Source organism: Algibacter miyuki (assembly GCF_030409805.1).
GTDB classification, from domain to species: domain Bacteria; phylum Bacteroidota; class Bacteroidia; order Flavobacteriales; family Flavobacteriaceae; genus Algibacter; species Algibacter miyuki.
In genome coordinates this window covers 57672-115342 of record NZ_JAUFQP010000016.1, presented here as the reverse complement: position 1 = coordinate 115342, position 57671 = coordinate 57672, and the positions used below count along the sequence as shown (strand labels likewise).

General features: G+C 33.2%; 57 protein-coding genes (2 of these 57 cut by a window edge). 15 read left to right on the top strand and 42 right to left on the bottom strand.

The window, feature by feature from the left end; all coding sequences use genetic code 11:
- From katG to QWY92_RS19200, 3 genes are all read left to right on the top strand, one after another.
- Positions 1-2138: the 3' portion of a catalase/peroxidase HPI gene (gene katG, locus QWY92_RS19210; RefSeq protein ID WP_377879065.1), read on the top strand. 37 nt of this gene lie to the left of the window's left edge; only the last 2138 of its 2175 coding nucleotides appear in the window; the start codon falls outside the window, past its left edge; the stop codon is at positions 2136-2138.
- A gap of 68 nt (positions 2139-2206) precedes the next feature.
- Positions 2207-2677: an ankyrin repeat domain-containing protein gene (locus tag QWY92_RS19205; RefSeq protein ID WP_290274690.1), complete on the top strand. Its 471-nt coding sequence runs from the start codon at positions 2207-2209 to the stop codon at positions 2675-2677.
- An 81-nt stretch (positions 2678-2758) separates the two neighbouring features.
- Positions 2759-3835 carry a flavin monoamine oxidase family protein gene (locus QWY92_RS19200; protein ID WP_336622112.1) on the top strand — a complete coding sequence of 359 codons (1077 nt, stop codon included), beginning with the start codon at positions 2759-2761 and terminating at the stop codon, positions 3833-3835.
- A gap of 56 nt (positions 3836-3891) precedes the next feature.
- Here the strand turns inward: QWY92_RS19200 and QWY92_RS19195 are convergent, their stop codons facing one another.
- The 32 genes from QWY92_RS19195 to nhaC all read right to left on the bottom strand — a co-directional run bounded on the left by QWY92_RS19195 (position 3892) and on the right by nhaC (position 33882).
- Positions 3892-4218 (bottom strand): VF530 family protein, encoded by a 327-nt coding sequence (locus QWY92_RS19195; protein WP_336622110.1) that lies wholly within the window; start codon positions 4216-4218, stop codon positions 3892-3894.
- Positions 4219-4422: 204 nt separating this feature from the next.
- A complete protein-coding gene (locus tag QWY92_RS19190; protein WP_290274687.1) occupies positions 4423-5199 on the bottom strand; it encodes a hypothetical protein in 777 nt (258 codons plus the stop codon).
- A gap of 91 nt (positions 5200-5290) precedes the next feature.
- A complete protein-coding gene (locus QWY92_RS19185) occupies positions 5291-5725 on the bottom strand; it encodes a hypothetical protein (RefSeq protein WP_290274684.1) in 435 nt (144 codons plus the stop codon).
- 71 nt (positions 5726-5796) lie between these two features.
- Entirely contained in the window at positions 5797-6201 is a 405-nt protein-coding gene (locus QWY92_RS19180; RefSeq protein ID WP_290274681.1) for an OsmC family protein, read from the bottom strand.
- A gap of 177 nt (positions 6202-6378) precedes the next feature.
- Positions 6379-6855 carry a hypothetical protein gene (locus QWY92_RS19175; protein ID WP_290274679.1) on the bottom strand — a complete coding sequence of 159 codons (477 nt, stop codon included), beginning with the start codon at positions 6853-6855 and terminating at the stop codon, positions 6379-6381.
- A gap of 193 nt (positions 6856-7048) precedes the next feature.
- Entirely contained in the window at positions 7049-7561 is a 513-nt protein-coding gene (locus tag QWY92_RS19170; RefSeq protein ID WP_290274677.1) for a DUF421 domain-containing protein, read from the bottom strand.
- Between the two features lie 216 nt (positions 7562-7777).
- Positions 7778-8596, bottom strand: a complete 819-nt coding sequence (locus tag QWY92_RS19165; protein WP_290274675.1) for a hypothetical protein — start codon at positions 8594-8596, stop codon at positions 7778-7780.
- A gap of 143 nt (positions 8597-8739) precedes the next feature.
- Complete coding sequence (locus tag QWY92_RS19160; protein ID WP_290274672.1) at positions 8740-10002, bottom strand: hypothetical protein; 1263 nt, start codon at positions 10000-10002, stop codon at positions 8740-8742.
- Positions 10003-10223: 221 nt separating this feature from the next.
- Positions 10224-11642: a sulfatase family protein gene (locus QWY92_RS19155; protein WP_290274670.1), complete on the bottom strand. Its 1419-nt coding sequence runs from the start codon at positions 11640-11642 to the stop codon at positions 10224-10226.
- A 6-nt stretch (positions 11643-11648) separates the two neighbouring features.
- A complete protein-coding gene (locus QWY92_RS19150; protein WP_290274668.1) occupies positions 11649-12392 on the bottom strand; it encodes a YoaK family protein in 744 nt (247 codons plus the stop codon).
- Positions 12393-12415: 23 nt separating this feature from the next.
- Positions 12416-12916 carry a hypothetical protein gene (locus tag QWY92_RS19145; protein WP_290274665.1) on the bottom strand — a complete coding sequence of 167 codons (501 nt, stop codon included), beginning with the start codon at positions 12914-12916 and terminating at the stop codon, positions 12416-12418.
- Between the two features lie 89 nt (positions 12917-13005).
- Positions 13006-14748 carry an FAD/NAD(P)-binding protein gene (locus QWY92_RS19140; RefSeq protein WP_290274663.1) on the bottom strand — a complete coding sequence of 581 codons (1743 nt, stop codon included), beginning with the start codon at positions 14746-14748 and terminating at the stop codon, positions 13006-13008.
- Positions 14749-14892: 144 nt separating this feature from the next.
- Positions 14893-15594, bottom strand: a complete 702-nt coding sequence (locus QWY92_RS19135; RefSeq protein ID WP_290274659.1) for an ABC transporter ATP-binding protein — start codon at positions 15592-15594, stop codon at positions 14893-14895.
- Between the two features lie 3 nt (positions 15595-15597).
- Positions 15598-16905 carry an ABC transporter permease subunit gene (locus QWY92_RS19130; protein WP_290274656.1) on the bottom strand — a complete coding sequence of 436 codons (1308 nt, stop codon included), beginning with the start codon at positions 16903-16905 and terminating at the stop codon, positions 15598-15600.
- Positions 16902-18287 (bottom strand): DUF2705 family protein, encoded by a 1386-nt coding sequence (locus tag QWY92_RS19125; protein WP_290274653.1) that lies wholly within the window; start codon positions 18285-18287, stop codon positions 16902-16904. Before QWY92_RS19125 ends, QWY92_RS19130 begins: the two co-directional genes overlap by 4 nt.
- A 247-nt stretch (positions 18288-18534) precedes the next feature.
- On the bottom strand, positions 18535-19002 hold the full coding sequence (locus tag QWY92_RS19120) for a hypothetical protein (protein ID WP_290274650.1): 468 nt from the start codon (positions 19000-19002) through the stop codon (positions 18535-18537).
- A gap of 169 nt (positions 19003-19171) precedes the next feature.
- Positions 19172-19498, bottom strand: coding sequence for a DMT family transporter (locus tag QWY92_RS19115; protein ID WP_290274646.1), 327 nt, complete (start codon positions 19496-19498; stop codon positions 19172-19174).
- Positions 19499-19567: 69 nt separating this feature from the next.
- Positions 19568-20131 carry a Crp/Fnr family transcriptional regulator gene (locus QWY92_RS19110; protein ID WP_290274643.1) on the bottom strand — a complete coding sequence of 188 codons (564 nt, stop codon included), beginning with the start codon at positions 20129-20131 and terminating at the stop codon, positions 19568-19570.
- 34 nt (positions 20132-20165) lie between these two features.
- A complete protein-coding gene (locus QWY92_RS19105) occupies positions 20166-20798 on the bottom strand; it encodes a LysE family translocator (RefSeq protein WP_290274641.1) in 633 nt (210 codons plus the stop codon).
- A gap of 46 nt (positions 20799-20844) precedes the next feature.
- Positions 20845-21609 carry a type I methionyl aminopeptidase gene (gene map, locus QWY92_RS19100; RefSeq protein ID WP_290274639.1) on the bottom strand — a complete coding sequence of 255 codons (765 nt, stop codon included), beginning with the start codon at positions 21607-21609 and terminating at the stop codon, positions 20845-20847.
- A gap of 335 nt (positions 21610-21944) precedes the next feature.
- Complete coding sequence (locus tag QWY92_RS19095) at positions 21945-22961, bottom strand: TQO small subunit DoxD (RefSeq protein WP_290274636.1); 1017 nt, start codon at positions 22959-22961, stop codon at positions 21945-21947.
- Positions 22962-22967: 6 nt separating this feature from the next.
- A complete protein-coding gene (locus tag QWY92_RS19090) occupies positions 22968-23390 on the bottom strand; it encodes a sulfur reduction protein DsrE (protein WP_290274634.1) in 423 nt (140 codons plus the stop codon).
- On the bottom strand, positions 23387-23797 hold the full coding sequence (locus QWY92_RS19085; RefSeq protein ID WP_290274633.1) for a DoxX family protein: 411 nt from the start codon (positions 23795-23797) through the stop codon (positions 23387-23389). Before QWY92_RS19085 ends, QWY92_RS19090 begins: the two co-directional genes overlap by 4 nt.
- Positions 23798-24500: 703 nt before the next feature.
- On the bottom strand, positions 24501-25457 hold the full coding sequence (locus QWY92_RS19080) for a hypothetical protein (RefSeq protein ID WP_290274630.1): 957 nt from the start codon (positions 25455-25457) through the stop codon (positions 24501-24503).
- Between the two features lie 152 nt (positions 25458-25609).
- Positions 25610-27676, bottom strand: coding sequence for an ATP-binding protein (locus QWY92_RS19075; protein WP_290274627.1), 2067 nt, complete (start codon positions 27674-27676; stop codon positions 25610-25612).
- A gap of 181 nt (positions 27677-27857) precedes the next feature.
- Positions 27858-28517, bottom strand: coding sequence for a peroxiredoxin-like family protein (locus tag QWY92_RS19070; protein WP_290274625.1), 660 nt, complete (start codon positions 28515-28517; stop codon positions 27858-27860).
- 87 nt (positions 28518-28604) lie between these two features.
- Complete coding sequence (locus tag QWY92_RS19065) at positions 28605-29777, bottom strand: MFS transporter (RefSeq protein ID WP_290274624.1); 1173 nt, start codon at positions 29775-29777, stop codon at positions 28605-28607.
- Between the two features lie 83 nt (positions 29778-29860).
- The gene (locus QWY92_RS19060; protein WP_290274621.1) at positions 29861-30745 is read right to left on the bottom strand and encodes a helix-turn-helix domain-containing protein; all 885 of its coding nucleotides are present in this window, start codon (positions 30743-30745) and stop codon (positions 29861-29863) included.
- Between the two features lie 137 nt (positions 30746-30882).
- Complete coding sequence (locus tag QWY92_RS19055; RefSeq protein WP_290274618.1) at positions 30883-31140, bottom strand: DUF6952 family protein; 258 nt, start codon at positions 31138-31140, stop codon at positions 30883-30885.
- 49 nt (positions 31141-31189) lie between these two features.
- On the bottom strand, positions 31190-31498 hold the full coding sequence (locus QWY92_RS19050) for a thioredoxin family protein (protein ID WP_290274615.1): 309 nt from the start codon (positions 31496-31498) through the stop codon (positions 31190-31192).
- Between the two features lie 139 nt (positions 31499-31637).
- Positions 31638-32276 carry a peroxiredoxin gene (locus QWY92_RS19045; protein WP_290274612.1) on the bottom strand — a complete coding sequence of 213 codons (639 nt, stop codon included), beginning with the start codon at positions 32274-32276 and terminating at the stop codon, positions 31638-31640.
- Between the two features lie 139 nt (positions 32277-32415).
- Positions 32416-33882 (bottom strand): Na+/H+ antiporter NhaC, encoded by a 1467-nt coding sequence (gene nhaC / locus QWY92_RS19040; RefSeq protein WP_290274606.1) that lies wholly within the window; start codon positions 33880-33882, stop codon positions 32416-32418.
- A 102-nt stretch (positions 33883-33984) separates the two neighbouring features.
- Between nhaC and QWY92_RS19035 the strand changes: the two genes are divergently transcribed.
- Positions 33985-35007 carry a metal-dependent hydrolase gene (locus QWY92_RS19035; protein WP_290274602.1) on the top strand — a complete coding sequence of 341 codons (1023 nt, stop codon included), beginning with the start codon at positions 33985-33987 and terminating at the stop codon, positions 35005-35007.
- 52 nt (positions 35008-35059) lie between these two features.
- Here QWY92_RS19035 and QWY92_RS19030 read toward each other — a convergent pair whose 3' ends face one another.
- Both QWY92_RS19030 and smpB read right to left on the bottom strand, forming a co-directional pair.
- Positions 35060-35596, bottom strand: a complete 537-nt coding sequence (locus QWY92_RS19030) for a hypothetical protein (RefSeq protein ID WP_290274598.1) — start codon at positions 35594-35596, stop codon at positions 35060-35062.
- 6 nt (positions 35597-35602) lie between these two features.
- Positions 35603-36061 (bottom strand): SsrA-binding protein SmpB, encoded by a 459-nt coding sequence (smpB, locus tag QWY92_RS19025; RefSeq protein WP_290274595.1) that lies wholly within the window; start codon positions 36059-36061, stop codon positions 35603-35605.
- 255 nt (positions 36062-36316) lie between these two features.
- On the opposite strand from smpB, the gene QWY92_RS19020 reads away from it, so the two are divergent.
- The 8 genes from QWY92_RS19020 to QWY92_RS18985 all read left to right on the top strand — a co-directional run bounded on the left by QWY92_RS19020 (position 36317) and on the right by QWY92_RS18985 (position 45322).
- On the top strand, positions 36317-37894 hold the full coding sequence (locus tag QWY92_RS19020; RefSeq protein WP_290274592.1) for a S41 family peptidase: 1578 nt from the start codon (positions 36317-36319) through the stop codon (positions 37892-37894).
- Positions 37895-38038: 144 nt separating this feature from the next.
- Complete coding sequence (locus QWY92_RS19015; protein WP_290274590.1) at positions 38039-38740, top strand: toxin-antitoxin system YwqK family antitoxin; 702 nt, start codon at positions 38039-38041, stop codon at positions 38738-38740.
- A gap of 210 nt (positions 38741-38950) precedes the next feature.
- The gene (gene mnmA, locus QWY92_RS19010) at positions 38951-40138 is read left to right on the top strand and encodes a tRNA 2-thiouridine(34) synthase MnmA (RefSeq protein WP_290274587.1); all 1188 of its coding nucleotides are present in this window, start codon (positions 38951-38953) and stop codon (positions 40136-40138) included.
- 25 nt (positions 40139-40163) lie between these two features.
- A complete protein-coding gene (locus QWY92_RS19005) occupies positions 40164-41834 on the top strand; it encodes a S8 family peptidase (protein WP_290274584.1) in 1671 nt (556 codons plus the stop codon).
- A complete protein-coding gene (locus tag QWY92_RS19000; protein WP_290274581.1) occupies positions 41834-42775 on the top strand; it encodes an NAD(P)H-dependent flavin oxidoreductase in 942 nt (313 codons plus the stop codon). The genes QWY92_RS19005 and QWY92_RS19000 overlap by 1 nt, the downstream gene beginning before the upstream one ends.
- Before the next feature lie 111 nt (positions 42776-42886).
- A complete protein-coding gene (locus tag QWY92_RS18995; protein WP_290274578.1) occupies positions 42887-44269 on the top strand; it encodes an MATE family efflux transporter in 1383 nt (460 codons plus the stop codon).
- Between the two features lie 84 nt (positions 44270-44353).
- Complete coding sequence (locus tag QWY92_RS18990; RefSeq protein ID WP_290274575.1) at positions 44354-44581, top strand: DUF8828 family protein; 228 nt, start codon at positions 44354-44356, stop codon at positions 44579-44581.
- Between the two features lie 168 nt (positions 44582-44749).
- Positions 44750-45322, top strand: a complete 573-nt coding sequence (locus tag QWY92_RS18985) for a phosphatase PAP2 family protein (RefSeq protein WP_290274572.1) — start codon at positions 44750-44752, stop codon at positions 45320-45322.
- Here QWY92_RS18985 and meaB read toward each other — a convergent pair.
- Together meaB and QWY92_RS18975 are read right to left on the bottom strand one after the other, a co-directional pair.
- Positions 45296-46378: a methylmalonyl Co-A mutase-associated GTPase MeaB gene (gene meaB, locus QWY92_RS18980; protein ID WP_290274569.1), complete on the bottom strand. Its 1083-nt coding sequence runs from the start codon at positions 46376-46378 to the stop codon at positions 45296-45298. The genes QWY92_RS18985 and meaB overlap by 27 nt on opposite strands.
- A 61-nt stretch (positions 46379-46439) precedes the next feature.
- On the bottom strand, positions 46440-46940 hold the full coding sequence (locus tag QWY92_RS18975; RefSeq protein ID WP_336622109.1) for a DUF2911 domain-containing protein: 501 nt from the start codon (positions 46938-46940) through the stop codon (positions 46440-46442).
- 252 nt (positions 46941-47192) lie between these two features.
- Here QWY92_RS18975 and QWY92_RS18970 point away from each other — a divergent pair, with 252 nt between their 5' ends.
- Genes QWY92_RS18970 through QWY92_RS18960 form a run of 3 tightly spaced genes read left to right on the top strand, consistent with a single transcriptional unit; the run spans position 47193 to position 49778 of the window.
- Positions 47193-47744: an RNA polymerase sigma factor gene (locus tag QWY92_RS18970; RefSeq protein WP_290274564.1), complete on the top strand. Its 552-nt coding sequence runs from the start codon at positions 47193-47195 to the stop codon at positions 47742-47744.
- Entirely contained in the window at positions 47728-48303 is a 576-nt protein-coding gene (locus QWY92_RS18965) for a hypothetical protein (RefSeq protein WP_290274561.1), read from the top strand. The genes QWY92_RS18970 and QWY92_RS18965 overlap by 17 nt, the downstream gene beginning before the upstream one ends.
- A gap of 11 nt (positions 48304-48314) precedes the next feature.
- Positions 48315-49778 carry a YggN family protein gene (locus QWY92_RS18960; RefSeq protein ID WP_290274558.1) on the top strand — a complete coding sequence of 488 codons (1464 nt, stop codon included), beginning with the start codon at positions 48315-48317 and terminating at the stop codon, positions 49776-49778.
- Between the two features lie 76 nt (positions 49779-49854).
- Here QWY92_RS18960 and QWY92_RS18955 read toward each other — a convergent pair whose 3' ends face one another.
- The 6 genes from QWY92_RS18955 to QWY92_RS18930 all read right to left on the bottom strand — a co-directional run.
- Positions 49855-50334, bottom strand: a complete 480-nt coding sequence (locus QWY92_RS18955; protein ID WP_290274555.1) for a hypothetical protein — start codon at positions 50332-50334, stop codon at positions 49855-49857.
- 549 nt (positions 50335-50883) lie between these two features.
- Entirely contained in the window at positions 50884-51327 is a 444-nt protein-coding gene (locus tag QWY92_RS18950; RefSeq protein ID WP_290274551.1) for a DUF3124 domain-containing protein, read from the bottom strand.
- A gap of 321 nt (positions 51328-51648) precedes the next feature.
- Positions 51649-53577 (bottom strand): OmpA family protein, encoded by a 1929-nt coding sequence (locus QWY92_RS18945; RefSeq protein WP_290274547.1) that lies wholly within the window; start codon positions 53575-53577, stop codon positions 51649-51651.
- A 66-nt stretch (positions 53578-53643) separates the two neighbouring features.
- Positions 53644-55569, bottom strand: a complete 1926-nt coding sequence (locus tag QWY92_RS18940; RefSeq protein WP_290274544.1) for an OmpA family protein — start codon at positions 55567-55569, stop codon at positions 53644-53646.
- 95 nt (positions 55570-55664) lie between these two features.
- Complete coding sequence (locus QWY92_RS18935) at positions 55665-56591, bottom strand: PorP/SprF family type IX secretion system membrane protein (protein ID WP_290274539.1); 927 nt, start codon at positions 56589-56591, stop codon at positions 55665-55667.
- A gap of 11 nt (positions 56592-56602) precedes the next feature.
- Positions 56603-57671, bottom strand: the 3' end of a protein-coding gene (locus tag QWY92_RS18930) for an HYR domain-containing protein (RefSeq protein WP_290274536.1). It continues 9065 nt past the right edge of the window; only the last 1069 of its 10134 coding nucleotides appear in the window; its start codon lies beyond the right edge, outside the window — the gene reads right to left on this strand; the stop codon is at positions 56603-56605.

Below are 57671 nucleotides of genomic sequence, written 5' to 3'. Positions count from 1 at the left end.
CTTTTATGCAAGGTGCTATTACTACAACCGAAAAAACAGTAACAGATTGGTGGCCAAACACACTTAATCTTGACATTTTACACCAACAAGATGGAAAAACAAATCCGTTAGGTGCAGATTTTGATTATCAAGAAGAACTGAAAAAGTTAGATGTAGACGCTTTAAAAAAGGATGTTCACGATTTTATGACCGATAGCCAAGATTGGTGGCCAGCAGATTGGGGACACTATGGCGGTTTAATGATTAGAATGGCATGGCACGCAGCAGGCTCATATAGATTAGCAGATGGTCGTGGTGGCGGTGGTACCGGTAACCAACGTTTTGCGCCTTTAAATTCTTGGCCAGATAATGCCAGTTTAGATAAAGCGAGACGTTTATTATGGCCAATCAAGAAAAAATATGGAAATGCAATAAGCTGGGCCGATCTTATTATTTTGGCAGGAACTATTGCTTACGAAAACATGGGCTTAAAAACCTATGGTTTTGCATTTGGTCGTCAAGATATTTGGCATCCAGAAAAAGATGTGTATTGGGGAGCAGAAAAAGAATGGTTAGCACCAAGTGATGAGCGTTACACTAGTGTAGATCATCCAGATACTATGGAAAACCCGTTAGCTGCTGTACAAATGGGATTAATTTATGTGAACCCAGAAGGTGTTAATGGAAAGCCCGATCCGTTAAAAACAGCGCTACAAGTTAGAGAAACGTTTAAACGTATGGCGATGAATGATGAGGAAACGGTAGCTTTAACAGCTGGTGGCCATACCGTTGGAAAAACACACGGAAATGGAGATGCTAGTATTTTAGGTCCAGATCCAGAAAGTGCTGATGTAGAAGAGCAAGGTTTAGGTTGGTCTAATCCAACAAAATCGGGTAAAGGTAGATATACGGTTACTAGTGGTTTAGAAGGTGCTTGGACTACAAACCCGACAAAATGGGATAATGGCTTTTTCGAAATGTTATTTAACCACGATTGGGAACTACGTAAAAGTCCGGCAGGAGCACACCAATGGGAACCGGTAAGTATTAAAGAAGAGGATATGCCTGTAGATGTTGAAGATTTAACAACGAAGCATAATCCAATGATGACCGATGCCGATATGGCCATGAAAATGGATCCTATTTATAAAGAGATTTCATTACGATTTAAAAATGATTTTGAAACCTTTTCTGACACATTCGCTCGTGCTTGGTTTAAATTAACACACCGTGATATGGGACCAAGAGATCGTTGGTTTGGACCTGATGTGCCTCAAGAAGAATTAATTTGGCAAGACCCAATTCCAAAAGGAAACTATAGTTATGATGTTGAGTCTGTTAAAGCTAAAATTTCAAGTACAGCTTTAAGTATCTCAGAATTAGTATCTACCGCTTGGGATAGTGCTAGAACCTTTAGAGGATCAGATTTTAGAGGTGGAGCAAACGGATCACGTATTCGTTTAGAGCCACAAAAAAACTGGACAGGTAACGAGCCTGCACAATTGCAAAATGTATTATCTGTTTTAGAACCTATTGCGGCAGAATTTGGTATTAGCATTGCAGATACTATTGTGTTAGCTGGTAATGTTGGTGTAGAAAAAGCCATTAGAAAAGCAGGTATGGTTGTCGATGTGCCTTTTGCACCAGGTAGAGGGGATGCATCGCAAGAAATGACCGATATAGAATCTTTTGAGTCTATGGAGCCACTTGCAGATGGTTACAGAAACTGGCAGAAAAAAGAGTATGTAGTGAGTCCAGAGGAAATGTTGTTAGATAAAACACAATTGCTAGGATTAACAGCGGCAGAAATGACGGTTTTAGTAGGGGGTATGCGTGTTATGGGAACCAACTATGCAGGAACAAAACATGGGGTGTTTACAGACAATGAAGGCGCTTTAACAAACGACTTCTTTATAAACCTAACCGATATGGTTTACGAATGGAAATCGCTTAACAATGGTATTTACGAAATTAAAAATCGTAAAACTGGCGAAGTTAAATTTACCGCAACTCGTGTCGATTTAGTATTTGGTTCTAATTCTATTTTGCGCGCTTACGCGGAAATGTACGCTCAAGATGATAGCAAAGAACGTTTTGTAAAAGACTTTGTAGCAGCTTGGACTAAAGTGATGAACGCCGATCGTTTCGATATAAAATAACAATAGTAAACATAGATTTTAGAGGAATGGTTTTTATAGCCATTCCTTTTTTTATAACATAAATCCAAATGAAAGACATTAATAACTTATTTGAAAGCATAAAGAATAGAGACATTTTAACTCTAAAAACCTTATTGACTCGAAATCCTAAATTAGCCGAAGCTACAGACGAGCGTGGCTTTACACCATTAATTTTAGCGACTTACTTTGATAACGAAGCGGCAACAAAAATATTAGTAGAACACCAAGCACCTATTAATGCTAAAGATGCCTCAGGAAACACCGCCCTCATTGGTGTTAGTTTTAAAGGCAACGTCGCTTTTGCTACATATTTAATTGAAAATGGTGCCGACTTAAACGAAGTAAACACCAACGGAACAACAGCCTTATCCTTTGCTACACAATACAACAAACTTGACATTGTTAAACTACTTTTAGAGCATAATGCTGATAAAACCATAAAAGATAACGCAGGGAAAATAGCTTTAGCTTACGCTGAAGAAAAGAAGTTTGCTGAAATTGTAGCGCTTTTAACCTAGTAGAAACGTTGACTAAAATTAAAAACTGAGTTTAGAATTAAGGTTTTTAAAGTTTTTTTTAACTCAGTTTTTTTTTAGGTTATCTTAATTATCTTTGACCTAATAAAGAAAAAAATAGTAATTATTGGAGGTGGACTTTCCGGTTTGTATTTAGGATATAAATTAAAAAAAGAGGGCTTCTCTATCCAAATTCTAGAAGCAAATAATAGAATTGGTGGAAGAATTTTCACCAAAAAAAATGATCATACAAAAGTAGAATTAGGTGCCACTTGGCTTTGGAGATACAATGAAGAACTTATAAAGTTGTGTGCTACACTACAAATTTCTTTATTTGAGCAAAACACGAAAGGTGATGCTTTATATGAAGCTTCAAACACCAATTTGCCAGAACGTTTTCAATTACCAGGAAACCAGGAAATTAGTTATAGAATTGTTGGCGGAACGGCAACTATTTTAGAAAAACTGTCTAACGATTTTTCGGAAGATGAATTGCAACGCAATCAGAAGGTTGTGCGCATTGACGATAAAGAAAATTCAATACACGTACTCACTGAAAATGCAACTTTTACTGCAGATATGGTTATTTCTACAATGCCACCACAACTCTTAGTTAATACGGTTGATTTTTCTTCTCAATTAGACCTCAATCTTTTAGAAATTGCAAATAATACGCATACTTGGATGAAAGATTCCATTAAGTTTGCATTGGTTTATAAAACGCCTTTTTGGAAAGAAAAAGGACTGTCTGGCGTTGGTTTTAGTAATGTAGGTCCTTTTACAGAAATCTATGATCATTCTGATTTTGAGAATAGTCATTTTGGATTAATGGGATTTTTAAACGCAGGTTTAGCTAACGAAACCAAAGCGTACAGAGAAGAAAAAATAAGAGCTCAACTTTTTAAGTTCTTTGGTGAAGCAGGAAAAAAATATCTTTATTATGATGAAAAAGTTTGGAGTAAAGAAGATTTACTACATGTAGATAATACTAATTTTCTAAATCCACATGCAAACAATGGCCATCCAGTCTATCAACAAGACTATTTAAATGGTAAATTTATAATTGCTGGGTCAGAAACGTCACCAAGCTATGGTGGTTATATGGAAGGTGCAATTTATAGAGGCAACCAAATTGTGAAACAATTAAAAAATAAATTTTAAGAGATAGAATTGGACTTTTAACTTCATAACTGCGTTTTATAGCATTCAATTTAAACCTATTTCGCTTCTTCTTTTTCTTCTTTTGTTTCGTCTAGCATATCTAAATAAAGGTCTTCAACATGCTCTCTTGCCCAAGTTGTTCTTCTTAAAAACCCAAGACTAGATTTCATAGTAGGATTGTAGATAAAACAGCGAAGATTAGTACGTTCTCCTAAATACGCCCAACCATAATGTGCTACCAAACGCTCTAAAACCTGTTTTAGTTTTACTCCATGAAACGGATTACTTAGTTGTTCTTCTGTTGGTGGTCTTCTTGTACGTTTAGGCTTTGCTTGCTGTTCTGTTTCTTTGAGTGTTTTAGATGGTGTCTGTTTATCGGCCAATTTGTTCTTTTTTTAGTGTATATTAATTGGTATATATGTGGACATATGTTCTTCGCTGTTTACCGAAGCATAAGTCTCGCTAAATGTTTGTTTTCCAATTGCTTTTAAGTTTTTAATATTTTAAAGACTTATTTGTCTGATTTTCATTTAGTTTTGGTGATGGCTGGTTTTAATCTCCGTTTTTCGTTGTTAAAAATGAAGTGTTTATTTCATTAATTGTATTTGAAACTCTGTTGCTCTAAACATTATTTCTAAACCTTTCAGACTAAAATCTGAAGGGTGTTCTTTAAATAGTTCATTCAAGTATTTAGCTTGTTTTACAACATTATTGCTATCTCTTAAATACATGTGATACTTTAACAGAACCAAATTCGCCAATATTTTGTCCGAAATATTTAAACCCTTTTCTTTTAAAATATCATCTATAGTACTTTTTATTTTTCCATCGTTTTCTGGTAATTCATCCATTAAATAAGCTTGGGCTAAATTTGGCTTAGATTTAGCTGAATAATCACTCTTATCAGACATGTCCTGTCTGTAAGTCATTTTGTTACCATTTAAAAAGTACCATCGCGTGTAAGAATCATTCTTGATGTCTATATCCTTTTCAAATAGCCGTTCTCTCGTGTTCCAATTGGTATATGCAATTAAAAGTTCGGTGCCATCGTCTTTTTTAAGAATCCCTATTTTAATTAGATAATTGCTATCTCCTGGTTTTTCAATCTCAATTTCCAAAGGTGTTTCTACAGAAACATATGTTTTTATAGCGTTTAATATAGACGAAACATCTTCTATTCTTGCCATGGGGAATAAATTCTCCCGTAAAAATAAATCGATATATAAATAATGCGTTACATAGAAATCATCGGCTTTTAGATAGTTAACGGCTTTAAGATTTTCCGATTTTATTGTGATTTTTTCAGATTGAGCATACCCAAAACTAGAGATTAGAATGGTGGCTATTAATAGTATTTTACGCATGTATTTTATTTTATAACTTTCATAAGAAAGTTTTATACTTTTTGTAAGTAAGCTTGAGATAATAATTCGTTTTATTAGATCTTGAACAGACTTAATCTTCTTTACATTCAGAATAATCTACTGTAAATTTGTAATTTTTGTCCGATAGTTTTTCGATAGCTGGGTCATTCTTGTGGTCTGGTTTAAATGCAGCTCCGGTTCCTAAATCAACAGCAATACCAGTAATTCCAAAAGAAATGGCACTCAGAATAAAGTTTCCTGTTCTGAAAGTATTGTCAAAATTTTTAGTTTTTTCTTGGCACTTGTCTTGTTTTACTTCAATTTTAAGAGGTTGATTTCGTTTAAACAAGGCGGAAACTTCTCCCGTTCCTATTTTTTCTCCATTCGCGTAAATTTCAGCATTTGGATGATCTTTTACTTTAATGTTAGCGTTGTATTTACTTCCTCCAAACATTACGCCACAACTTGAAAATAAAATTGAAGATAAGATTGTTATGGTTAGAACTAATAAAGTACTTCTTTTCATAAAATTAGTTGTTATTTTTTTATAATTATTGCCCAGGGTATTTGTCGCTACCTTTAAATAATTCACCTTTTTTATTCCTGTATTATGTTAATTACACCTGTAACAGTGCAGGAAGACTTCACGGTATTAAATATAGTCCCAAACTTTTCGATATTCTTTTTGAGTAAATTAATATTCAAATTATCGTCTGGACTATAAATTGTTAATTCATAATTAATGCCGTCCATCCTTGGCGGTTTTTCAAGTCGTGTGGCACTAACTGTTATTTCCGCTTTTGAATATTCAAAATTCATTAAACCCGAGAAGCGTTCCACATTTTTAAGAACACAAGCAGAAAACGATCCTAAAAACAATTCGGCTGGGTTTGGTAAGGTATCGGCAGATTCCGGAGTGGTGCCAAAAGCAATTTCCGATGCTTTAATCTGTATTGAAGCATTATTTTTCGAAGAAGAGTTGGCTTTACTAAAATACTTCATAATTAAGGTTTTTTAACTTGTGGTTAAGGTGTTTTAAGCACTAAAGTTAGCAAATAAAACATAACCTAAAAACCCGAAAGGCTTTTTGTTAAAAGGCCTACAAATACAGGCTTTTGAAATGACTAATTAAAACTAATTTATCGTGCTTTTTATAGAAGTAGGTTGTTAAAAGCCGTTTTAGTTACACAATTCTGCACTCCATTCTTGATGACCTCGGTTTTGTCGACACTTGTAATTCTCTTTTATAGAAACCACTTTTAAAGTTGAATTTTCTTTTTCTACCTTCATTATCGTTTTTATAGCTAATAATGAATCATCTAATAAATTATCTTCAATTAATATAATGTCTTGAGAACCATTACCAATGTCATTTTTCGAAATAGTATACGTGTAATGTCCTTCTGTTTCCAAGTTTTTTGGCTTGTAAGCATGCATTATTTCTTCTTCAGTTTTTAGATTTTTTGAAGAAATAGTAGCATTTAAACTGTTTACAACATCCATTTCAATGGTTTTAAATGTTTCTTTAGTATCCTTTTCAATACCAGTTTCAATCTTTGGTGTTGCTTGATTTTCCGCCGTTTTATTATCCTTACAAGCAGAAAGCATTAAGAGAGTGACTACTGCTAAAATTTTTATATTCATCTTTTTTTTCATTTTTAGGGTGCATAGGAAGTCCTAATGCTACATATCAAATTGAAGAAGTAAAATTACAGATTTAGTTTGAAATTTGTGTTTTAATTTGAATGTAGAAAGCTATTATTTTCCAAAGTGTTTAGTGTAATCAACCAATTTCAGGAAAGCATAATATCCAATGTTCGTAGAGTATTTATTCAATAATTATCGGAAATCATTTTTTATACTCTGCAACATCTCTTAAAATTATGGAATCAATATCATTTTTATCTGCACTATGTAATACTGAAATATCTCCAGTACTTTCGAATACCACAGCTTGAACTTCGGAAAGTTTATGCACGTTTGCTTCTCTCAATTTCCCCATTAAATCACTTACATCAACGTTGCATCGTTTTAAATTATCGTAAAAAATTTCTCCATCTTTCATAAGCATTTGCGGTTTATTTGTAAATAACGTTTTAAACCAATCATTTTTTCTAACTAAAAATGAAAATAATGTCTGAAAGCCTATTATACAAACCAATGCCAAAATGCCTTTTAGTAAATTTTGGTCTTTATTAATAACTATTGAAGCTAATATGGAACCCACTGCAATGGTTGAAGCAAAATCAAAACTTGACATTTTAGCAAAAGTTCGAAGTCCAAAAATTCTTGTAATAATCATTATTGCGGTAAAAACTCCAATAACTGAGCCAATAACTAAAATGGCGCTATCTATATTCATAGTGTTAAGTTTTAATACGGTTTTATGTGATAATTATTAATTTTGATTTATTGTTTTATCGGGTTTATTTATTCAACACGAATTACTTCTAATTTGGATTTTTTAACGTGTTTAAGCATCTAATTTAGCAAATAATAACCGAATAGAAAATTTGTGAGGGTTTTCGTAAGTAGGCGAGAACTAGCCGTTAATGATACAGGGTGTTGGCAACAGTTTTTATTTTTCGTAAAACTCTTTTAACACAATATTTTTGCCTTCTGTTAGTTTTCTCAATTCACTTAAAATATAATATCTATGCATAAATCCACAGAGAACAACAATTTTTTTACCTTGATTCTGTTCAGAAATTTGCATTATGTTTTTGGCCATTGTTTGATTTCTTAAATCCCAAAAATCATCAGCTAATTGATATCCGTCTCGGTAACTTATTTTTTCTCCATTTGGTTTGGTATGAAAACGAGTTGCAAATTCATCTCTCTTATTCGTTATTTTTGTTAGCATTTTATATTGATAATATTGTCTTTTGGCACAAATACTGTCGGTTGTTATGTTATTGAAGTTTTCAGGAGATTTAGATGCTAATATTATTAATGGTTCTAAGAGCGCTTTGTATTTATTATGAATTTCAGCTTCTGTATCAGATAATAAACCTACATTGTTTAGACTGTCTATAAGTTTTGTTGTTAATCCATCTGTGGGTCGTGAGCCATTATTTATCCTATATTGATTTCTTCCTTCAAATTCGTATGGCCTCAATTTAGTTGTTGGGTATTTTTTAATATATTTTTCAGATGCCATACGTTCATTACTATTTGAAACATTTTTGTGTCTAAAATCGGAAGTGAAGAAAGAAGAGTCTAGTTCTTCTAATATAAAATCAGGTTGTATATTTTCTATTATATTAAAGAGAATCTCTGAGTTAAAATTAGGTTCTGGTTTATGAAGTGTTCCAATAACAATTATTTCAGTTGTTTTTTCTGTTTTACAAGATAAAATTGTTATTAAAATCAGTAAAATTTGAATGTACTTCGTCATTTCTAAAATTGTTGCAAACGGTCTCGGCTATGAGTAGTTGCGTGTGTTAGCACTTAACTTTGCAAGTACACACCAAACTGAAAATCCGCGAGGATTTTCAGAAGTAGGCGAGAACAAGCAATTACTTATAGCCATTGTTGTGCTTAGTTATTTTCTTTACTTTCAATTATAATTATTCGAGCAATTTCGCTAATCATTTCTATTTCAATTCTCAGTTTGTCAATATTGTTAGGTGAAGGATTAAACGGAACTGCTTTGGATTCGTCAAAATCGGGATTAGAATGAACAATTGAGCATCTTGTAGAATAAATTCGCTTTGTTAATTCGCCAAAGAAATTTCCGTCTTTATCAAAGTCAATTGCTGGTAGTTCTAATGGCTTAACACAATCGAATGTCAAGGATTTAGAAAAGTGATCTATTAATTCCAATTCTTCAATTGATTCTTTTAATTCTTCTCTTTTTATGTATTGTTTTAAAACTCTTTCAATTTTCACTTTGTCGTTAGTGTGTCTGTCATTTTCCTTTTTAAAAAGATTAATTGCAGTAGTTACATATTTGTCCGTTTTTAAATGAAAATCAGGTTTTAATAAAATCTTTTTAACTTCTTTAGATACTAAGTCATAAGCACTTTTGTCTGAGAAATATTCAATTATGTGATAATAACAAATGAATTTAAATGGTAAGAAGTCAACTTTTTCAGCAATATGGAAGTATTGAATTAATTCAGGAATATATTTCTTGTAAACCAAATCAAATTTTTCACTTGGTAAGTCATTTTTTTTCTTTCTACGTCTTATAAACCTTCTTAAAAGTCCATCAATATTAACAGTTTCGAGAGCTATGTCGTAATTATATTCTATGTCAAATAAAACAGAGTTTATTACATTTCTAATATCATTGACAATACCATCAGGACTTTCTTTCTTATATCCTTCAATTTTTAGGATAGTAGGTTTTCTTCTCGAATATCTGAAAGCACCACGAACAAACTGAAGGAATTTAGGTAATAAATTGTCTTGACCAATTTCTAATAGAATATCTAAATTATTTCTATGGTAATTCATACCAACATTGAAAACAACAGTTTTATTAACTTCATCATCAATTTCTATATTTCTGAATGAAGTTCTGTATGATATTGGAGTTAGTAATACCTCAATTGTGTTGTTATAACGAATTGCTAAAAAGTCGGGGAAAACAAAAATATTCTCTTTTAGAATTTCTGAAACTAATTCTATTTCATGGTCAGGTTTAATGATTATCTGGAATTCTGAATTACCTTTAAAACCTGAAATATGTATCCTATCTTCTTTTCTAATATCGTCCTCGTCATAGAAAAACTCATGTTCCTTTGTTTCGAAATTTAAATCAGGAAAATCTTTTTTTAGTACTTCTATTTTTTTCATTCGTATTTTTTTTCTAATTAAGCACAACGTATTATACAATCACTTCTACCACTCATACCCAGCCAATTAACCAAAATAAAGTCAGCTTTGCTTATTCATTTTATAAAAAGCATAAGCAACGAAGTTAATTATTATTTGCAAGCAAATCTATACGTAGGTCTACCTATTTTTCTGTAAAACAGTAAAGTGCAATTAAGGGTTATATGCTTTAAAGTAATGGCTTAATCATTTTTCATATTGTTTTCCAAATCTTTGCACTGGGTTCTCATGGTTTCGAGGACTTTGGTATAGTTGGGGTTGTTTCTTAAATTCTCTATTTGATCCGGATCTATTTCTAGGTCGTGTAGATACTCGTAAGCCGGGTTTTGTTCGTAATAATTAACATAAACATACTTTGGAGTATGCAGGCCAACATATTTAGGTAGTTTCTCGTGTTCCATTCTGTGTTCTATGAGAAAATCGGATCTCCAGTTTTCGGTATCTTCATTATTTAGAACAGGTAAGAGGCTTTGGCCTTGATAACTTTGCGGAATAGAAAGCCCCGCCATATCGAGTATAGTTGCCGAAATATCAATATTAAGCGCTGTTTTATCTGTGGTTTTTCCGGTGTCTTGACTTGATTTTCTAGGATCGTAAATAATTAAAGGCACATGTAAAGATTCTTCGTAATGCGTCCATTTACCTGCAAAACCTCTGTTACCCATGTAATAGCCATTATCGGCTGTATAAATAATAATAGTGTTTTTATCTAAGCCTTTTGCTTCAAGAGTGGCCAGTATGCGTTTCAATACATTATCATAACCGCTAATCATTCTATAATAGGCTTTCATATTGGTTTGGTACTTTTCTTCGGTATCCCATCTCCAGAAATAACGCTCTCGGTTTAGCGAATTTTTTAAAAAATCGGGATGGTTGTCGTAAATACTCTGGTGAGACAATTCGGGTTTTGGCATTTCTACATCGGCATACATGTCCGACACCGCTTTTGGGTAGGGGTAATGGCCAGCGTTACCAGGTGTTAAATTAGCATCTACAGCATGCACAGCATTAAAACTAATGGACAGGCAAAATGGCTTTTCGGACGTTTGATTGTTGATGAATTCCACAGCTTCGTCGCCACGAATTTCAGCGGAATGTTTTAGGCTACCGTCGGGAAGTTTTTTAAAGTAAGGCGCATTACTTGGTGAGAGTTTATAGAAATCGAACATGTTTTTAAGCATGCTGTCTTTCTTTTCAAGATTTACCCCAAGCTTTCCAACAAAGCCAGTGGTGTAACCTGCTTGTTTTAATAGGTTAGGATAGGCATTGGATGTAAACTGGGTTTTAAGCGGTTTTTTGCCAAAGGTATAATCGTGTTTAGATTCGTATAATCCGGTGAGGATAGAGGCTCTACTGGCGGCACAAATGGGTGTGGTAACATAGGTGTTTGTAAACCTTAGTCCGTGTTTAGCAAGCTTATCAACGGTTGGCGTTTTTATAATGGGATGTCCTGCAGAGCCAATCATATCATGACGCTGATCGTCCACTAGAACAAATAAGATATTTGGTTTTTCTGCTTTAGGCGTGTCTTTTTCAGTTTTACAGCTATTGGATAGTAAAACGATGAGTGCGCAGAAAAGTATTTTTTGTAAATTTTTCATCTGCTATTATATTGTTATTTTTCTTTGTTTATATTTTCTTTTAGTTCTTATTAATTGATATCTTAAATCATCATAAAATAAGCTAATTAATAAAATTATAGCGCCTATAACGAGCGTATTTAGTTTTAAATTAAGTCTGGAGTATAGAAATCCGCCAATTATTCCGCCAAGAAAAAAGAAGCAAATAATATAAACTCGAAGTTTTATAGTGGTTTTAAGTTGACTTCTTTCATAGCGCGTTTTTGTAAAAAACAGTTGCGATAATTCTATACCTAAATCTGTAAACAACCCTGTAAGATGCGTGGTACGTACAATAGCGTTTGAAATTTTTGTAACAAACGAGTTTTGTAGTCCCATGGCGAACAATAGTGAACAAACCATAAGGTCGGGATATTTAATATCTCCAGTATAACTTAACATGGCAATGGTTACTAAAATAAGACATTCTATTAGAGTTGGTAACACAAAAACATTAAGTTTTCCGTTGCCTTTAAATTTTTCAATAAGAAAACTAGATAAAAAAGAGCCAAAAAGAAATGAAAATATATATAGAAAATATACAGTGCCTTTCCAAAACTCAAAATTGGCAACGTCACTAATAAAAAGCGCAAAATGCCCTGTTACATTTGTTGTTAATTGATTAAATGCTAAAAACCCAGAAACATTAACAATGCCAGCAACAAATGACAAAATGGTGGCAATGCGCAGGTTGTGTTTTATGGTTCTGCTTTTACCTTGATGTCTAAACATTTTATTTTTATTTAATTCGGTTTTTATTCCACTCTAACAAATACGGTGTGATAGGATTTTAGTTGCTTTCCTTCTATTATTTCGTCGTCGTTATAGCCTATGCTTAAGGTATTATTGTTGTTCTCAAACTCAAAAACATCAGGTATTTTATCAGTGGTGTAGATTTGTGAGGTAACATTATACTTGTGGGTTGTAATCAGTCGATATTTACCATTTTCGGATTTCTCCCAATTAGCAGAAGTTAGAACAGGATCTGTTCGTTGTACACAATCTCCAGTGATTTCATCATTAACAAATTCTACAATATTTGCTGTACCATTAGCATTATAAGTAAATCTCGACCTTTGTTGGCAAGCGGTATACTCGAATTCTATTGTCGAATTATCATTATAAGTTTCTATTTCTTTTATGGGTTTCCAAACGCCAACAATTGGATCGTTATCCGAATTATTATTATCGTCTGATGAGCAAGATAAAATGGTTAGCGCTATTAAAAAGGTAAATAGAACATTAATTTTTTTCATAAAGTAAAATTTAGTTAGTTTGGTTTAGGGGCTAAATTTAACAAATAATAGACAGCTCACTAGGGGATTTACATCTAATATTTATGGTGTTATTTTTTATTTAACCAATCTACATGATTTTTTGCTGCTTGTTCTGCCCATTGTCTAGGGCGCGCTCCAAAACATTCCAAAATGGCATCTACACCAATGACCGTTCCTTTTGCTAATCTACCGAGTAGTGCAATTGGGATTTTTTGATTTTTAGTACTCGAAATTAAGTAGCCGTTTTCATTGGTGGTAACGCCCAAATTATCGTGGACTACTTTTATGAAACCATCATCGAGCATATTTTGAACTAAAGGAGACTTGACAGCCTTAATTTTAGGAGAATCTAAAACGGAGTCAATCATGATACTCGCGGTCAGTGATTTCCCTGAATGTTCAAATTGCCAACCTGCATTGGTTAATGCAATATTAGGATCATTGACCATATCCAAATTTAAAATACCAAGTTCTGCTAAGGCCACTAATTGCTCAATACTTTCAACTGGTGGTCCGTAGGAATAACGTTTGGTTGACTCATCTAACGCAATTATTTCAGCAAAAACAGCATCAGAACAAGCGTTATATGATAAAGCTTTATAAATAGTGGGCTGACAATGCCGCCAGACTTGACCAATGCAATAATCTAAACTAACAGCAGCTTTTCCTTTAGCCATATTTACAAAACATGGCATGCTTTTTTTAGCAGATTGTTTAGTCGAAATAATAAGATCGTGGGATTTGCTTTGATCTTTTAGCCAATCTACAATTAACATTTCAATCTCTTGTTTTGAAATGTTAGAGGTATTGTTTGAATTTGATAATTTATTAAAAACACCTGCTGCAATAGGAGCGAAGGCAGCTATTAAAAAATCTGGACTTTCTGCTTCTTTCTGAATTTGCGTATTCCCAATTTGCTTTTCAAAATTTAAAATGGATGCTTCGGAAGGTTGAAACCAGCGATCTATTCGTACATTTAAGGGTTTCGGAACAGGTGGTAATCCATCGAGCGAGAATGGAACAAAAAGGTTTTTAATGTCATATGCTGTTTGATAGGTACATATACCGTTTTGTTCTTCTGTAGAAAAAGCACCAAAATTTTCGGCTATAGCTCTTACCACATCTATCATCGCAAGTCCAAAACCACGAATTCCAATCGTACTTGTGTGTGTTAGATTATGATGCTGCAAATAGTTCGCTATAGGATAGGGCGATTTAAAAAGCGTCATGCTTTCTTTATTTGCAGCGTATGTATCCCAGGCTATTATTTGTTCGGATAGTTCTGTAGATTGATGACCAATAGTAAGTAATATATCATCAAACCCTTTGTAATTATTAGAGTCTGTAATTATTTGTAACCTACGGTAATCTATCCATTCTACCTTTTTTGCTTGTTCTTGATATAGCGATACAATCTTGGCCTCAACAAGAGGTTTTATAAGTGATTGAAATCGTTCGGATAAGAATTTTCCTATTTTAGCACGTGGTGGGTAGGTGTCTATGTCATCTTCAGAACATGTACTAAAATCGGTGCTAACCCACTCGTGATATGAGGGAAAGGACTCAATTTTAACTGTTGCAGTATGTATGGCTTTTCGCTTTTCTATTTTGAGTATGCGCTCTGTAATATTGATCCAATTTGATTGATTTTGATCTAAACCATACACTTGACCATTTCCAAAATTACCCGTAATTTCAAACACTGATATATTAATATTAGAAAGGCTATATTGTTCAGCCAATTCAATAATTAAGCGTTCTAAAGCATAGCCGCCTCTGGGGCCCATACCAATGATTGCAACCTTCCTCATAGTTTAATAGTCTTAGTGAAATGAAAAGCGTTTGCACCGAAATTAATTCTTATTTATAAAACAGATTATCTCTAGAGCTAATTTTTTTATCACAAAACAATTAAATAACAAAAAGACTAGTATCGTGTTGGCATAATATTACTTTTAAGAATCAATAGTTTCTAAGTACAAATCTTCCAAAGCCTTTAAAGTGATGTCTTCGCTTTTAAACGATTCCACTAAGTGCCCTTCTTTCATAATTCCGATATGCGTAGCAATTTGTTTGGCACGAAAAATATCATGAGTTGCCATAAGAGTAGCCACACCTTTTTTCTGAAGTGTTAATAGTAAGTTTGAAAATTCGTTACTTGCTCTAGGGTCTAATCCCGATGTAGGTTCATCTAAAAGTAACACCTTAGCATGTTTAGCTAAAGCAATGGCAATACCAACTTTTTGACGCATTCCTTTAGAGTATGTGGATACGCGTTTTAAATGAGCATTGGTTTGTAATCCTGCTTCTGTTAGAAAGTTTATAAATTCGGCTTTAGTATATTTTTTATTGGCTAAACCAACAAAATATTCTAAGTTTTCTAATCCGGATAAAGTAGGGTAGAGCATCAAGTTTTCTGGAATATAGGACAAGTACTTTTTTGTTTCCATATTCTTTTTGCTAACGTCTAAACCGTTTATGCTAACACTACCGCTTGTAGCTTCAATAAACCCTAAAAACAAATTAATAGTAGTAGATTTACCAGCACCATTGGCACCCAATAGACAATAAATATCGCCTGCTTTAACTTTAATATTCAAATTATTAAGAGCAGAAAAGTTATTATATTCTTTACTTAAATTTATGGCTTCTAACATATCTTAATTATTTTTTTGTTTTGGGAAATTATTAAAATCTTCTACGGTTATTTTTTGATGATTTTTGTATTTATTATAGAAATAAGCGGTCCATTCTTTTTGAAATTGTTTGGCTTCATTCTGAAAATTCAAATAGTGCTGGGTGTCTGTTTCTGCAATTTCATTCATGGTATTTTGAAGTAAAATAGCAGGAGAAAACCAGCTGAGACTATTGGCAAAGTTTCGTTGATTCATAGATTGTTTTTCAAACTTACCTTCAAACGCTTCCATGAATTTATCTTTTTCATTTAAGAGAATAAAATTTTTGTTCCAATAGTTTCTAAATCTATCTACAGTTTCGCCTTGCGCATTATTTTCCGAAGGGTTTTCTGCATAATAATTTTGCAAAATGGCTTCTTCTTTCTTTTCAAATTCCTTTTCAATAGCTCTTTTTGCCGTTACATATTCAACTCGAGAAGGCGAAGGATATATACTACTTGATAAGATGTTTACAAAGCTTGGTATAATCATTACAAAAAGTAACCATGTACCGAGTAATAAAATAATATTTTGAGAAGACGACTTGTTAAGTAAGTTTACTAAAAACGCTAAAGCAAACCAAAATAAGGTATATAAAGCAAGGCTTAATAATAATGTTAAATATGATAAGTTTAAGATATTAGCACCTATTATAATTAATGATAAAGTGAGTAATGTACTTATTAATAACACGATAAAAACATAACGAAATACTATTTTTTTTAGTAGCCATGTTTTTATGTTAATAGGCATAGAAAGTAATAATCTAAGTGTGCCTTGCTCTTTTTCTGAGGATAGAATATTATAACTAAACGCAATAATTAAAAGGGGCAAAATAAATACAAACACAAAGGCTAAATCAAATCCGCCGGTAGCAATATTTAAAGGGTTTTCAAAATTGTCGTTATCTTTTGCTGCATTAGTACCACTAATATTGACTTTGCTGTAATAGGGAAAAATATCACTTTGTCCATTACTAATTGCAGCGAGTGGAGCAGGCGTTGAAATTAAGTAAACACCACCGTAATAGTTACCCATAGCAACAGGGTTTGAGGGATCTTCAAACACTCTGCGTGGCGCGTCTTGTTCTCCTTTTTCAATAGCGGTTAAGATCGTTTTGTGGTTAGTATAAAAGGTGTTTTCCTTATTTTTCACTAATTCAATACCTTCTAATTGTTTATTAACTCTTGATTTTCCGTTGTAAGCGGCAAACAAAATGAATACAAATAGAAACAGCACTAAAATTAATACTAAAGGGTTTCTTACTAAGTTTTTAAGTTCTAGTTTAATCATTTCAATTTATTTTTTTGAACAGATAGAATTACTAAAATGCCACTTAATAGCCACCATATTAATAAATACAATAAGTTATTAGCGCTTTTTTCCATGGTTTGAGAGAGTGTAATGGGCTGATATTCAAACTTGATATTTTCTTTAAAAAAATCTGAATCTACGGCACCACTTGGCCCACTATTTAAACTGCTAATCAAAGCACCTCTATATTCTTCGGCTTGGTATGTAAAGTTGTAGTGCGATTGTAAATCACTTTTTGCAAATTCCATTGAAAGCATTCTCATTAGAATGGTAGGAGAAATAAAGGCATTAAGTTGGTGTACTTTTAATTGCTCGATATACACGTTGTTTAACTGTGTCATGGCATTTTTGTACACTGTGGTTTCATGTTTTTCTCCTTCTTGAAGCAGTAATTGACCAAAACTTACTGGGAGTTCCTCAACGCTTTTTACATTATACGTTTTTAGTAAGCTATCTTTAAAAGCAAGTGCTTTTTCCGAAGTTGCATCATGGCCATTAATACCATTGGCCAACGCTTCTTTTATGTCTTCTTGGTATGAAATAGCTGATGGGGTTTTATGGGTTCTCTTAGAGATATCAGCTGTTAATTTTGGCATAAGTAAAGCTGAAATCATCCAAAAACTAAGTAAAATAATTAAAGAGAAATTACTGCTTTTTGCCCATACCGATGTGGCAATAGACAAATGTATAAACACCCCGTAATATATTAATAAGCTCATTACAATAAGTCCATATCGTAATAGATCTCCCGCTTCATAATCTGAAAAAGCGATAAAGCAAAATCCTAATAAAAAGACAGGAATAAGTAATAAAAGAAGCGCAAACCATATCCCTATAGTTTTACCTAAAACTAATTTTCTTTTTGATGCGCCTTGGCTAAGTATAAGTTGAAGTGTTCCACTTTCTTTTTCGGTGGTAAAACTATTAAAGCCTAATAAAATAATAAGTAAAGGCATTAAAAATATGAAGACAAAAGCAGGACTTAAATCGGCAAATCGAGCCAAGTCATTTTGATCTGTAATTTGTTTGTAGGAGGCTGAATTTTGGCGGTGTGCTTCTAAAAAAATGGAAACGCCTAGATATTTATTTAAACCATTATCTATTAAAGCCAATATTGGGATAGGTTTAAAAGCAAAGGTGCCGTAGTGTCCCGCAGAGTGAGCGCTTTTTTGGCCTTGGCTTTCCCATTGTTCTCGTGCTAAGTTTTGAGCTGTTTCGTGCTCTTGTTGAATTTTGGTGTGCGTATTCCAACTAATAAACATTGAGAATACAAGTAAAATTAAGAGCGTCAGACTTATTAAACGAAACCTATTATTTCGTAAAAGTTCTTTAACTTCTTTTTTGGCGATTAATAATATCATAGGAAAATTCGTAAATATAATTTGTGTGAAAATATATATTTACAAATTTCACTTAACAAAAGTTTAAGTTAAATTTATCCTAAATTTATCCTAAATTTAGGATAAATAGGTTGAAGCTATTGGAAATAAAGTGATTAATAAAAACGTACAAAACAATAGTTATGTATAACTTAAATTTTGCCAGGTAATAAGCAATAACGTACTATGGGCTTTTTTGATAAATTAGCTATTCAAGGTTTAGTTCTATTTAACTATTTTGTTTCCTGTTTCTCATGTTTTCAAACAATGCAATTTCAGAAGCATTTAAGTTTGATTTCGGTATAGAAATTCCAAAGGGTGGCGTTTGGTTCAGGGTTAGCCATATATGTTTTTTGTTCAATTCAATGTTTTTAATCCAACTCCAATCTTTCAATTCCACTAAATCTTTATTGCCATGATTGATTTTAATTTCAGTTTCACTAAACTCCACAAGGGCATCAAAATTTATTTTTTTCGCAAAAGATTTAGCACTAACGTATTGTAATGGCCATAGGATTGCGTTGATTCCTGCAAAATATATTACCGCCGTGATTAACGGATTTAGCCCATTTATCGGTTTTAAATAACCAAGAATTAAAGTCAATATCAAGTATTTCCAGATGGATTTCTTCATAAAAAAGTGAACCTTGGCTCTAAAGATATTTTCGAAGTTTGATACTAATCTTTGTTTTATCATGTTGTGCTTTTTACTTTTGGATACATTTTGCGCAGTTGCGAATATACCGCAATAGACACGAAAACAAAATGATTTTTTATTTGTTCAATGCTAACTTCATCATAAAACCGCATAGCTCTTAGATTTTGTTACCAAATATGTTGTGTTTTACAACTCCGTGCAAACTTGTTTATGGTGAAACCACTTTTAACCCAACAATAGAACCTACTAAAGTGGTGATAAAAAGTAATCTTAAAAATGTTGCAGGTTCTTTAAACACTAAGATGCCAACTAAAACCGTTCCAACGGCTCCAATGCCTGTCCATACGGCGTATGCTGTGCCAATAGGTAGTGTTTGCGTGGCTTTTATTAAAAGCGTCATACTTACACCGCAAGTAATGGCGAAAGCTAAATACCAGAGATACATTTCATTACCTGTGGTTTCTTTTGCTTTACCCAAACAAAATGCAAATACCACTTCAAATAGACCTGCAATAACTAATATAATCCAATTCATAACTTTAATTTTTTGCAAAGGTGAGAAATGGAAATGACGTAAAATTATACAAATGATAAAAAAGAAATCTTATTTTACTTCTGCTCGTATTCTACTTAAACTCACTTGCGTGATGCCCAAATAAGAGGCGATATGCCCCAATTGTACACGTTGAATCAACTCGGAATTATTCATTAAAAGTTCAGTATACCTTGCTTTCGCTGTGCTGAACTGTCTTGAAATTAAGCGTTCTTCAACTTTTATAAGTTCCTGCTCGGCAAAACGGCGGCCCCAATTCGCTATGCAGATGTCTTTGTCAAAAAGCTCCTGTAAATTGTGAGTTTTCAATTCGTAAAGCTCGCAGTCTTCCAATAGCTCAATATCTTCATATCCTTTTTGATTAGCTACATAGCTTTTCATCGAGATCACGGCATCGCCCTCTTTTCCAAACCAAAATGTAATTTCATTGTCGGCCGAGTTGGTATAAGCACGAACAATGCCTTTTTTTATAAAATAGATGCTGGTTTCAATTTTATCGGCTCGCAACAAAACATGTCCTTTTGGATAACTTACTTCTGAAATACACGCTTTAATGGTCGATTTTGAAGCATCGGGTAGTGGATATATGGTGTTAAGAATTTGGTCTATGATCATGACGTATCTAGCTATGCCTAATTAGGAAGACATGTTATTTTTTCATTAAGGCAAGTTTTATGCCTAAAGCCACAAAAATACCACCCGTTATTTTATCTAACCATATTTTTATTTTATAATTTGCTCTTATGCGCTGAGATAATTTTGAAGCGAATAAAGCCAACATCAAGCACCAAATGGTTCCTGTAATTAAAAAGGTAATACCGAGCATTAGAAATGGAAGTGCATTTTGCACATAGTTAGGATCTATAAATTGTGGTAAAAAAGCAAGAAAAAACAGTGCAACTTTCGGATTTAAAACATTGGTAAGTACGCCCGAAAGGTAGATTTTCTTATAGTTTACCGTTTTATGTTCATCATCTAAATCAAATGTTTCATTTTGTTTTTTAAAGATGCTTTTTAGTCCCAAAAAAATAAGGTACGCTGCGCCTAAATATTTAACTATTTCAAAGGCTGTAGCCGATTTGGCAAGTATAATAGATAATCCTAAAGTGGCAAAAATAATATGGAAAACGGCACCCGTGGATATACCTAACGCCGATAAAATTCCTGCTTTTTTTCCTTGCGCAATGCTTCGTCCAAGAATATACATAGTATCAGCACCTGGAGTAAAATTCATTATCAATGAAGCAATTACAAAAGCTTCGAAGTTTATTATTCCGAACATAATTTTAAGGCGTTTTTATGTTTATCAAGGTTGATGTAGCCATTATTTAATTCCAAATATCGTTAGATTCGGTTAAAATAATGGGCTTATTATCAGTTACCAGTATCGTGTGTTCGTGTTGCGTAACATAGCCTCCTTTGTTTCCAACTAAAGTCCAACCATCATTTAATTCTACAGCAACTGTAGATTTTGTCGAAATAAAAGTTTCTATAGCTACCGTGGTGTTTTTCTTAAACCGTTCTTTATTATTACTATCGCCGTAATTTAAAATATTTTCAGGAGCTTCGTGTAAACTTCTACCCACACCATGGCCAGCTAAATTTTCAATAACCATAAAACCAGATTTATTAGCTTCAGCTTCTATTAAATAGCCGATTTCAGAAATTTCAACGCCATCCTTAATTTTACTTATGGCTTTACGTAAAATGTCTTTAGAAGCATCGACCAAAGGTTGGTGATTATTAATGTCTTTGCCAAGTACAAAAGAACCACCATTATCAGACCAAAAACCATCGAGTTCTGCCGAAACATCTATATTAATTAAATCGCCTTCTTTTAATATTTTTTTCTCCGATGGTACGCCGTGCGCCGCTTCTTCATTTACACATATACAAGAATACCCCGGAAATCCATAGGTTTCATAAGGGGCCGATTTAGCGCCATAACGCTTTAAAATTTCACCACCATAGTCGTCTAATGTTTTCGTAGACATTCCCACTTTGGCGTAGGCGCGCATTAGTTTTAGCGTTGTTGCAACGGCTTCACTAATCTTTTTCATGCCTACTAATTCTTCTTCTTGCGTTATTGACATTTTTTATATTTTTTATAGATGGTATGCTCTAAATTTTATTTCGTAGTAAAGCGGTAAATTTAGTGAATACAAACCGAATAGAAAACCCATGTGCGTTTTGAAAGTAGGTGTGGAGCAGGTACGATTTTGGAGATATTATCAAAAAAAATATTAATTCGATGGTGTCATTTATTCCTTTTTTTATTTCATTGAATGATTGAGTCCTTTTTTTTTAAATTTCTTTTATTTCATTTCCATTTCTATCAACTGTAATTTCTTTAATGGACTTTATAAAAAAAAAGGACGTTTGAATTATCTTCAAACGCCCTTTGCTTTTTAGGTATTACTAGTTTTTGTTATTTTTCAATCTGATGTACCCAATATGCACCACTTATGTCTGTAATTTTAAGCGTATATATTCCGTTAGGTAAGTTTGATAAAACATCATGTTCTAAATTAAGTTTTGCTTTTGCTCCTAAAGGCACAACTAAGCTATGTTTTCCTGGTTTTATTTTAGCAACATAGTAGTTTGCAATACTCATTTTGTTCAAGGCTGATAAATCTTCTTGGGTGTATTCTAAAATTGAGTTTTTTTGACTGTCATATAAATGAATACCTATAACCCAAGCCCCATAAACATCTACACCTTCGGTTCTAAAGACATCAAAAGAAAGGATGTTGTTTTGAATTTCACCACTAGTTATTTCAAGTTTTGGTTTTACCGATTTGTTATGAAGTGTTCCCCAAAGTCCACCGTGAAATACTTGATTAGTCATTAGGGTCATTCCAAAAATAAATAGAGAACCTATTAATACTACTTTAGGAAAGATACGCTCTTTAATTGGTAAAATTCCTGAGCCCAACCAACTAAACCATTTTTTTTTAGTGAAAGCAAAATGGTGTTTCATTACATAATTATCTACGGAGTATTTTCCGCTTCCTGTTAAGAACAAAACAAAGCCTGTAGCTATTCCTAATACACCAATTTGCCATTCATCTAAGCAGGTTGTACCAATCCAACCCGACCCCAAAAGAATACCCATAGCCAAGCTAAATACACCAATACTCATAATTCGAGTGAATAACCCAAATAGTATGAATAAGCCAACAATACCTTCAACAATGGTAAATATTACCATATTTATCCAAAGTACATCTGGGTTTTCCACCAAGTATTGGATAATAGGTTTTATGCCTAAAGCGTTAGGTAAAAAAGCATTAAACTTTTCGCCTATGTAACCAGCTACTTCTGGATCTAGTTTATCTGCCAATATTGTTCTTCTCCAAAATGCCGAAAAATAAGTCCAACCTACTACTAATCTTAATGCTAGAGCCAAAAGCCCTGCATCATTTTTTATATGTACTGTTTTCATAATGTATTAGATTGTAAGTGTGATAAAACCTTTCTTTTTAAGTTGAAAGCCATATAAAATACCATTGGGCGTTATTTCAAGATTACTCGGCAACGTTTCTGGATTTATATTAAATTTTGAAAGTGAAATACCGCATACAAAAACGTTTATATTTTGGACTTTTGCTTGTTCCAACAAGGCATTGAAATCTGAATTTCCTGAAATGTCATTCACTGTGTTACCACAAATAATAACATAAAATTCTCCATATTTTTTCCCGTCTTCTTTTGCCAGTGCATTGGCAGTTAGCAAAACAGGTTTGAGTTGTTTTATGTTTTTTGAAAGCACTACATAATTATTCTTTTTAGAGTTAATATGTTGTGCCTGTAATTGAGAGGTTCCAAATAATAAAAGGAATAGTGTTGTTATATATAAGATTGAATTTTTCATTGTTTTTGAATTTTTAAGTTTGAATTGATACTAAAAAAAAGAAGTCCACCAAGTATGGCTACATTCTTAAAAAGCGGACCTAGAGTTGTAATTTGTCCAACTTGTACTGTTAGCGTAATAGGAATTAAAACGGCTATTAATACTGTTGAGGCCATTTTCGTTTTAAAGCCAAGCAGTAATGAAATGCCTGCAATTAGCATTACAGTTCCTGATAGCAGCACAGCTATTTCCGGCGTTCCTAGAATATATCCAATAAAACCCATAGAGGAATTTTCTATTCTGCTCACCGTTTTTTCGGTATTAAAGAAATGATTGGTGCTTGCTATTATAAAAATTAGGCTAAGCATAATGCGAAGTATAACTACAGATTTGTAGCTAACTTCAAGTGTTTTTTCTTGAAATTTCATTTTAGATATTTGTAATTGATTGCTATATAGCAGTAATAACAACTGCTTTACGTTTTCTTATTTAGAAAATCAATTACGAATAGACCTTGAGGTTTTGATATAAAATATAAAGAGGAACATCAGAAACCTGTTGGTTTCTTGATGTATTAAGATTAAAAGAATGCCTAAGTAAATAGGCAGTAAAATTAAAATGAGAGATTTCCGAAATTAGAAAGTCAGATTGCTGAAAAGTTGGTTTTGAGATAGTCTGAGTAGTTTCAGAAAACTCAAATGTCTGACAATTGGATTGAGAAATTGTAGATTGACTCTTGTTTAAGACTTCGGTTTGAGGAATTTCTAATTCAGCTTGAATAACATTCCTAACCTTACAAGGCGAAAGCAATAGTAACAACACAAGTCCAAAAATGGACAAGGTTGAATGCATTTTGTTTATTTTACAGCTTTCCCTCACTTTGCAAATATAAATGCAATATTTCCGGAATTATGTTATTTATTTGTTAATGAAAGCGGACGTGTTGGGTATGCTCAGTGCGGGTGTAAGCTTTCACTTTCTGTTCAAGCCGGCACTGAGCCAAAACTTTTTATTTTGTTATTATTTTTTCTTGCCAAATAGCCAAATCAAAAGATTTGGCGGACAAACCAAATATACCTTTATTTTCGAATCAGTACAAACTCCCGCATTGCGTATTACCCGTTGTTAGCATTAGTTTTTTAGCTTAATCTTATATTTATTTTCAATATCATAAAAAATTGCAAAAGGACTATTTTTAATTGGCTCTAATCTTTCATTAAAATCAAAAATGAAAAAACTGGCTGTACTAATGCCAGCTGAAACTAATCCAGTTACTTCTCCAAATCCAGCTCCAACTAGACTAGTTCCAATGCTACCAAACGTAAAAATCGATTTTTTGAAGGTTTTTTTGAATGCATTTTTAGTAATATCATTTAGTTCTTCTGTTCCTATCTTTAAGGCTTTTATTGCCTCATTCGGTTCATAATCAGAACTGAATATTTCATTTTGCCATTTATATAATCTTGCTCTCGCGTTTTTGTATTTTTTCGATTTGACTAATTCAATAACATTTTCTAGAGTTTCTTCATTTCCTAAATGATAAGGAAGTTCTAATTCGTTTTCCAATATTATTCCAAATTGCCCAATTTTATCATTCCGTTTGGATATTTTCATTTCTTGAGTTAATTCTTGAAGATTATAGTAAGGGGCGATTAAATCTATTTTTGATAAATGGCTAGGTATATTATGTTGTATATTTTCTTTTTGTTTTGCTTTTAACAAAGAAGTAGTGTAACCTAGAGGAATAGATTCATAATTTATAAAATCTTTTCCTTCAATTTTAGTTTCTTTTCCTTCAATAATTGAATTAATATATTTTTTATTCTTCATCAAATGAGCCATTCTAGTACTGAATTTATTAATTAGACTTTCATCCCATCTCGTAATCACTAATAGTTCATTTCCTATTTGATTAATTCTTTTCTGTTGTAATTCTGGATCATATTCTTTTTTTTGCCATTGTTCAAATGTTTTGTTATGCACTGGTGTTGGTAGAACTATTTTATCATACAATAGTAAATCAACTATTATATTTTTTATCTTTTTATGATCTTTTGCTGAGTATACAGCCCATCTTTCATATGACATATTTTCTGGAATTAATGCTAACGGTTACGTATAATATTTGTGGCGTGTTTAAGCACTAATTTAGTAAATAGAAACTTGCCAGCGGAAAATTCCGCAGGAATTTTCCAAGTAGGCTAAAACCAACCATTAATTTTATACTTTGTTGCCCGTAGTTATTCTTCTTTTATATTCGGAACTTCAAATATCATAGGAACGTTGGATTTCAATGCCTTTCCTGCAACAATTGCTTGTCTAAATTTAAGTTTTGGTAAAGACTTTGTAATTTCTTGACCGAAATAATTGGATAAAAAATCACTACTTGTTTTGTCAAATTCCTGAAATGAAATTATGGTATTACATTGTGTTAAAATTGTTTTAGAAACATTTGCTGTTCTTTGAGCAATAACTAACAAACCAACATTATATTTCCGTCCTTGTAAGGCTATTTGTGCAATACTATTAAGTAAAGGTTGAGAAGCTTTATCTGATACTCCAGAAAAATTCCATTCAGGAATAACTGTATGAGCTTCTTCTAAAACTATACATATTCGTTTTCCAAAATTATTTTGTGTTTTAGCTATATGAAATAAAATTCTAAAAAATGTTTTCGTGTAAGTTAAAACACCAGTTGTATTTTCCACGTGAGGTAATTCAAAAATAGAAAGTTTATTATCTCCTTTTAAGAATATCTCTACTTGTTCGTTAATTTTATCGGAAACTTCTTTTTTCTTTTTCCTTGAATTATCATTGTCTTTATTATAATTGTTTCCTATTTCTCGTTCTATATAATCAATATCTTTAAATAATTGTTCACTAAGATGTTCATCAATAGTTTTTATTGGGTCTAAATCTGCAAATTTACCAATATATTCTCCCGTGAAATCAATACAAATAACCTTGGTGTTTTCGTCTTCTAAATATTGTCGAATAAGGTTTCTAGAGAATACTGATTTACCTGTTCCTGTAACTCCAACTACTGCCATATGATGAGATATTGCAGTGTCTTTATTTAAGACTACTGGGTAATTCGTATTTGGTATGTTTCCAATTTTATATTCATTATCTTCAATTTTAGGTTCTTTAATAGGTGAAGCTATATAAATTGGTGTGTTAATTTCTGAAACCCAACCGAATTGTTCAAATTGAAACTTATCTTCATTCCAAGTACCAAGTTGTAAAGCTTCTCCTAAAATAAGTCCAGTTTGGTTTTTGTTTTCCAGTTGTTCAATTTTTGTTATTCCTTCGACAATTTGATAAAGAACTTTTTGACCTTGAATGGATACTTCTAAAAGCTGCCCTTCATTAATTTTTATTTTAGAATTGTAGATGAAACGTATTTTGGAAATAGTACTATTTTCAGTTACAATACCTACAAATCTTTTTAAATAATCATTTTTAGGAATTTTGTCTATTCTATAAACGACATCTGATTTATGATTTTCAAAAATGTTTTCATCAAATATTTTTTCTATTTCATTATTAGATAAAACTTTAACCCATTGTTGTTGATTTAATAGATATGTTTCTAAAAGTAAACCTTTTCTAATCTTTTTATCTGTTGAATATTTAAATTCTACAAAGTCGAAAATACGAGTATTTACAATTCTTTCTGAAGAATCATATAAGCGTACTAAAAAAGTGTTTTTTGATTGTACACCAAATATTTGTCCTAATGCTAACTTATTACTTTTATCTTTTCCAATTGCGAATAAATCTTCAATCGATTTAGCTAAAGATGGAATATTTAAAATAATAAATATTGCCCAAAATAATAACAGTCCATTAAATTGATTATTTCCAGTTCCAAATTGTTTATAAACTCCCCAAATGAAAAAGCTTGAAAAAAGTGTTTCGGGTTTTCCAATTTCTCTGTTTAATCTTGATATTAAACGAACTAATTTATTTTCCAAACCAAGGCTTTTCTGCCTTAACCATAATAAAACATAGCTACTTACAGTTAAATAAATAATTATTGAAAGAAAAACCCAAAAAATAAAATCTCGATTATTTTCGTCTACAATTAGTAATGAAATTCCTGCGGTTATTGCATTAACAAAAATGTTAGAATCTTTCGAAAAATGTGGTTGGTCAATTAGTGAGAGCAGAATTAACAGTAATAATCCAGAAGTAAACCAAAAATGGTCTAGAAGAAAATCGAAATTATCAGTTAATGTGTAGCCTAAAATAATTAAGATTACAAATGAAATTCCTAAAAATGATAGTCTGTAAATTTTGCTCATATGTTCATTTTTTTTTATTAAGGGCAACTAGTTATATAATTACTTTTATTACTCATAATCTGTTAAAAGCTAGAGCATAATAAATATTATGTTATGCCTATTAAGGAAAAACATAGGTAACGAAGTTAATTCTTATTTATAAATTAATCCATAGGTGTATCTACTAATTTTTATTAAGGCATTACAGTGTTTTTAATACTGCTATAATATCAGTTATCGAGGCTCTTTTTCGGTAATCGGCATCTAAAAAGGCGTATTGTACCACGCCATTTTTATCTATCACGTAGGTTGTTGTAATAGGAAGTTCGCTACTATCATCACCATTGTAATTTTGTAAACCCACACCATTTTTATAAACTTCGGCTAAAGCATCGGTTAGTTTAAAAGACAGTCCGTATTGTTTGGCTACTTTGTTTCCAACATCGCTTAAAACTTCAAATTTTAAGTGGTGTTTTTCGGATGTAGAAAGCGATTTATCGGGTAATTCTGGGGTTAAAGCCAATAGCTTAGCGCCGTACTTTTCAAATTCAGGAAGGCTCTTTTGTAAAAACTGCAAGGTTAAATTACAATATGGGCACCAACCACCTCTATACCAGGTAAGTATTACAGGGCCTTTACTTAATGTGTCTTGTAAATTAGTACATGCACCTAAGGCATTTTTTAATGAGAAATCTATCGCTTTATCGCCAACATTTATGGCGTTGTCTTTAAAGTGAGTTGCTATAATGGCGTCAAGGTTGTCTGCCGTCATAGTTTTTTGAGCCTCTGTGGCTTTGGCTTCCCAACCGCCTTGTTTTGCTCTTAATGCGTCTTGTAAGGTGTTATGTTCTGTAGTATTCATAAGATATCGTATTAGTATGTGCAACAATTTTAGCGTTGTAACTTCGCTACTAAAATTTCTATTTTCAGAAAAGCACGTTTTGATGAATTATTTTAATTTTCTCGTTAAATGAAAAATAAGAGCAGTGGCAGCTAATGCTCCTCCGAAAACGGTTAAACCCGTCCAACCAAATTTACTAATCACAGATACGCCAAGTGCAGAACCTACCGAGGCGCCAATGTAATAGAACAGCATATATACCGCATTGGTTCTGCTTCGGGCATTAACATCGATAGCAAACACACGTACCTGATTTGGTATTTGAGAACCAAAAACACCTAAATCGAGTAGTATAATACCCATACAAAGTACAATGATATTATTTTGCCCGAGTGCCAAGACCACAAAGCTTAAAAGGACTAATGAAAGGGATACTATCATTACTTTCCGACTTCCAATTTTATCGACCCATTTACCTGCTATTTTCGCACCAAAAATACCGGCAGCACCAACAAAACCTAATAAACCGACTTGTTGTACGGAAAAAGAAAAAGGTACGTCCATCACATGGATGGCAATCGTGGCCCACATGGCATTAAATGCAGCAAACCATAAAGCACCAACAAAAGCGGCTTGACGTAATACAGGTTTTGTTTTTACCAAAGTAAACATAGAGCCTAACAGTTTGGTGTATTTTAATTGCGCTGTAGGTTGGTTTGATGGTAAAGCCGTTTGTAACACCACACCAATAATAGCGGCAATAATGGCTGCGCTTAAAAATACAGCACGCCAGCCAAAATGTTCGGCTATAAAACCGCTTAAAGTTCTAGATAATAAAATACCTGTGGTTAAACCCGTCATTAATGTGCCCATCACTTTGCCTTTATTTTCTAACGAAGACAAAGACGCTCCCAATGGTATTAATTGTTGGGTGATGTTGGCGCCTAAACCAACCACGAAAGTGGCCACTATTAAAACGGCAAAGTTTGGTGCTAAATACACAGCGAGTAATGCGATAACTAAGGTTATAGAAAGGTTTCTGATGAGTAATTTTCGATTCATGACATCGCCTAAAGGAGAAATGAAGAAGATGGCCATAGCATAACCTATTTGAGATGCCGAGGGAATAAAACCCAATACACCATCGCTTAATCCTAAAGATTTTCCTATGGATGGTATTAAAGGTTGGTTATAATATAAATTGGCTGCTGTTGCGGCTATAGCTATAGCCATAATAAAGAGCAATTTATTACTTAAAGGTTTTGTTTCTATGTGATCCATTTTGGGGTTTCTAAGTTTGAAGGCAAAATTAGAGGAAAACAAAACGGTTTTTAGGGTACATATTTTAGAAGAAATGATACTTTTTAAGGTCGTTTTCTAAAAACGGCAGGTGTAATACCTTCATTGTTTTTAAAAAACTTGATAAAGTTTGTCGGTTCCTCGAAGCCCATATCGTAGGCAATTTCGGCTACAGAACTTGTGGTTTGTTGCAATAAAGCCTTAGCGCGCAACGTCATGTAACTTGATAATACTTTCTTAGAAGTTATTCCTGTCGTTTTTTTTACACATTCCGATAAGTAAATCGGGGTAATGTTGAGTTGTTCTGCGTAAGCGGCAATAGTTTTGTATTTGAAGGTTTCTTTCAGAATTAACGCTTCAAAATTGGCTGTAATTTCTTGATAACGTTTTAACGGAACCATCCCGTTCGCATGACCTACTACGCGTTTTATTTGCAGTAACAACACAATAAGATAGGAGCGAACCAACTCTACATTATGGGTGTCGTTTTTATGAAATTCTTCATAAATGGTGTCGAACAAGTTTTTAATGCGTGGTAAATCGGTGGGAATTAATTTATAAAACGGACTAGAATTTAGTTTGAAAAAAGGAAACTCGTGTTGAATTTCATATTGGTGTTTTTTAGGTTGAAAGAATGCAGAACCAAAAACAAGGGAATATCCTTCTGTTCCCAAGTTGCCCTCAAAAGGTTGAACTGAAAATAATTGCAATGGTGAATTAAATCCAATAGCATTGTTTAAATTTTCTACTTTGGTGGATCCTATTTGCCGCTCCGATTGATTATCGGCATAAAAATCAATAGTAAAAAACGTTTTAAAATGTGGATTTAAAGCGGCTTCAGTAATGTTTGAGGTTTCATTAAATTTAAAAATATGAAAATCGGGATGTATCGACTTGCTTCCTACATGGAGGTCTTCTAATAAGTCGGTAATCTGTTCGTAGGTTTTCATTTTAATAAATGGCTATGATAATAGATTTTATGTGGAAACGAAGATAGTAGAAAGTAGGGTGTAGGGCAATGGTATTTAAAACAAAAAACCACCCAGTTTTCACTAAGCGGTTTTTAAAACAACTATTTTTTTTTCAATTATTTGTCTATCGAACCTAAAACACGTTTCATAAAACCATTAACGGCTTCTTTTTTCGGCGTGCCTTCTTTTATCATTTTATTCACTTCAATGGCGCCGTACATGTTAGAAATAAGTTCTCCAATAACATCTAATTCTTCATCTTTCAATGATGATACTTCGGTTAAAGCTTCTAAAGTTTCAATGGTTTCAACGATGTAATCTTCATCATTATCTTCAATAAACTGGGTTAAATGTTTTATTACTGGTAACTTCATGTTATGCTATGGTTTTATTTTCGCTTTCGCGGAAAGGCTTCAACTTATATTAAATGACTTCGTTAACAAGATCTTTTAAAACGTCGAACTTGTTAGTTTGAACTTGGTTTACAAACGCACCACCTTTAAAGGTTGCGAAAGTTGGTAAATTATCTACAGTAGCTAGTTTTCTAGATTCTGGAAATTTTTCTGCATCAGCGATAACAAAAGTAACACCTTCGTTTTCGGTTGATAATTTTTTGAATTTAGGTTTCATAATTCTGCAATTTCCACACCATGTGGCAGAAAATTGTACAACTACGGTATCATTATTTGCAATGATTTCGCCTAAATTATCTTGGTCTAATTCGTTTATCATAACTATATGTTTTTTTGGAGTGGGGATTTAAAATGCTCTAATGGCTAAAAGAAATTGCCAATGATGATTTTAAATTGAATTTTAAAGGCCTGCCTAAATTAATATGAGAGACAAACAGGCCTTAAAATTATTGTTGTTACTAGTTAGCAGATAAGTATGCTGCAGTTCCTTTTGCGTTAGGAGCCATAGCTTCTTTTCCTTCTTCCCAGTTAGCCGGACAAACTTCACCTTTTTCTTGTACGTGAGTTAAGGCGTCAACTAAACGGATATATTCTCCAACATTTCTACCTAAAGGCATGTTGTTAATACTTTCGTGTTGTACTACACCGTCTTCATCAATAATGTAAGTCGCTCTGTAAGTTACATTATCACCTTCAACTTGTACTGTACCAGTTTCTTCGTCAAATGTTTCGTTTGTAATGTCTAAAATACCTAAAATACTAGATAAGTTTCTGTTGCTATCTGCAAGAATTGGGTAAGTAATACCTTCGATTCCTCCGTTATCTTTAGCTTGGCTTAACCATGCAAAGTGTACTTCTGGAGTATCACAAGATGCACCAATTACAATTGTGTTACGTTTTTCGAATTCTGGTAAAGCTGCTTGAAAAGCGTGTAATTCTGTAGGACATACAAAAGTGAAATCTTTTGGATACCAAAATAATACTACTTTTTTCTTATTGTTAACCGCTTCTTCTAGAACGTTTACTTTAAAAGTATCGCCCATATCATTCATTGCGTCAACGTTTAAATCTGGAAATTTTTTTCCTACTAATGCCATGTTATTATTTTTTACTGATTAATAATTTTCTTAGTACAAAGATAGGATAGAATAGAAATAATTTGAGATAATGAAATTTTAATTTTTTATAAATGAATAGATTTTGTCTATTGTATATTTAAAACGAAATAATATTAATCTATTTAGTAGCAAGTTGCCTAATTTTGATGTTTAAAGCAGCAAAAAGTAATGTGGTAAACGGACTTAACCAGTTAAAAATAGCATACACAAAATATTCTGATATGCCAACGCCTAAAACACCTGATTGGTAGGCGCCACAGGTGTTCCAAGGAATTAAAACAGAGGTTACCGTACCGGAATCTTCTAAAGTTCTACTTAAATTCTCTGGCGCTAAACCACGATCTTCGTATGCTTTTTTAAACATTTTACCAGGAATTACAATAGCCAAGTATTGATCGGAAGCCACAAGGTTTAATCCTAAACAACTAATTACAGTACTAGCAAATAAGCCAAAAACAGAAGATGCTATAGAAAGTAAGCCTTTGGTGATGCGTGCTAAGGCCCCAATGCCGTCCATAATGCCTCCAAATATCATGGCGCATGTAATTAGATAAATGGTCCAAAGCATGCCTTTCATGCCTCCAGCAGAGAAAAGATCGTTTAGTTTTTCGTTATCAGTAGTAATTTGTACATCTGTTAATACCGAAGTGGTAATGGCAGATAGTTTAGAATCGGCCAACCCGTTTAATATCTGTGGTTGAAAAATAAAAGCAAAAATAGCGGCCAATACCACACCAGATATTAAAGCAACAAGGGGCTTCGTTTTTAGTAAAATTAAAGCAATTACGGTTACTGGAACCGCGAATAGCCATGGTGAAATATTAAAGGTCGTATCTATAGTGTTGAGTAGGCTACTCACATCGGCACTTCCGGTGGTTTCAATATTCATACTTAAAACCGTAAAAAACACCAATGTAATTATTATTGTGGGTACGGTGGTGTACATCATATATCTAATATGTGTAAACAAATCGGTACCAGCCATAGCAGGAGCGAGGTTCGTGGTGTCACTTAATGGCGACATTTTATCTCCAAAATAAGCTCCCGAAATAACTGCACCAGCAATCATACCTGGGGCAATGCCTAAAGCTGTGCCAATACCTACTAATGCAATACCAACAGTGGCCGAAGTTGTCCAAGAACTTCCTGTAGCAATAGAAATAACAGCGGCAATAATAACGGAAGCAGGTAGGAATATACTCGGACTTAATACTTGTAATCCGTAATAAACCATCGCAGGAATAACCCCACTGACAAGCCAAGTTCCGGCAAGCGCGCCAACTAAAAACAAGATCAGTATAGGGGTGAATACACTTTTTAGGTTTTCCCAAACTTCTTTAAGCATCAATTTATATGACACTTTAATGTAGAAACCCATAATAGCTGCAATGGCACCACCAATAAGTAAAATGTACTGATTAGAATATTCTCCAAACCATTCGCCATCTTCAAATTCAATGTTATAATATAAAAGTCCCATTAAAATAACAACAGGAATTAAAGCTTCCCAAATATTGAGTGCTTTGTTTTCAATTATAGTTTGATTATCGGCTTCAATTTTGGAAATATTTTTGTCGTCTTGCATACTATTATTTTTCACCTGTAATGTTACGATTTTCGTTGATTGTATGCAAATAGAAATACTTCGTTACTTTTGCGTTTCAAATTTTAACAGAGATTACTCAACATGGATTCGTTAACACAAATTGTTTTAGGTGCCGCATGTGGCGAAGCCGTTTTGGGCAAAAAGATTGGGAATAGAGCCCTTTTATTTGGTGCTATTGGTGGTACAATCCCTGATTTAGATGTTTTTATAGGAAATCTTATCTATAACAACCAAATAGACGCGATGTTGTTTCATCGTGGCTTTATGCATTCCATTTGGTTTGCTATTTTGGGTGCTTTTATATTGGGTTGGGGCGTATTTAAACTCTATAATTCGGGTAAACGTATAGGCACTACAACACAGAAAAACTGGATTAGTTTGTTCTTTTGGTCGTTAGTTACGCATCCTATTCTAGATTGTTTTACACCTTATGGCACACAATTGTTTACGCCAATTAGTAATTATCGGGTGGCTTTTAATAATATAGCTGTGGTTGATGTGTTTTATACTGTACCTTTTTTATTAAGCATAATCGTGCTTATGTTTTTTAATAGAACATCGAATAAAAGAACATGTTTGTTGAAGTTTGGTTTAGGAATAAGTTCCATTTATATGCTACTTACCGTTGGGAATAAATTCTATATCGATTCCATTTTTAGGAAGACCCTAGCCGAAAACAACATTAATTATACACGCTACAGCTCAAATCCTGCACTTTTTAGCAATGCGCTATGGTATGGTATAGCCGAAACAGAAAGCAGTTATTTTATTGCCAATTATTCTCTTTTTGATACGGAAACTAAGTTCAAAAACATTTTAGAATTACCTAAACAGCGTGATTTAAGTCCGTTTGATTATAAAGATATTCAGGATTTAGCTTGGTTTAGCAACAATTACTATAGTATTTATCAAGTTGAAGAAAATGGTTATCAATATAATGATTTGAGGTATCCACTTTTAGATGAAAACAATCCGAATTCCTCAGTGTTTAAAATGAAACTTTACAAAGACGGAAATCGGTTAAACATGAAACCCTTTGAGCGAGAAGCTAAAACGGTGAACTCTGCAATATCTAACCTTTGGGAACGATTAAAAGGAATTTAGTGGCCTAAAGTTTAAGTATCAAAACCAACGCTATTTTCGATGAAAGAATAAATTATTTCAAATATCGAGATGGAATAGGATGGATGTAAGTTTCTTGAGTCCAGAAAACATTCACAATCCACCAACGTTCACCATCATGTGCTAACTGAAAACTATTAATACCTCGAAGAGATGGTTCTTCATCACTGTCGCTTGTGTAACCTTCATACGTACTAAAAACATGAGCCATTTTGCCAAAAACATCGACTTCGCGGTTAACTTCCTTTTCAATAAAGCCATTTGCAACAAGCCATTTTCCAGAGTTTTTAATATAATCGGCAGGTTTTAGATAGCTCACTTGGTATTCACCTTCATTATTTTTTCCAGCAGGAATTAATTTAGCATCACCTCTAAATAGCAGTTTAAACAACTTCCAATTACGTTGCTCGTCAACTTTGCCAGAAATAGAACTATAAAATGAAGCTACAATATTTTCAATGGTGGCTACATTTTCAGAATAATCAATTTCTTTTTCTTCTTCCTTTGGTTTTTGTGCATTAGCAAAAGTGGTCATGGCACATAAAAAAAGTACTAAAAGCTGTTTTTTCATTATAATCTATTTATAAATTTTCTTAATTCTATCTAAACTACGTTTGTTATCGCGGTCTTTCATCGTTTCTCGCTTGTCATACAATTTTTTACCTTTTGCAAGAGCGATAACGAGTTTAGCATAACCTTTTTCATTAATAAATAAACGTAACGGAATAATAGTAAGTCCAGTGTTTTGCACTTCTTTATTCAGTTTTTTTAATTCTTTTTTATTCAGTAAAAGTTTACGCTCTGCTTTAGGCCTATGGTTGTAATAATTACCATAAATATATTCTTCAATATTCATATTTATAGCAAAAAGCTCGCCAGCCTCGTTAAATTCGCAAAAACTTTCGGCAATAGATGCGCGACTGTTTCTTATGGATTTAATTTCGGTTCCTGTAAGCACAATGCCCGCCGTGTATTTATCTAAAATCTCGTATAGAAAGCGTGCTTTTTTATTCTGTATGTTTATGTTTTTTTGCATGGTGAACAAAATTACAAAAATTATTAAGTCATTCACTTTTTTAATTTTAGTAAGATTGAAAAAATCGATTACTTTTACATAGTGATAAAATAAATAATCAGAAGAAAATCATAATCACCTCAATTTAACTAGTATTTCACAGGAAGATGAGACTCTTTTTATGAAATAGATTTATGCAAATAAAACATTTTTGATGTGGAATAGTTATAAGGTGATATATAGTAAGATTTCTCTTAGTACACATAAAGCCCTTTTATGCAGAAAATTTTAGTGATTTTAATAGTATTGATTCAATTTACATCTTGTGTCAGCGTTAAAAAACATAACGAACAAATAGCAACGCTTCATACACCAGACGTGCTTCGGAATGATGTAGATCGCGTATATTTTCAATTGAAAAAACACCATCCAAAATTATATCAATACATATCCAAAACCGATTTAGATTTTAAATTCGATAGTTTAAAGCAATCCATTAAAACACGGATAAACTCACGTGATTTTTATAAAAAACTTGCACCCGTAATTTCAGAAGTAAAACAAGGCCATGTGGCGTTGGGATCGGCATCAAAACATTTTACAAAACGAGACATAAAGGCATTAAAGGAACTTAATTTTGAGTTTAATAAATTAGAATTCGACTATATTAACGACAAGCTTTGGGTTTTAAAAACGCGCGGAAAGGATTCAATGGTTGTGGGATCGGAAGTTTTAAAAATCGAGAATGAACAGGTTTCCAAATTAATTAAAACCTATAAAACACGCTTTGCTTCCGATGGTTATAATCAAACGCTGCATAACCGTTATGTTGGGCCACGATTTACCAGTTTTTATTATAAGGACAAAGGATATATTGATAGTTTGAAGGTTCATTTTAAATTAAAGGATTCCGTTTTTGTAAAATTGTACAAACGCATTTCAAAAGAAGATAAAGAGAAAAAAAATGATTCTTTAGTGAAAAAGAAAGTTGTAAAACCTTCTAAGGAAGAAAAACAAAAACAACGGCTACGCGCTAAAAATAAGCGTAAAAAGAATAGGAGACAAGGGTATATTGCGAGCAAAAATGAATATACTCGAAACTTTAATTTTATAGGAACTGATAGCGCTACGGCGTACATGAAAATTCGAGGATTTAATAATGGTAACTATCGTAAATTTTATAAAGAAAGTTTTAAAAAATTAGATTCGGCTAAAACTAAAAATTTCATTCTTGATTTAAGAGATAATGGTGGTGGGCGTATTGCCGAAATAAATTATTTATACAGCTATTTAACCAAAAATAATTACACATTTATGGCAGCTAGCCAAGTAAATAGTCGAACTTCCTTTTTACCTGGTTTGGTTAATAATTCTAAGTCTGTTTCTGGCTTGGTATTTGGTGTTTTAGCAACACCTTTTGTAGCTATAGAAAACCTTTTGAAAACCAAAAAACAGGATGAAAACTTATATTATAAATTTCCATACACCAAAGAAAAGCAACCTAATAAACTCAATTATAAAGCTAATTTATATGTGTTAATTAACGGGAATTCATTTTCGGCATCTGCATTACTATCTACTCATTTAAAAGCGACAAAAAGAGCCTTTTTTGTTGGCGAAGAAACGGGTGGCGCCTATAATGGTTGCGTTGCTGGCTTGTACAAAATTTATGAGTTACCAGAGTCTAAACTAAAGGTTCGGATGGGTTTAATGCAAATTGAAGCGCCTTATAAACAAAACCCAGATGGTTTTGGCATTAAACCAGATAAAGAAATTCTACCAACAATTAATGATCTTCTTACGGATAAAGACCCCGAATTAGATTGGATTTTAGACGATATCTCAAAAAACTAAAAATATTTGGCAATGTAATTGCTATAAACAATTTGAAAGCAATAATTTCGTTGTCAAATTAGCTTAGGAGGTTTCTTAATTCTTTTCAGAAAAAATAAGTAGTAAGTTGTTTTCTAAGGATCATTTCAAAATTAAATTATAAGTATGAAGTTTTTAAATATAGCCGTATTATCCTTTTTACTAACTGCGTCAGGGGTTTCAGCTCAAGACATTAATCAATTAGATAATACAGGAAAGCGCCACGGTGTATGGAAAAAGAATTTTGAAAATTCCGAAGTTATTCGCTATGAAGGCGCATTTTTACACGGTAAAGAAGTCGGCCTTTTTAAATTTTATAAAAACGTAAAAAACAAGCCTGTTTTGTCGGCAACAAAGCAATTTAACAAAGAAAATAATATAACTCAGGTTACTTTTTTATCTTCCACAGGAAAAATTATTAGTGAAGGTGCTATGGATGGTAAAACCTACATTGGTACTTGGAAATATTATCAGCAAGCTTCGAATAATTTATTGATTTTAGAACATTTTGATAATGAAGGAGCATTAACTGGCGAACGTCTAGTGTATTATAAAAATGGCGAAGTGGCTGAAAGGCAAAACTATACTGCGGGTAAATTAGACGGAGAATCGTTTTGGTATTCGGAAAATAAAGTGGTTTTAAAATCCTTTATTTATAAAGAAGGACTAATTCATGGTCCATCAAAAATTTACAATTCAAAAGGAGAACTGTTAATCGAGGGGCAATACAAAAATGGTAAAAAAGATGGTGTTTGGAAATATTACGAAAACGGAAAACTTATTGAAGAAAAAGATTTCACTTATAAACCCCAATACGTTAAAAAATAAGGTGTTCAAATCAATAAAAATTGAGTGCCATATTTAAACATTTTTTTAACGTCTACTTCATAAAACTAGGAATCTAAAAAGCGGGTAAATACAATCCATTATTCCTACCTTTGTAAACTAATTTTTTTAATACGACATATATCCAATCACAGCGATTAATTTTTAAAAATTTAATGGTTTGGTGAGACGGTATTTATATATAAAACAGATATGAAACGAGTTGTAATAGGGCTTTCAGGTGGTGTAGATTCTAGCGTTGCGGCCCATTTATTAAAGGAGCAAGGTTACGAGGTTATTGGGTTATTCATGAAAAATTGGCACGATGATACGGTAACTATTTCCAACGAATGTCCATGGTTAGATGATAGTAACGATGCTATGTTGGTAGCCGAAAAATTGGGGATTCCGTTTCAAACCGTAGATTTAAGCGAAGAATATAAGGAGCGTATTGTCGATTATATGTTCAATGAATACGAAAAAGGGCGCACACCAAACCCAGATGTACTTTGTAACAGAGAGATTAAGTTTGATGTGTTTATGAAAATCGCTTTAGATTTAGGTGCCGATTTTGTCGCAACGGGTCATTATTGTCGTAAAGGCACGATTGAAAAGGAAGGGAATGATGTATTTCAGCTGCTTGCTGGTGTGGATGATAATAAAGATCAATCGTATTTTTTATGTCAATTATCTCAGGAACAACTTTCAAAATCGTTATTTCCTATTGGTGAATTAACAAAACCTGAAGTTCGAGAAATTGCCATGGAATTAGACTTGGTAACTGCTGATAAAAAAGATTCTCAAGGCCTTTGTTTTATAGGAAAAGTGAAGTTGCCTGAGTTTCTTCAACAGCAATTAAAACCCAAAGAAGGTGTTATTGTTGAAATTCCGAAGGAACAAGCATTATACCAAGAAACAGAACAAAATTTCTCTTCTACGGAAGAAAAACTGCACTATTTATCTCGAAAATTAGATTATAAATTAGAGCACGGAAAAATTGTAGGTAAACATCAAGGAGCGCATTATTTTACAAAAGGACAACGGAAAGGTTTAGGTGTTGGAGGCACCATAGAACCACTATTTGTTATAGATACTGATGTGAATGAAAATGTAATTTACACGGGGCAAGGTAAAGCACATCCGGGATTATATAAAAGTGCTCTTTTTGTCACGAATGCCGAGTTACATTGGATTCGCAAAGATTTAGAACTACAAATAGGGGAAACCTTAGAGGTAATGGCTAGAATTCGATACAGACAAGCCTTAGAGAAAGCAACGTTACATAAAGTAGCAACAGGGATGTATGTGGAATTTGAAAATCCACAATCGGCCATTACAGAAGGCCAATTTGTTGCATGGTATTTAGGAGACGAGTTAGTTGGTTCGGGGGTTATTTCGTAACTTACACCAACTAAAATTAATTTCCATGAAAAAAGTAGTCCTCCCTCTCTATTTAATGGCTTTTTCATTCAGTATTTCTGCTCAAGAAGCAGAAACAGAAGAAGCTTGGCTTTATTTGTCTGATAAAGCAAATGTTACAACTTATCTCGCTAATCCCATTTCGATGCTTACTCAAAAAGCGATCGATAGGAAAAACCGCCATAATGTTGTTATTGATGAACGTGATGTTCCGATTAACGAAAAGTATATTTCAGCACTTAAAAATGCCACAGGAATTACCGTTATGGCCAAATCTAAATGGTCTAATGCGGTACATGTCCGCGGAAAAAAATGCGATATAGATGCGTTGCTTAACTCACAAGAAAGTTTATTAACGCCTCAAAAAGAGTTTATAGACAAAGTTGTTTTTGCTGATAGATCTAAAAATATCACGTTCAAAGGCGAAAATAAAAAACAGACTTCCAAGTTTGAAACCGTGGTAACAACTTACGATTACGGTAATGCTGCCAATCAAATTGAAATGTTTAATGGCGATAAATTACACCAAGAAGGTTATACCGGTTCGGGTGTTACAATTGCTATTATGGATGGTGGATTTCCAAACGTAAATACCATGAAAGGCTTTGAAAAGCTTCGGAATGATGGCCATATTATTGACGATTATGATTTTGTAAACCGAGATAATGATGTGTACACCAATACATTTACCGACCATGGTACGCACGTTTTAAGCGCTATGGCGGGATATTTTAATGATGATGTTGCTAAAAAATATTATGTAGGCACAGCTCCAGATGCCTCGTATTATCTATATATAACTGAAGATAGTAACGATGAAAATCCAGTTGAAGAAAGTTACTGGGTTGAAGCCGTTGAGCGTGCCGATAGTTTAGGTGTTGATATCATTAATACATCGCTCGGTTATGATGATTTTGATCCAGGTAGCAAATATGACTATAATGAAAGTGCTATGGACGGAAAAACCGCTTTTATCACGCAAGGGGCAAACATCGCTTTTGAAAAAGGACTTTTATTAGTAACCGCTGCAGGAAACGCTTGGGGGGCTAGTATTGGTGCACCAGCCGATGCTCCAAATACACTTACCATTGGTGCAGTTGATTATAAAGGTGATTATGCCATGTTTAGTTCAGCAGGAACCGGTTATCAATCTACTATTAAGCCTGATGTTGTAGCGCAAGGCGCAAATGTATATGTTATTAAAGATAATGATGCTATTGGAACAACGAGCGGAACGTCATTTAGTTCACCTATTTTGGCAGGAGGTGTAGCTTGTTTATGGCAAGTTTTTCCAGATTTGACTAACCTAGAACTTATGGATTATATTAGAGAATCAAGTTCTCAATATGAAACTCCCGATTTTATGATGGGACATGGTATTCCAGATTTTGAAATGGTTTTTAATAAAATCTATCCGTTAGCGACAGATAATGTAAGTAATATTTCAGAAATTCAGGTCTATCCCAATCCTATCGAAAATCAATTTCAAGTGCAATTACCAGCGCAAATTGATGGTGCAACGTTGAGTCTTTTTAATATTTTAGGAAAACGTATCAGTACATACGTAATTTCTAACAAGAGCAATCCCATAGATACTACAACACTTATTAAAGGTGTTTATATTTTGAAGGTTGAAACGCCAAAAGAAATAAATACATTCCGATTGATAAAACAATAATGTCTAATAGAATTACCACACTTTTTAAAATTGAATATCCTATTATTCAAGCAGGAATGATCTGGAATAGCGGATGGCGTTTAGCCTCCGCATCCAGTAATTCAGGTATTTTGGGTTTAATAGGAGCAGGGTCAATGTATCCTGAAGTGCTACGCGAACATATCCAGAAATGTAAAAAAGCAACACAAAAACCATTTGGTGTTAATGTGCCCATGCTATATCCTAATATTCAAGAAATCATGGATATTATTGTTGAAGAAGGTGTTAAAATCGTATTTACTTCCGCTGGAAACCCTAAAACTTGGACACATTGGTTGCAAGAAAAAGGAATTACCGTTGTGCATGTAGTAAGTTCGGTAAAGTTTGCTTTAAAGGCTCAAGAAGCAGGTGTAGACGCCATTGTTGCTGAAGGTTTTGAAGCCGGCGGACATAACGGTCGTGATGAAACAACCACCTTAACACTTATTCCTATGGTGAAAGAACATGTTCGTGTTCCGTTAATTGCTGCAGGGGGTATTGCTACCGGAAAAGCTATGTTGGCCACCATGATTTTAGGTGCCGATGGTGTGCAAATAGGAAGCCGATTTGTGGCCAGTACAGAAAGTTCTGCACATCAATCTTTTAAAGATGTTGTAGTCAGTGCTAAAGAAGGAGACACCCAATTAACGTTGAAAGAATTAGCACCGGTAAGACTGATAAAAAACGCTTTTTATAATGAAGTACAGGCGTTGTACAAAACGACTCCAACAGTCGAGGAATTAAAAACTTTACTTGGTAGAGGGCGTTCTAAAAAAGGCATGTTTGAAGGCGATTTAGAAGCTGGAGAACTCGAAATAGGACAAGTAGCAGGCTTAATTCACGATATAAAACCCGTTGCAGATATTGTTTCAGAGATCATATCAGAGTTTGAAAGCGCAAAAGTTAACGTGTCTAATTTGTAGTATATTTATAGGCTTTAGAAATACTACTTTCTTAAAAAAAAGTGTGAGTTCTTCATAAAAATAAGCGATTAAAATGGCTAAAAAGAAAACATAAGATACTACTTTTGCCAAATGATATTACGAGATTATACTAAGGAGTTTAAATACAATTGGCAACTGGCTGCACCAGTGATGCTAGGTATGCTTGGGCATACCTTTGTTAGTTTTATTGATAACATTATGGTAGGGCAACTTGGTACTGCCGAACTAGCTGCTGTTTCTTTAGGCAATAGTTTTATGTTTATTGCTATGTCTTTAGGTATTGGTTTTTCTACAGCTATTACGCCGTTAATTGCAGAGGCAGATGCAGAACAAGATTTTATAAAAGGGAAGTCGTCTTTTAAGCATGGCTTGTTTTTATGCACCGTTTTAGGAGTCTTACTTTTTCTAATGGTATTTTTTGCTAAACCATTGATGTATTTAATGAAACAACCTATTGAGGTTGTGGAATTGGCAATTCCGTATTTAGATTTGGTAGCTTTTTCATTAATACCCTTAATTGTTTTTCAAGGTTTTAAACAATTTAGTGATGGTTTATCGCTAACTAAATTCCCGATGTATGCAACTATTGCAGCCAATTTAGTAAATGTATTATTGAACTATTTATTAATTTTTGGAAAATTCGGTTTCCCAGAAATGGGGATTGTTGGTGCCGCTTACGGTACTTTAGTTTCCCGTCTTATCATGGTTTGGTATTTATGGTTTTTATTGAAAGGCAGAGAAAAATCTAAAAACTATGTTACTAATATTAAGCTTTTTGTACTTGATAAATTAATGCTAAAAAAAATTATCAACCTTGGTACTCCAAGTGCGATGCAAATGTTTTTTGAAGTAGCTATTTTTACTTCGGCCATTTGGTTAAGTGGTTTACTAGGAAAAAATCCGCAAGCGGCAAATCAAATTGCTCTAAATCTATCGTCTATGACATTTATGGTAGCCATGGGATTAAGCGTGGCTTGTATGGTACGCGTTGGAAACCAAAAAGGCTTAAAAAAATATGTTGATTTGCGTCGTATTGCTCTTTCTATTTTCCTGCTAGGAGTAATTATTGCTTTCGGTTTTGCCATTATGTTTTTTATTTTACACGATTATTTACCTAGACTTTATGTTGACTTAGACGACGTTAAAAATTTAGTTGATAATACAGAAGTAATTAATATAGCATCAAAATTAATGATTGCTGCTGCTATTTTTCAAATAAGTGATAGTATACAAGTGGTATTTCTAGGCGCACTACGTGGCTTGCAAGATGTTAAAATACCGATGATTTTAGTTTTTATTTCATATTGGATTATAGGTTTTCCAGTGAGTTGGTATTTTGGATCGGAAGATGCTTATGGAAGCTTCGGAATTTGGCTAGGATTATTAGCAGGGCTAACTTCGGCTTCTATTTTATTATATATAAGGTTCAATTATTTAACAAAAAGATTAATTTTGTCGAACGGTGGTATGTAATAGGCATATTCATTTTACAGTCGCAGTATTTAGCAAATAGCTAAAACCATACAACCATAATACATAACTAACAACCAATAAAACATGACACTTCCAAAATTTATATTAGGTGATAATACAGAATATCCGAACGCTATTTTCGTGATACATACAGAATTTCCAAGATTTATAATCAATCTTGAAGATGATGAAGTGGAATGGTTTGAGGATTTTGATGCTGATGATCAGGATGAATTAGAGACTGAAACAGAACAAGCGATTAAAGAAGCTACAGCTTTTTATGATGCCGAAGTTGCCAAATACGACGAATAACTTGCGTTAGGGATTGATGCGGCATCCTTTTTAAAATGATAAAAAAACGAACTTGATTTGATAATCAACATTTTAATTTTTTCAAGAATTGTTTTCTTATAATGACCGTGATTTTTAAAAAGATACAGCGGAAAGCCCGACCCTTGTGGTAACGCCCAAAAACATATTATGATAGACGAACTTTTAAAATACGACACTGAATTATTTGTTTTCTTAAATAATTTAGGGACCGAAAATTGGGATTCATTTTGGTTAATTGTGACTGATAAACTCACGTTTATACCGCTTTATGCCATTTTATTGTTTTTACTTTACAAGAAGTTTGGTTTAAAGGCTTTGGGTGTTTTCGTGATTGTGGTTGCTTTAATGGTAACATTCACCGATCAAATTACGAATCTTTTTAAAGATGGTTTTCAACGTCCTAGACCTTGCCGTGCAGATGATTTAGTAGATCGAGTTCGTTTTATTGCTGTACGTTGTGGTAAATATGGTTTCTTTTCTGGGCACGCGTCTAACACGATGGCAGCGGCTGTTTTTGCAGGATTAGTATTAAAACCTTATTATAAAAACTTAATTTTCATCTTAGTATTCTGGAGTATTTTTGTTGCGTTTAGCCGTATTTATGTGGGTGTGCATTATCCTTTAGATATTTTGTGTGGTTTAACTTTTGGTGCAATTTCTGGCTTTATGTTTTCTAAGTTGGGAACTTATGTGTTAGCACGGTACGTTAAGACTGAGTAGATAGTCGGCGGCTGCAAAAGCGGTGGTTTTGTGACTTTCGATGAGTTCTAGCTGCTTTTTTAGCTCCTTTTTGATAAGCGTATTATTGAAGAAGTTGGCTTTTAATGCGTTCTCTACGGTTTGAATAAGCCAATATTTGTGCTGTTCGTTACGTTTTTCTTCGAAATAATTATTTTGAATTGTGGTTTTTTTGTAATTCTGAATGAGTTTCCAAATAGCATCAATGCCTTTATTTTCTAGGGCACTACATAATGAGACTTTAGGTTGCCAACCAGAGGATTTACTAGGGTAGAAGTGTAATGCACGGTTAAATTCTATTTGTGCCAGCTTAGCGTTTTTTAAATTATCGCCATCGGCCTTGTTTATGGCTATGGCATCGGCCATTTCAATGATACCTCGTTTTATACCTTGTAATTCATCACCAGCACCTGCAAGTTTTAATAATAAAAAGAAATCGACCATACTATGTACTGTGGTTTCACTTTGCCCCACACCAACGGTTTCAATAAGTATCACATCGAAACCCGCAGCTTCACATAATATAATGCTTTCTCGGGTTTTTCGTGCTACACCACCTAAAGAGCTTCGAGATGCCGACGGACGAATAAAAGCATTTTTATCTTTTACTAAAGCTTCCATTCGGGTTTTATCACCCAAAATACTTCCTTTTGTAATAGAACTTGTTGGGTCTATGGCCAGGACGGCAATACGTTTTCCTAAACCGGTTAAATGTTTCCCAAAAGCTTCTATAAAGGTACTTTTTCCAACCCCAGGAACGCCGGTAATTCCAATTCTAATGGATTTATTGGCATGTGGTAAGCATGCTTTTATTATGGTATTTGCTTGACTTAAATGTTTTGGATTTTCACTTTCAATTAAAGTAATGGCGCGACTTAAAGCGCTAATATTTCTGTTTAGTAAAGCCGTGGTAAGGGCGTTTATGTCTAAAGCAGATTTTCTTTTATTCTGAATGGCCGCAATAGAAGCGGTACTTGTAATTTCTGGATTAGAAATACCTTGTTGTTCTGATAATGCCGATTTGTTTTTTTTAGCCACAATTATATCATTGAAACTTAAAGTTACAAATTTATTTCATTATTAAACATGACGCCATAACTTACTTAAGCGGTACGGAGATTTTTACAACATCCCAAGCCATGGTTAAAAATAAATTATCGGTAGAATTATCAAAAGCAATGGTGAATTGTTCTACTGGTTTTCTTAAATTACGTACTGGTACATCAACGCTTAAGGCATCATAATTGGGATCCCACATGGGTTTCATTTCTGAATCGACACCCCAAGAATATTGTTTCGAATTAAAAATAACTGTCCAAACGGAATCTTTAGGTACCGTCCATAAAGTATATTTTCCTGCAGGCAATGGCATACCCGAAACATCTAAAGTTCTATTGGTTTCAAAAGTAGTTGCCTCGTTGGCACCTGTACGCCAAACTTGATTAAAAGGAACTAAAGCTCCGAATATTTCACGATCTTTTTTATAAGGACGGTTGTAAAACACTTTAAGTTCTAAATCGTTTAGTTCAATTTTGACGATATCTTTCGGACTTAAGCGTTGCGCAAATATGTTTTCAACAAAAACTGAGTATGCAAGCAAGCCGATTGCTATAACAGATAGAAAGATTAAAAGACGTTTTAAAAAGGTGTTCATTTATGGAGCAATTAATTAAGTGGATAAAGATACTTTAAAAGTAAGAATTACTAAAAAGCAAACGTACATTTCTTTGGTTTTGGTATGTTTTATATGAAATTAATATTTTTTTGTCACACTTTACTTATTCGCTCGTCTTTTAAACGAACCAAAGCCCAATATTTTAAATTGGGATTACCAATCAAAAGCAAAATTAGTATGTTTCAAGTTGACATTATTGAACAATGTAAACAGAACAATCGGAAAGCTCAATTGCAGTTATACAACCAGTACTGCGACGGGATGTATATTGTGGCGAAACGATTTTTGAAGGATGCCAATGATGCTGAAGATGTGGTGCAAGAGGCATTTATAAAGGCTTTTGAAAAACTGAATCAGTATAAAGCTGAAGTAACTTTTGGGGCTTGGTTAAAACGTATTGTTGTTAATAAAAGTATCGATTTTTTAAAATCTAAAAAACAAGATCTTGTTGAGTTAGAAGAGGTGCACCTCAAAATGATTGATACTCCAAAAGACGACCTTTGGTTAGTAGATGATGCAATTACCATTAAGGATGTTAAAACCGCTATTAATGCTTTGTCTGGTAAATACCAATATGTGGTAATGCTTTATCTAATTGAAGGTTACGACCATCAGGAAATTTCAGAAATTCTGAATATTTCGCAAGTAGCTTCTCGAACACAACTATCACGCGGTAAAGTAAAATTACAAGAATTGTTAAAACATAAGAAAAATGGCACAGGATATTAGAGACTTATTTAAAAACGAAAAAGTTGTAAAAGAACACATGCCTGAAAAACATGAGGCACGATTTCTTGCAAAGTTAGACGAAGCATTGCCTGTGGCTCAAACCAAGTCTAATTTCGGTTGGATGCAAATCGCAGCTAGTTTTGTCGTACTTATAGGTTTAAGTTTAGGAGCCTATTCTTTTTTTACTACTGAAGAAATTATACCTGTAACGTTAGCTAAATCAGATGTTGTAGAATCTAAAACTCTAGGCGATGTATCACCTAGTTTGAAAAAAGTAGAAGATTATTATTTAGCGAGTATCAACTTAGAATTGTCTAAAATGAAATACACGCCAGAAACTAAAGAATTATTCGATGGCTATTTAGCACAATTAAATGAGTTGGACGAGGAATACAAACGACTATCTTTAGAGCTTGGTGCTTCCGGACCTTCAGAACTAACCGTGAATGCGCTAATCGATAATTTAAAGTTTCGTTTAAACCTCTTGTACAGATTGCGCACACAATTAAAAGAATTAAAAACTTCTGATGCCACATTAGAAGAAACACAATCAATCTAAAGAATCAAAAAATGAATAGTATAATCATAAAAAGTTTAGCATTCTGTTTAATTATTACGGGAAGTGTTTTCGGACAACAGAAGCTTACTAAAGTAGAACAAACCATAAAGGTGGATAAAGATGTTAGCATCGACTTAAACACAAGCCATTGTAACATTATTTTTGATACTTGGAATAAAAATGCTATTGAAATTGAGGCCTATATTGAAGGCGAAAAACTATCTGGTGACGCCCTTAAACAAGCTTTAAAATCATGGGATGTGGATATTGATGCGACCCAAAATGAAGTATCAATCACAACTAATAAAACACAATCTAAAGGAAACTGGAATGATAAAAACAATGATTCTAATGGTAATCTTTTATCCATTATTTTAGACGAATTAAAATTTGAACTAGCCGATTTACCCATTGTTATTATGGATGGATTGGCTGGAAATGTACCCGAAATACCAGAAGTTCCAGAGATGCCTGAGTTGCCAGAACTCCCTGAAGGTATAAATAATATGGAATTTGATTATGAAGCTTATAAGCGGGATGGAGAAAAGTATTTAGAAAAGTATTCTGAAAAATTTGACTCGACCTACGGAAAAGACTTTGAAGCTAAAATGGAAGCTTGGGGCGAGAAGTTTGGAGAAGAATGGGGTGAGAAATTCGGAAAACGCATGGAGGCTTGGGCTAAAGCCTTTGAGAAACAAATTGAAGAAGGTGATTTTGAAAACAGAATAGAAGCTTGGGGCGAACGATTTGGAGCGCAAATAGAAGCACAAGCTAAACGTGTTGAAGCGCAAAGTGAACGTATGGAAGCTCATAGAGAACGTCAAGAAGAACGTGCTATTTTATTGAAAAACCGACATAAAGAAGTTGAAAAGTTACTGAAGAATAACGATGATTCTAACTTAAAAAAGATTATTAAAATTAAAATGCCCAACGATGCCAAATTAAAACTCAATATAAAATATGGTGAAGTCGAGTTTGCATCTAACGTCACCAATTTAAAAGCCAACTTATCGCATTCTAGCTTTACAGCATACAGTGTTAATGGGAGTTCTACTTCTATTAATGCATCTTATTCGCCTGTAAAAGTGGCATTTTGGAATTTGGGAGAGCTTAACTTAAGTTATGTTAAAGATGCGGAATTAAAAGATGTGAAACAGTTGGTTTTAAATGCAACATCGTCTAATATAGACATTGGTAATTTATCAGGAAGTGCCATTATTGATGGAAATATAGGCGACTTGAATATCGAAAATATTGAAGATACTTTTAATAATTTAAATATCATTCTCCAAAATAGTAATGCTTATATAAAGCTTCCAAAAAGCAATTGTAATGTTCAGTTTAAAGGCACTTATTCTCAGTTTTCACATCCTGATAAAACTAAAAAAGAACAATCGTCCTCATTTTCAAAAAATGCATCCACAGGGAAAAGTATTATTATAAATGCCAAGTATAGTAAAGTTGAAATGGAGTAGAGTAAGTCTAATTTTATGACATAAAAAAAGCGCCTTAAAAAAGACGCTTAATTGTTATAATAAGTTTTTTATTTGCTTAGAATTGGTAGCGTACGCCTAAAGCTATATCAAAAATGGTATTATCTGTAAAATCGTTATTTCCTATTTCTGGTCTAAAATCTAGAGATAATAATAACGGAAAATCAAAAGAATATTCAATACCTATATCACCTGCGGCAAAAACTCCGAAGTTATCGTTGTCATTGTATTCCTTTTTTCCAGAATACGAAGCAACACCGCCACCAACACCAGCGTACCAGTTAAAACCACCTTCAATATTCCATACCCATTGGTATAATCCTGCTAATTTAAAAGCATCGTAATTACTATTGTTTCTCCATCCTAAATCGGCTTCAATTCTGTTGTTATCACCTAAGGCGTGTTGGTATGAAACTTCTGCACCCAAACCATCACTATCTCCAAGACGTAGTCCAATGGCGTGATCCGCAATATCCTGAGCATTTGAAGTTAATGTAACTGCTAATAAGCAAACTGATAATAAAAGTAATTTTTTCATAAATTTAATTTTTTCTTAACTAAGTTGATATACGAGTCTTTCAATAAAAAAGACTATCTAATAATTAGATATTTTACTATGGCAAATATAAAGCCAAAACCTATTTTTATTTAACTCATTACATACTTTTTATATCGTAATCGCTAAAGGGTTTAGAGTCAAATTTGTCTAGAGAATTGTTACAAAGTTACTTATAAAATCTATTTATAAAACAGATACGATAGCCAGAGAATACAGGATAGCGCACGTTTCGTAAAGTATTTAATTATTGTTTTAGTAGTGGCCTTAATTTAGAATAGTGATTAACTAATGTCTATAATTATGAATCAAAAACACCTAATAATATTATTGGGAAGTTTTTTCGTATCTTACTATTATGAATTTACCTGAAGATATAAATGATATTATAATTTTAGTTGTTATAATATGTGTTGTTTGGGCTTTTGTAATCTATTATACTAAAAATGGAAAGAATTTCCGAAGTAGTAGAAACAAAAAAGCTAGAAAACAACAGTAACTTATTAAGTGCTGTGATTTTAAGATAACTAATTATTTAATACGCTTGGCTTGGGTTGCAAAGGATAATCCTTGTTGACCTACGGTAGAATTCATAATGCCCTCAAAAAGTGGTTCAGGACAGTTTTTTGGAGTTTTCCATTCAAAAATAAAGTTAGAACCTGTGCCTCCTGTTTTGTCTTTTTCATCAATTATAATTTCCGCAGTTTCCATAGGCGCTAAATAGATAATATGATCAAAATAGCTTCTTACCAACTTACCATGGGTGTCAAAATAATTCGCCTTTAAAACGTAAATCGTGTCGGTGTCGCTTGTGTTTCTTAAACTAATCATCGAAGTTAAGTTGTGCGTTTTATGTTCCGACATACTATAAATTTCAGAATAAATGGAAAGATAAGATTTACCATATTCTAAACTATCGGATAATTTTGTTTTAGCTTTACGCTTGGTCCAATTTTCAGTGTTTATAGAACTCATCTCCTTTTTTTTATTGCAGCTAGAAGCACTCAAAAAGAGCATAACAATAAATAAGCTCGTTATAGTAATAATTGTCTTTTTTATAGACATGGATAGATTGGTTTAGAATTAATGTTTAAAATAATATTTTTTTCTGAAAAGGAAAATTTTTAGTTTGTTAATTTAACAAAGTTATGATATAACAAAGGTAATGAAGTCTCGTTTTTTTAGTTCAAAAATGATACGTTTTGTTTGATGATTTTAAAGTTTTGTAAAAAGAAAAGTCATCAAAAACATAAGTTGTTCTTGATGACTTTTCTAATTATTATCGATTTCGTTTATTTATTCAATTTTAGAAACAATAAATTGAGTTCTTCTATTTTTTTGATGCGCTTCTCTAGAACATTTTATAGAGCCATCGCATGCATTGGTTAGTTTTTCTTCACCAAAACCATCGTATGATGCAATTCTCGTTTTATCAACGCCATGATCTATTAAATATTGATACGTTGCATTAGCGCGGTCTATAGATAACGTTTTGTTATATGAAGTAGGACCACGTGAATCTGTATGCGATTCTATAGCTATAACCATTTCTGGATATTTGTTGGTCATTAAATCTACAATTCTGTCTAATTCTGAAATATCTTGATTTCTAATTTTAGATTGATCAAAGTCAAAATAAATAGGAGGTAACTCAACAAAAGGGTAGATTGGTTTAACTTTTTCTACTTGGCTTAGTTTAAAATCTTCAACTAACTTAAATGCTTTTTGATCCATTTTATTAGAAGATATTGGACGAGATGCTTCAACATAGCCTTCTTTTATAACTTGAAGTTTATAATCGGAATCACGGTCTATAGAGACTTCATAAAACCCATCTTTATCTGTTTTAATAGTAGTTATTATTTGCCCTTTTAAATCTAGTAAATTAATAATAGCTTCTGGAATAGCAACGTTGGTTTTATTATCTGTAATTGTGCCTTCAAGGTATAATTGAGGGACTCTATCAAAAGCATAAATATCATCGCTACCAACACCACCGTCCCGGTTTGATGCGAAATATCCCGACAAACCATCTTGATTTAAAGAGAATGAAAAATCATCTTTGGCTGAGTTTACAGGAACGCCCAAATTAATTACATGCGTAATTTTTTTTTCCTTATTTGTAACCGAAGCAAAAATATCTAATAGGCCTAAACCTTGGTGTCCGTCTGATGAAAAGAATAATACGTTCTCACTATTGACAAAAGGGAAACGTTCGTTTTTAGAAGTATTGATAATAGCACCAACATTTTCGGGTTTGCCTATAGTTCCGTCTGCAGCTATTGTTGCTGAATAGATATCTGAACCTCCATATCCACCTGGCATATTAGACGCGAAATATAATTTTGTGCCATCATTATTTAATGCTGGATGTCCGGTAGAGTAGGTGTTACTATTGAAGTTAAGCTCTTCTATATTTTTCCATTTTCCATCGGTTAATGTTGCTCGGTAAATCTTTAAATTGGTAGTTCCATCTTCATCTTTACCTAAAACATTTTTATTGAAATCGTTTCGAGAAAAATAAATAGTATTCCCATCTTTAGATATGGTTATTGGGCCATCGTGAAAAACAGAATTAATGCTACCTTTTAATTTTGATTTATGGTTTACAACAGTGTCATTGTCGCTTTTGTTAGTTTTATATATATCAAGGAAAGGCTCGTGATTCCAGCCATACGTTTTTTTAGTTAGAACACCTTCGTCCCTCGCGGAAGTGAAATAAATATTTCCATTATGTTCAACGGCCCCGAAATCGCTATACTTTGAATTGAATTTAATTTCGGATAAAAAGTATTGTTGTTTCGCGTTAAAAATAGACTCTAAAAAGTTTTTGTCTTCAGACAAGTAGGTTTCATTTATAATACCGCCTTCATCTTTATATTTAGTCATCCATTGGCGGTAGGCTTCGTAATTTTTGCTCCCACGAAGTGCCTGCGCGTAGTTGTAATAATATTCAACAGGAATGTTTTCTTGCTCAACTACTTTTTTATAATAAACGACAGCGCTATCAGGATTTCTCATAAATGCGTAACTGTCGGCCAACTGACGCGTGGCGTAATCAGAATTAAAATCCTTTTCGATTAAGCTTTTGTAGGTTTCAGCTGCATCAACAAAGGAATATTTATTAAAAAGGTTATCTGCTTTTTTTTGTATCCCATATTGCGAAAAACACGCTATGGTAACCAGCAAAAACAGAGTTGTTAAACTGCTATTTTTTAATTTCATGGGGTCTTGGTTTAATTAAAAAAATAATAATTGTAGGTTATTAATGTTTGCAGTTTTAACCCTGCTTTATTCCATTTTTATGACAATAAACTGTGTTCGTCTGTTTAATTGATGTGCTTCTTCTTCACATTTTTGGCCATCTTGACAACCATTAGTTAATCGGCGTTCACCAAAACCTTCATGCTCTGTTATTCTTTCGGCCTTAACACCTTTAGAAACCAAGTATTCATAGGTTGAATTGGCTCTATCTATAGATAATTTATCATTATATGATAATGCGCCTCTAGAATCGGTATGTGATTCTATACGAATAACCATTTCAGGGTATTGATTCAACATTAAATCTACAATCTTATCTAATTCTAAAGCGGCATCCGGACGGATATTATGCTTGTCAAAGTCAAAATAAATTGTATTTAATTCGGCTAGTTTAATCACATCTGGTACTGGATTTAAAAGTAAGTTCGCTGTAATAGAAGTTAACTCGGTTTGCAAATCTTTAGAAGTAAAGTTTCTATAATCATCGATATATTTATCTTGGCTGGCAACAATTTTATAGTCTTGATCCCGATCAATATTAATTTGATAGTAACCATTTTTATCGGTGAGCATATATGCCACTTTTTCGCCTTTATCATTAATTAAATCTATAGTAGAGTTTGCTATAGGTTTGGCATTAATAGCATCGGTAACTACGCCTTCAACATGGAGAACAGGTTTTCTGTGGTAGGCATAAATATCATCATCACCACGACCACCAGTTCTATTTGAAGCAAAATACCCCGTAATACCATTAGGATTCATGGTAAAAGAGAAATCGTCTTTATTTGAGTTTATTGGTACACCTAGATTGATAACATCAACAACTTCGTCTGCTTTATCATCTTCACCTTTAATTGTGGCAAAAACATCTAGTAAGCCTAATCCGACATGGCCAGCAGAAGAGAAAAACAAGGTGCCTTCATTATTGATAAAAGGGAAACCGTCGGCTTCTTCAGTGTTTATAATTCCTCCCAAATTTTCTGGTTCTCCTAAAGTACCATCAGCATTTATATCAACAACATAAATATCCGATCCACCATAGCCACCAGGTCTATCAGAGGCGAAGTATAATTCAGTATCATCATTGTTTAAAGCAGGGTGTTGCGTAGAAAAATCCGCATTATTGATTGAAAGATCTTCAACATCGGTCCAAATACTATCACGAAGAGTTGCTCTGTAAATCTTCATATTGGTTAACCCTTTATTGTCTTTTCCTTCAACTTGATCTTTGTAGTTGTTTCTAGAAAAATACATGGTTTGTCCATTTTTGGTAATAACGGCAGGACCATCGTGATAAATTGAATTCACATCACCTTTAAGTTTCGAAGTATGGTTTACGTTACGTCGAGTTCCTGCTTTGGCAACATAAATATCTAAAAAAGGCTGTTCATTCCAACCATATAAACGTTTAATAGCAACGCCTTCATCGCGAGATGAAGCAAAGTAAACAAGTCCATCTTTTTCAAAAGCACCAAAATCACTAAACTTAGAATTGAATCTAACTTTATCTAAAAAATACTGTTGTTTTGCATTAAATACGCTAGTTATAAAATTTAAATCTTTAGAAAAATCGTTAGAGTTTACTACACCTCCAGAGTCTTTAAATGTTTGGAGCCACTTGGTAGATTCGTCGTATTTTTTCATACCACGTAAAGATTGTGCGTATTTATAATAATATTCTACAGGAACATTTTCTTGCTTAACAACGCTTTTGTAATATCGAGACGCGTTTCTAGGATCACGAAGTAGGGCATAGCAATCTGCTAATTGCCTTGTGGCATAATCTCTATTATAGTTATCTTGAATAAGCTCTCTATAAACTTTGGCCGCTTTTACAAATGAAAATTTATTAAAAAGGGTATCTGCTCTTTTTTGTTTTCCTTGTTGAGCAAAGACTGTAATACTTAACATTAATGCTATACAAACCAGTATGTAATTCTTTAGTTTCATTAAAAAGGGTGTCTTTTAGTTTGTTTTAATCTATTTTGTTACTTCTAAATTTAGGATAATAGTGAAACATTTAAAGTTTCGTTTAAAATAATATTTTAGAAATATCTTGGTGATTTTAATTTAGAACTCAAGAATTTGAATTCGTAAATTAATAGTACTTCATGTGTTCCGCTTGTATAACGTGCAATGTCTGAAATAGGTTTTTCATAAGCATAACCTAGACGTAATTGTCTAGAGACCTGAAAATCTGCAATACCACCAATGGCTGCTGTTTGCTCGTTTATTCTGTATGAACCACCTAACCATATTTTTTCTTTGTAAAGAAAATTTGCAGTTAAATCGTAAGACACAGGAGCTCCATTTGTTGCTTTAATTAAAGCCGCTGGTTTTAGTTTGAAGTCTTCACTGATATCTAAAACAACACCTGCTGTGAAATAATAACTGATACGTTCTAGGGCTTCGAAATCATTTCCATTGTTAATATCGTTATTCAATATTCTTGGAGCTGATAAACCTACATAAAGACGATTTGTACTCCAATAAACACCAGCACCAATATTTGGAGTCCAACGGTCTTCGGTTCCATAAATTAAAGGATCGGTTAGGTTTGAACTGTCTAATCGGAAATCGGTATCAAAACTAAATTGAGTAAAACCACCTTTTACACCAAATGATAATTTACCATCTTTTCCAGTAGGAATAGAGTATGAAAAATCGGCATATAGATAAGAGAAGTTTTGCGGACCTAAATCATCTTCCATGAAAGATAATCCTAATCCAATACGATCGTTCCTTAAAGGTGTATGTATAGATAGTGTTTGTGTTATTGGACCTCCTTTAAAACCAACCCATTGGCTTCTGTGTAATCCAACAACGCTTAATGCTTCACGGCTACCTGCGTAAGCTGGATTTATAGCTATTGTATTGTACATATACTGCGTGAATTGCGGTAATTGTTGCGCAACTCCAACCGTACAGCTTAGCAATGCAATTGCGAGTATGTTTTGTTTAAAAAATTTCATAGGTTAATATATTATTTGGTTCCTAAATATATAGGGCCTGTTAAAGGACTTAATCCACTATCTTTTAGTTGAATGATATAGTAATACGTTCCGTTTGGTAATTTACCGTTGTTTCCAACTGCAGATCTTGGTGCGTGGCCACTCCAGTCACCTTGAGCTCCTGTTGTTGCCATACTACCTAGTGTGTAGTTCTCAGATTCATAAACTACAGCACCCCAACGGTTGAATATTTTTATACTGGCAACGAAGCCACATAAATCGATTCCTGCAATATCAAAAGTATCGTTAATACCATCTCCATTTGGAGTAATTGCTGTTGAAATTGAAATATCACTTTCGCCACATGGTAAAACATCACAATCGGCGTGAACATTCATAGCAACTTCAGTTACACTGATACATCCATTATCTGTGGTTGTATATCTAAATAAATAATCGATACCACCATCGTTAGGTAAAAATTCAGCACTTAATTCTAATGTTGATGGATCAAAAACATTGTTAGTTAATGTCGCTTTAGTATCACCTTCAATCATTTCCCAAACACCATCAGTATCTAACGTATCTAAAAGGTATTGATTAAGGTCTTGAACTCCTTCTTTATAACACCAATCTTCCGCTACAACATCACTAAATATTTCATCTAATGCTACATTTAATGTTTGTGTGTAACTCGCTGTATTATTACATTCATCAGTAACTTTCCAAGTTCTTACAATTTGATAATCGATTAAATTTGCTTTATCAAATCCATTAACTTCATTAAATTCAACAGTAATGTTTGTTGAACAATTATCAGTAAAAGCTACTGTTGGTATTTCTGGTATTTCAGTACAACTTACATTAAGCACACTGTCAAAAGTTGTTGATGGTGTTGGAGCTGTCGTATCGACTACATTAATTATTTGAGCATATTCTGCCGTTAAGCCACAAGCATCGGTTGCTGTCCATGTTCTTGTTATTGTATAATTAGAAGGGCAATCGCCAGCCGTTGTTACATCGTTAACCGTTACAGTGGCAGTTCCACAGTTATCGGTAGCAGTTAAAGTTGCTGCATTTGGAATAGCATCACACTCTACA

What these genes read in the sequence shown, in the direction of transcription:
- QWY92_RS19205 (WP_290274690.1), top strand. Translation starts at nt 2,207, where the DNA reads ATGAAAGACATTAATAACTTATTTGAAAGCATAAAGAATAGAGACATT.
- QWY92_RS19190 (WP_290274687.1), bottom strand. Translation starts at nt 5,199, where the DNA reads ATGCGTAAAATACTATTAATAGCCACCATTCTAATCTCTAGTTTTGGG.
- QWY92_RS19185 (WP_290274684.1), bottom strand. Translation starts at nt 5,725, where the DNA reads ATGAAAAGAAGTACTTTATTAGTTCTAACCATAACAATCTTATCTTCA.
- QWY92_RS19180 (WP_290274681.1), bottom strand. Translation starts at nt 6,201, where the DNA reads ATGAAGTATTTTAGTAAAGCCAACTCTTCTTCGAAAAATAATGCTTCA.
- QWY92_RS19175 (WP_290274679.1), bottom strand. Translation starts at nt 6,855, where the DNA reads ATGAAAAAAAAGATGAATATAAAAATTTTAGCAGTAGTCACTCTCTTA.
- QWY92_RS19170 (WP_290274677.1), bottom strand. Translation starts at nt 7,561, where the DNA reads ATGAATATAGATAGCGCCATTTTAGTTATTGGCTCAGTTATTGGAGTT.
- QWY92_RS19165 (WP_290274675.1), bottom strand. Translation starts at nt 8,596, where the DNA reads ATGACGAAGTACATTCAAATTTTACTGATTTTAATAACAATTTTATCT.
- QWY92_RS19160 (WP_290274672.1), bottom strand. Translation starts at nt 10,002, where the DNA reads ATGAAAAAAATAGAAGTACTAAAAAAAGATTTTCCTGATTTAAATTTC.
- QWY92_RS19155 (WP_290274670.1), bottom strand. Translation starts at nt 11,642, where the DNA reads ATGAAAAATTTACAAAAAATACTTTTCTGCGCACTCATCGTTTTACTA.
- QWY92_RS19150 (WP_290274668.1), bottom strand. Translation starts at nt 12,392, where the DNA reads ATGTTTAGACATCAAGGTAAAAGCAGAACCATAAAACACAACCTGCGC.
- QWY92_RS19145 (WP_290274665.1), bottom strand. Translation starts at nt 12,916, where the DNA reads ATGAAAAAAATTAATGTTCTATTTACCTTTTTAATAGCGCTAACCATT.
- QWY92_RS19140 (WP_290274663.1), bottom strand. Translation starts at nt 14,748, where the DNA reads ATGAGGAAGGTTGCAATCATTGGTATGGGCCCCAGAGGCGGCTATGCT.
- QWY92_RS19135 (WP_290274659.1), bottom strand. Translation starts at nt 15,594, where the DNA reads ATGTTAGAAGCCATAAATTTAAGTAAAGAATATAATAACTTTTCTGCT.
- QWY92_RS19130 (WP_290274656.1), bottom strand. Translation starts at nt 16,905, where the DNA reads ATGATTAAACTAGAACTTAAAAACTTAGTAAGAAACCCTTTAGTATTA.
- QWY92_RS19125 (WP_290274653.1), bottom strand. Translation starts at nt 18,287, where the DNA reads ATGATATTATTAATCGCCAAAAAAGAAGTTAAAGAACTTTTACGAAAT.
- QWY92_RS19120 (WP_290274650.1), bottom strand. Translation starts at nt 19,002, where the DNA reads ATGATAAAACAAAGATTAGTATCAAACTTCGAAAATATCTTTAGAGCC.
- QWY92_RS19115 (WP_290274646.1), bottom strand. Translation starts at nt 19,498, where the DNA reads ATGAATTGGATTATATTAGTTATTGCAGGTCTATTTGAAGTGGTATTT.
- QWY92_RS19110 (WP_290274643.1), bottom strand. Translation starts at nt 20,131, where the DNA reads ATGATCATAGACCAAATTCTTAACACCATATATCCACTACCCGATGCT.
- QWY92_RS19105 (WP_290274641.1), bottom strand. Translation starts at nt 20,798, where the DNA reads ATGTTCGGAATAATAAACTTCGAAGCTTTTGTAATTGCTTCATTGATA.
- map (WP_290274639.1), bottom strand. Translation starts at nt 21,609, where the DNA reads ATGTCAATAACGCAAGAAGAAGAATTAGTAGGCATGAAAAAGATTAGT.
- QWY92_RS19095 (WP_290274636.1), bottom strand. Translation starts at nt 22,961, where the DNA reads ATGAAAACAGTACATATAAAAAATGATGCAGGGCTTTTGGCTCTAGCA.
- QWY92_RS19090 (WP_290274634.1), bottom strand. Translation starts at nt 23,390, where the DNA reads ATGAAAAATTCAATCTTATATATAACAACACTATTCCTTTTATTATTT.
- QWY92_RS19085 (WP_290274633.1), bottom strand. Translation starts at nt 23,797, where the DNA reads ATGAAATTTCAAGAAAAAACACTTGAAGTTAGCTACAAATCTGTAGTT.
- QWY92_RS19080 (WP_290274630.1), bottom strand. Translation starts at nt 25,457, where the DNA reads ATGTCATATGAAAGATGGGCTGTATACTCAGCAAAAGATCATAAAAAG.
- QWY92_RS19075 (WP_290274627.1), bottom strand. Translation starts at nt 27,676, where the DNA reads ATGAGCAAAATTTACAGACTATCATTTTTAGGAATTTCATTTGTAATC.
- QWY92_RS19070 (WP_290274625.1), bottom strand. Translation starts at nt 28,517, where the DNA reads ATGAATACTACAGAACATAACACCTTACAAGACGCATTAAGAGCAAAA.
- QWY92_RS19065 (WP_290274624.1), bottom strand. Translation starts at nt 29,777, where the DNA reads ATGGATCACATAGAAACAAAACCTTTAAGTAATAAATTGCTCTTTATT.
- QWY92_RS19060 (WP_290274621.1), bottom strand. Translation starts at nt 30,745, where the DNA reads ATGAAAACCTACGAACAGATTACCGACTTATTAGAAGACCTCCATGTA.
- QWY92_RS19055 (WP_290274618.1), bottom strand. Translation starts at nt 31,140, where the DNA reads ATGAAGTTACCAGTAATAAAACATTTAACCCAGTTTATTGAAGATAAT.
- QWY92_RS19050 (WP_290274615.1), bottom strand. Translation starts at nt 31,498, where the DNA reads ATGATAAACGAATTAGACCAAGATAATTTAGGCGAAATCATTGCAAAT.
- QWY92_RS19045 (WP_290274612.1), bottom strand. Translation starts at nt 32,276, where the DNA reads ATGGCATTAGTAGGAAAAAAATTTCCAGATTTAAACGTTGACGCAATG.
- nhaC (WP_290274606.1), bottom strand. Translation starts at nt 33,882, where the DNA reads ATGCAAGACGACAAAAATATTTCCAAAATTGAAGCCGATAATCAAACT.
- QWY92_RS19035 (WP_290274602.1), top strand. Translation starts at nt 33,985, where the DNA reads ATGGATTCGTTAACACAAATTGTTTTAGGTGCCGCATGTGGCGAAGCC.
- QWY92_RS19030 (WP_290274598.1), bottom strand. Translation starts at nt 35,596, where the DNA reads ATGAAAAAACAGCTTTTAGTACTTTTTTTATGTGCCATGACCACTTTT.
- smpB (WP_290274595.1), bottom strand. Translation starts at nt 36,061, where the DNA reads ATGCAAAAAAACATAAACATACAGAATAAAAAAGCACGCTTTCTATAC.
- QWY92_RS19020 (WP_290274592.1), top strand. Translation starts at nt 36,317, where the DNA reads ATGCAGAAAATTTTAGTGATTTTAATAGTATTGATTCAATTTACATCT.
- QWY92_RS19015 (WP_290274590.1), top strand. Translation starts at nt 38,039, where the DNA reads ATGAAGTTTTTAAATATAGCCGTATTATCCTTTTTACTAACTGCGTCA.
- mnmA (WP_290274587.1), top strand. Translation starts at nt 38,951, where the DNA reads ATGAAACGAGTTGTAATAGGGCTTTCAGGTGGTGTAGATTCTAGCGTT.
- QWY92_RS19005 (WP_290274584.1), top strand. Translation starts at nt 40,164, where the DNA reads ATGAAAAAAGTAGTCCTCCCTCTCTATTTAATGGCTTTTTCATTCAGT.
- QWY92_RS19000 (WP_290274581.1), top strand. Translation starts at nt 41,834, where the DNA reads ATGTCTAATAGAATTACCACACTTTTTAAAATTGAATATCCTATTATT.
- QWY92_RS18995 (WP_290274578.1), top strand. Translation starts at nt 42,887, where the DNA reads ATGATATTACGAGATTATACTAAGGAGTTTAAATACAATTGGCAACTG.
- QWY92_RS18990 (WP_290274575.1), top strand. Translation starts at nt 44,354, where the DNA reads ATGACACTTCCAAAATTTATATTAGGTGATAATACAGAATATCCGAAC.
- QWY92_RS18985 (WP_290274572.1), top strand. Translation starts at nt 44,750, where the DNA reads ATGATAGACGAACTTTTAAAATACGACACTGAATTATTTGTTTTCTTA.
- QWY92_RS18970 (WP_290274564.1), top strand. Translation starts at nt 47,193, where the DNA reads ATGTTTCAAGTTGACATTATTGAACAATGTAAACAGAACAATCGGAAA.
- QWY92_RS18965 (WP_290274561.1), top strand. Translation starts at nt 47,728, where the DNA reads ATGGCACAGGATATTAGAGACTTATTTAAAAACGAAAAAGTTGTAAAA.
- QWY92_RS18960 (WP_290274558.1), top strand. Translation starts at nt 48,315, where the DNA reads ATGAATAGTATAATCATAAAAAGTTTAGCATTCTGTTTAATTATTACG.
- QWY92_RS18955 (WP_290274555.1), bottom strand. Translation starts at nt 50,334, where the DNA reads ATGAAAAAATTACTTTTATTATCAGTTTGCTTATTAGCAGTTACATTA.
- QWY92_RS18950 (WP_290274551.1), bottom strand. Translation starts at nt 51,327, where the DNA reads ATGAGTTCTATAAACACTGAAAATTGGACCAAGCGTAAAGCTAAAACA.
- QWY92_RS18945 (WP_290274547.1), bottom strand. Translation starts at nt 53,577, where the DNA reads ATGAAATTAAAAAATAGCAGTTTAACAACTCTGTTTTTGCTGGTTACC.
- QWY92_RS18940 (WP_290274544.1), bottom strand. Translation starts at nt 55,569, where the DNA reads ATGAAACTAAAGAATTACATACTGGTTTGTATAGCATTAATGTTAAGT.
- QWY92_RS18935 (WP_290274539.1), bottom strand. Translation starts at nt 56,591, where the DNA reads ATGAAATTTTTTAAACAAAACATACTCGCAATTGCATTGCTAAGCTGT.